General features: G+C 67.8%; 42 protein-coding genes and 2 pseudogenes. 30 read left to right on the forward strand and 14 right to left on the reverse strand.

Annotation, left to right across the window (positions count from 1 at the left end; all coding sequences use genetic code 11):
• Positions 1-230: 230 nt before the first annotated feature.
• From WS69_RS26355 to WS69_RS26365, 3 genes are all read right to left on the reverse strand, one after another.
• Complete coding sequence (locus tag WS69_RS26355) at positions 231-1889, reverse strand: MFS transporter (protein ID WP_059473592.1); 1659 nt, start codon at positions 1887-1889, stop codon at positions 231-233.
• 216 nt (positions 1890-2105) lie between these two features.
• Entirely contained in the window at positions 2106-3665 is a 1560-nt protein-coding gene (locus tag WS69_RS26360; RefSeq protein ID WP_059473593.1) for a sensor histidine kinase, read from the reverse strand.
• 23 nt (positions 3666-3688) lie between these two features.
• Positions 3689-4432, reverse strand: coding sequence for a response regulator transcription factor (locus WS69_RS26365; protein WP_059473628.1), 744 nt, complete (start codon positions 4430-4432; stop codon positions 3689-3691).
• A 205-nt stretch (positions 4433-4637) separates the two neighbouring features.
• On the opposite strand from WS69_RS26365, the gene recA reads away from it, so the two are divergent.
• The 10 genes from recA (at position 4638) to WS69_RS26415 (ending at position 14915) form a co-directional block, all read left to right on the forward strand.
• The gene (gene recA / locus WS69_RS26370) at positions 4638-5708 is read left to right on the forward strand and encodes a recombinase RecA (RefSeq protein WP_059473594.1); all 1071 of its coding nucleotides are present in this window, start codon (positions 4638-4640) and stop codon (positions 5706-5708) included.
• Positions 5708-6661, forward strand: coding sequence for a recombination regulator RecX (gene recX / locus WS69_RS26375; RefSeq protein ID WP_059473595.1), 954 nt, complete (start codon positions 5708-5710; stop codon positions 6659-6661). The genes recA and recX overlap by 1 nt, the downstream gene beginning before the upstream one ends.
• A gap of 282 nt (positions 6662-6943) precedes the next feature.
• Complete coding sequence (locus tag WS69_RS26380; RefSeq protein ID WP_059473596.1) at positions 6944-7555, forward strand: DUF2889 domain-containing protein; 612 nt, start codon at positions 6944-6946, stop codon at positions 7553-7555.
• A 63-nt stretch (positions 7556-7618) separates the two neighbouring features.
• Complete coding sequence (sucC, locus tag WS69_RS26385; RefSeq protein ID WP_257791890.1) at positions 7619-8800, forward strand: ADP-forming succinate--CoA ligase subunit beta; 1182 nt, start codon at positions 7619-7621, stop codon at positions 8798-8800.
• Positions 8801-8942: 142 nt separating this feature from the next.
• Positions 8943-9824 (forward strand): succinate--CoA ligase subunit alpha, encoded by an 882-nt coding sequence (sucD, locus tag WS69_RS26390; RefSeq protein ID WP_010101873.1) that lies wholly within the window; start codon positions 8943-8945, stop codon positions 9822-9824.
• 149 nt (positions 9825-9973) lie between these two features.
• On the forward strand, positions 9974-10687 hold the full coding sequence (locus tag WS69_RS26395) for a TerC family protein (RefSeq protein WP_059473598.1): 714 nt from the start codon (positions 9974-9976) through the stop codon (positions 10685-10687).
• Positions 10688-10909: 222 nt separating this feature from the next.
• Positions 10910-11428 (forward strand): pilin, encoded by a 519-nt coding sequence (locus tag WS69_RS26400; RefSeq protein WP_082716512.1) that lies wholly within the window; start codon positions 10910-10912, stop codon positions 11426-11428.
• 209 nt (positions 11429-11637) lie between these two features.
• On the forward strand, positions 11638-13425 hold the full coding sequence (locus WS69_RS26405) for a PglL family O-oligosaccharyltransferase (RefSeq protein WP_059473600.1): 1788 nt from the start codon (positions 11638-11640) through the stop codon (positions 13423-13425).
• Between the two features lie 431 nt (positions 13426-13856).
• Positions 13857-14321, forward strand: a complete 465-nt coding sequence (locus WS69_RS26410; protein WP_059473601.1) for a DUF2501 domain-containing protein — start codon at positions 13857-13859, stop codon at positions 14319-14321.
• Between the two features lie 228 nt (positions 14322-14549).
• Complete coding sequence (locus WS69_RS26415; protein ID WP_059473602.1) at positions 14550-14915, forward strand: TonB family protein; 366 nt, start codon at positions 14550-14552, stop codon at positions 14913-14915.
• Between the two features lie 160 nt (positions 14916-15075).
• On the opposite strand, the gene moaC is transcribed toward WS69_RS26415, so the two are convergent.
• The gene (moaC, locus tag WS69_RS26420) at positions 15076-15564 is read right to left on the reverse strand and encodes a cyclic pyranopterin monophosphate synthase MoaC (protein ID WP_059473603.1); all 489 of its coding nucleotides are present in this window, start codon (positions 15562-15564) and stop codon (positions 15076-15078) included.
• Between the two features lie 153 nt (positions 15565-15717).
• On the opposite strand from moaC, the gene WS69_RS26425 reads away from it, so the two are divergent.
• Positions 15718-17436 (forward strand): M48 family metalloprotease, encoded by a 1719-nt coding sequence (locus WS69_RS26425; protein ID WP_059473604.1) that lies wholly within the window; start codon positions 15718-15720, stop codon positions 17434-17436.
• A 106-nt stretch (positions 17437-17542) separates the two neighbouring features.
• On the opposite strand, the gene WS69_RS26430 is transcribed toward WS69_RS26425, so the two are convergent.
• The 6 genes from WS69_RS26430 to WS69_RS26455 form a co-directional block, all read right to left on the reverse strand.
• Positions 17543-18139 (reverse strand): DUF2946 family protein, encoded by a 597-nt coding sequence (locus WS69_RS26430; protein WP_059473605.1) that lies wholly within the window; start codon positions 18137-18139, stop codon positions 17543-17545.
• Positions 18132-19166, reverse strand: coding sequence for a hydrolase (locus WS69_RS26435; protein ID WP_059473606.1), 1035 nt, complete (start codon positions 19164-19166; stop codon positions 18132-18134). Before WS69_RS26435 ends, WS69_RS26430 begins: the two co-directional genes overlap by 8 nt.
• Positions 19167-19184: 18 nt before the next feature.
• Complete coding sequence (locus tag WS69_RS26440; RefSeq protein ID WP_059473607.1) at positions 19185-19631, reverse strand: nuclear transport factor 2 family protein; 447 nt, start codon at positions 19629-19631, stop codon at positions 19185-19187.
• A gap of 129 nt (positions 19632-19760) precedes the next feature.
• Positions 19761-20801, reverse strand: a complete 1041-nt coding sequence (gene waaF, locus WS69_RS26445) for a lipopolysaccharide heptosyltransferase II (RefSeq protein WP_059473608.1) — start codon at positions 20799-20801, stop codon at positions 19761-19763.
• 127 nt (positions 20802-20928) lie between these two features.
• Positions 20929-21126, reverse strand: a complete 198-nt coding sequence (locus WS69_RS26450) for a zinc-finger domain-containing protein (RefSeq protein ID WP_010101891.1) — start codon at positions 21124-21126, stop codon at positions 20929-20931.
• A gap of 36 nt (positions 21127-21162) precedes the next feature.
• Positions 21163-22086: a branched-chain amino acid transaminase gene (locus tag WS69_RS26455; protein WP_009892780.1), complete on the reverse strand. Its 924-nt coding sequence runs from the start codon at positions 22084-22086 to the stop codon at positions 21163-21165.
• Positions 22087-22307: 221 nt separating this feature from the next.
• Between WS69_RS26455 and WS69_RS26460 the strand changes: the two genes are divergently transcribed.
• The 9 genes from WS69_RS26460 (at position 22308) to WS69_RS26500 (ending at position 31828) form a co-directional block, all read left to right on the forward strand.
• Entirely contained in the window at positions 22308-23069 is a 762-nt protein-coding gene (locus WS69_RS26460; protein ID WP_059473609.1) for an AzlC family ABC transporter permease, read from the forward strand.
• Entirely contained in the window at positions 23066-23389 is a 324-nt protein-coding gene (locus WS69_RS26465) for an AzlD domain-containing protein (RefSeq protein WP_059473610.1), read from the forward strand. Before WS69_RS26460 ends, WS69_RS26465 begins: the two co-directional genes overlap by 4 nt.
• A gap of 236 nt (positions 23390-23625) precedes the next feature.
• On the forward strand, positions 23626-24819 hold the full coding sequence (locus tag WS69_RS26470; protein ID WP_059473611.1) for a phosphoglycerate kinase: 1194 nt from the start codon (positions 23626-23628) through the stop codon (positions 24817-24819).
• Positions 24820-25161: 342 nt separating this feature from the next.
• Positions 25162-26598 carry a pyruvate kinase gene (gene pyk, locus WS69_RS26475; protein ID WP_059473612.1) on the forward strand — a complete coding sequence of 479 codons (1437 nt, stop codon included), beginning with the start codon at positions 25162-25164 and terminating at the stop codon, positions 26596-26598.
• A gap of 270 nt (positions 26599-26868) precedes the next feature.
• Positions 26869-27933, forward strand: coding sequence for a class II fructose-bisphosphate aldolase (fba, locus tag WS69_RS26480; protein ID WP_059473613.1), 1065 nt, complete (start codon positions 26869-26871; stop codon positions 27931-27933).
• Between the two features lie 138 nt (positions 27934-28071).
• Entirely contained in the window at positions 28072-28962 is an 891-nt protein-coding gene (locus tag WS69_RS26485; protein WP_059473614.1) for a phosphoribosylaminoimidazolesuccinocarboxamide synthase, read from the forward strand.
• 35 nt (positions 28963-28997) lie between these two features.
• Complete coding sequence (gene purE, locus WS69_RS26490) at positions 28998-29516, forward strand: 5-(carboxyamino)imidazole ribonucleotide mutase (RefSeq protein ID WP_059473615.1); 519 nt, start codon at positions 28998-29000, stop codon at positions 29514-29516.
• 78 nt (positions 29517-29594) lie between these two features.
• Complete coding sequence (locus WS69_RS26495; protein ID WP_059473616.1) at positions 29595-30791, forward strand: 5-(carboxyamino)imidazole ribonucleotide synthase; 1197 nt, start codon at positions 29595-29597, stop codon at positions 30789-30791.
• Positions 30792-30802: 11 nt separating this feature from the next.
• Positions 30803-31828, forward strand: coding sequence for an L-threonylcarbamoyladenylate synthase (locus tag WS69_RS26500; protein ID WP_059473617.1), 1026 nt, complete (start codon positions 30803-30805; stop codon positions 31826-31828).
• Between the two features lie 215 nt (positions 31829-32043).
• On the opposite strand, the gene WS69_RS26505 is transcribed toward WS69_RS26500, so the two are convergent.
• From WS69_RS26505 to dacB, 3 genes are all read right to left on the reverse strand, one after another.
• Positions 32044-33177: an SGNH/GDSL hydrolase family protein gene (locus tag WS69_RS26505; RefSeq protein ID WP_059473618.1), complete on the reverse strand. Its 1134-nt coding sequence runs from the start codon at positions 33175-33177 to the stop codon at positions 32044-32046.
• A gap of 81 nt (positions 33178-33258) precedes the next feature.
• Positions 33259-34176, reverse strand: a complete 918-nt coding sequence (locus WS69_RS26510) for a sterol desaturase family protein (RefSeq protein ID WP_059473619.1) — start codon at positions 34174-34176, stop codon at positions 33259-33261.
• Positions 34177-34489: 313 nt separating this feature from the next.
• On the reverse strand, positions 34490-36034 hold the full coding sequence (gene dacB / locus WS69_RS26515) for a D-alanyl-D-alanine carboxypeptidase/D-alanyl-D-alanine endopeptidase (protein WP_059473630.1): 1545 nt from the start codon (positions 36032-36034) through the stop codon (positions 34490-34492).
• Between the two features lie 177 nt (positions 36035-36211).
• Between dacB and WS69_RS26520 the strand changes: the two genes are divergently transcribed.
• The 6 genes from WS69_RS26520 (at position 36212) to WS69_RS26545 (ending at position 41718) form a co-directional block, all read left to right on the forward strand.
• Positions 36212-36874, forward strand: coding sequence for a response regulator (locus tag WS69_RS26520; protein ID WP_059473629.1), 663 nt, complete (start codon positions 36212-36214; stop codon positions 36872-36874).
• Between the two features lie 3 nt (positions 36875-36877).
• Entirely contained in the window at positions 36878-38194 is a 1317-nt protein-coding gene (locus WS69_RS26525) for an ATP-binding protein (RefSeq protein WP_059473620.1), read from the forward strand.
• 232 nt (positions 38195-38426) lie between these two features.
• Positions 38427-39914 carry a DegQ family serine endoprotease gene (locus tag WS69_RS26530; RefSeq protein ID WP_059473621.1) on the forward strand — a complete coding sequence of 496 codons (1488 nt, stop codon included), beginning with the start codon at positions 38427-38429 and terminating at the stop codon, positions 39912-39914.
• A gap of 137 nt (positions 39915-40051) precedes the next feature.
• Entirely contained in the window at positions 40052-40474 is a 423-nt protein-coding gene (locus WS69_RS26535; protein WP_059473622.1) for a carboxypeptidase-like regulatory domain-containing protein, read from the forward strand.
• A gap of 128 nt (positions 40475-40602) precedes the next feature.
• Positions 40603-40962 (forward strand): DUF427 domain-containing protein, encoded by a 360-nt coding sequence (locus WS69_RS26540; protein ID WP_059473623.1) that lies wholly within the window; start codon positions 40603-40605, stop codon positions 40960-40962.
• 27 nt (positions 40963-40989) lie between these two features.
• Positions 40990-41718, forward strand: a complete 729-nt coding sequence (locus WS69_RS26545; RefSeq protein ID WP_059473624.1) for a CoxG family protein — start codon at positions 40990-40992, stop codon at positions 41716-41718.
• Positions 41719-41866: 148 nt separating this feature from the next.
• Here WS69_RS26545 and bpeR read toward each other — a convergent pair whose 3' ends face one another.
• The gene (bpeR, locus tag WS69_RS26550; RefSeq protein ID WP_059473625.1) at positions 41867-42502 is read right to left on the reverse strand and encodes a TetR family transcriptional regulator BpeR; all 636 of its coding nucleotides are present in this window, start codon (positions 42500-42502) and stop codon (positions 41867-41869) included.
• A gap of 248 nt (positions 42503-42750) precedes the next feature.
• Between bpeR and WS69_RS35145 the strand changes: the two are divergent.
• The 4 genes and pseudogenes from WS69_RS35145 to WS69_RS32410 form a co-directional block, all read left to right on the forward strand.
• Positions 42751-42889 (forward strand): annotated as a pseudogene (locus tag WS69_RS35145) (chemotaxis protein); the annotation flags it as partial.
• Positions 42890-42908: 19 nt separating this feature from the next.
• Entirely contained in the window at positions 42909-44183 is a 1275-nt protein-coding gene (locus WS69_RS26555) for an efflux RND transporter periplasmic adaptor subunit (protein WP_059473626.1), read from the forward strand.
• A gap of 15 nt (positions 44184-44198) precedes the next feature.
• Complete coding sequence (gene bpeB / locus WS69_RS26560; RefSeq protein ID WP_059473627.1) at positions 44199-47399, forward strand: efflux RND transporter permease BpeB; 3201 nt, start codon at positions 44199-44201, stop codon at positions 47397-47399.
• 3 nt (positions 47400-47402) lie between these two features.
• Positions 47403-47591: pseudogene (locus WS69_RS32410) on the forward strand (multidrug transporter); the annotation flags it as partial.

Here is a 47591-nt window from a genome sequence, read left to right on the forward strand (position 1 = left end):
CGCCGGCTTGCCGCCCCCGCCAACATGCGGACATTTCATTTGCTACAAAACCGGACATTTCTATTTGTCCGCGACAGCCCTTTTTGCCGATTTCTCCAAAAAGGGCCGGCACATCGCGGGGGCTTCATTCTCGACCGTTCCGCGAACCAGGCAGTCCGCCTGCGACTGCCTGCCGACCACCCCGCCACCCGCCCGCCGTCAGCCGGACGATCCGCCCGCGACACGCTCCGTCAATCCTGCGCGTAGATATTCGAATCCTTGGTTTCCTTCACGAACAGCAGCCCGATGACGAACGTGACGAGTGCGATCACGATCGGATACCACAGCCCCGAATAGATGTCGCCCCTCGCCGCGACGATCGCGAACGCGGTCGCCGGGAGAAAGCCGCCGAACCAGCCGTTGCCGATGTGATACGGCAGCGACATCGACGTATAGCGGATCCGCGTCGGGAACATCTCGACCAGCATCGCCGCGATCGGGCCGTAGACCATCGTCACGTAGATCACGAGGATCGTCAGGATCGCGATCGTCATCGGCCAGTTGAGCTGCGCCGGATCGGCCTTCGCCGGATAGCCTGCGGATTTCAGCGTCGTGGCGAGCGTCTTGTCGAACGCCGCGCCCTTTGCCTTCGCGTCGGCGGCCTTGCCGTCATACGACTCGATTACAGTGTCGCCGACCTTGACTTGTGCGGTCGTTCCCGCGGGCGCCGCGATGTTCTCGTAGTTGAGGCCCGCTTTCGCCAGCGCGCTCTTCGCGATGTCGCAGGAGTCCGTGAACTTCGACGTGCCGACCGGGTTGAACTGGAACGAGCAGGTCGACGGATCGGCCACGACGGTGATCGGCGCCTTCTGCGTCGCTACTTCGAGCGCCGGGTTCGCGAAGTGCGTGAGCGCCTTGAACAGCGGGAAGTAGGTGAGCGCGGCGATCAGGCAGCCGGCGAGGATGATCGGCTTGCGGCCGATCCTGTCCGACAGCGAGCCGAAGAACACGAAGAATGGCGTGCCGATCAGGAGCGCGATCGCGATCAGGATGTTCGCGCTTGCGCCGTCGACCTTCAGCGTCTGCGTGAGGAAAAACAGCGCATAGAACTGGCCCGTGTACCAGACGACGGCCTGGCCGGCCGTCAGGCCGACGAGCGCGAGGATCACGAGCTTCAGGTTCTTCCACTGGCCGAACGCTTCGGTGAGCGGCGCCTTCGAGGTCTTGCCTTCGGCTTTGATGCGCAGGAACACCGGCGATTCGTTCAGTTGCAGCCGGATCCACACCGATACCGCGAGCAGCAGGATCGACGCGACGAACGGCACTCGCCAGCCCCACGCGCCGAACGCCTCCTCGCCGATGGAGGTCCGCACACCGAGAATCACGAGCAGCGACAGGAACAGCCCGAGCGTGGCGGTCGTCTGGATCCAGGCGGTGTAGAAGCCGCGCCGGTGCGCGGGCGCGTGCTCGGCGACGTAGGTCGCTGCGCCGCCGTACTCCCCGCCGAGCGCGAGGCCTTGCAGCAGCCGCATCCCGATGAAGATCACCGGCGCCGCGATGCCGATCGTCGCATAGCCGGGGAGGAAGCCGACCACGAAGGTCGAGATCCCCATGATGACGATCGTGATGAGGAACGTGTGCTTGCGGCCGACGAGGTCGCCGAGGCGTCCGAACACGATTGCGCCGAACGGCCGGACGGCAAAGCCCGCCGCGAAGCCGAGCAGCGTGAAGATGAACGCCGCGGTCGGATTGACGCCCGAGAAGAAGCTCTTGCTGATGTAGGCCGCGAGCGAGCCGGCCAAATAGAAGTCGTACCACTCGAACACGGTGCCGAGCGACGATGCGAAGATCACGCGCTTTTCGTCGCCTGTCATCGGCGCGTGCGCAATTTGTCCGCCTACCGTTGCCATGAATGTCTCCAATTTTGATATAAGGGCGCGCGCCCCTCGGGGCGGCTCCGTGTCGATTATTGGAGGGCAAACTTACGGCGCACTGACTCGGCGAGTCAAAATGGCGCAACGGCAATTTGCGCGCTATGTTGCGCTTCGCCTTTCTTTTCCCTTTATTTTGTTGGCAACGTGCGTTTTCGTGATTTTTTGAACGGCGCGTGAAGCGGCTCTTAAGGGTTATTCCGGGGCTTCTTGCCGTAAGCCAAGGCTCACGCGCACGAGCGTGCCTGCAAGGCGCGGCGACATCTGATACACGTTGTCGTCGATCGTCAGCGTGCCGCCGTGCTGCGCGACGATCTCGCGAACGATCGCGAGGCCGAGGCCGCTGCCGTCGCCTTCGCGGCCGAGGATCCGATAGAAGCGCTCGACGACGTGCTCTCGCTCGTTCGCCGGAATGCCCGGGCCCGTGTCCTCGACTTCGAGATGCACGACGCCCGCCGCGCGGTCGGCGCGTACGCGCACGGTGATGCGGCCGCCCGTCGGCGTGTAGCGGATCGCGTTGTCGATCAGGTTGCCGAGCATCTCGCGCAGCATCACTGGATGGCCGTCGATGCGAAGCGGCCCGGCGTCGTTGTCCGGGCCTTCGTAGCCGAGGTCCATCTGCTTCGCGAGCGCGGCCTGCACCCAGTCGCGCACGGCCTGGCGCGCGAGCGGCGCGATTTCGACGGGCTCGAACATGAGCCCCGTCGCGCGGTTTTCCGCGCGCGCGAGCGCAAGCAGTTGCGTGACGAGCCGCGCGGCCTGCTCGGAGCTCGTCGCGATCTGTTCGAGCGAGCGCGCGACGTCGTCCGGCACTTCGTGGCGCAGCGCGAATTCGGCCTGCGTGCGCAATCCGGCGAGCGGGGTCTTCATCTGGTGCGCGGCGTCGGCGATGAAACGCTTTTGCAGCGTGATGTTCTGTTCGAGGCGCGCGAGCAGGTCGTTGAACGATGTGACGAGCGGCTCGATCTCGGGCGGCGCGCGCTGCGCTTCGACGGGCGATAGGTCGTCCGGGCGCCGGCCGCGGATGTGCGCCTGCAGCGCGGTGAGCGGTGCGAGCCCTCGCGACAGCCCGAACCAGACGAGCAGGATCGCAAGCGGCAGAATCACGAATTGCGGCAGGATCACGCCCTTGATGATGTCGTTCGCGAGCGCGTTGCGCTTGTCGAGCGTCTCGCCGACCTGCACGAGCACGGGCTGCGAGCCCGTCGCGCCCGGCAGTGCGACGGTCGTGTACGCGACGCGCACGTCGTTGCCGCGCAGCAGGTCGTCGCGGAACACGACGACACCGGGCGGCGGGCGGTCGTCGTCGCGCGGCAGCGGCAGGTCGGCTTCGCCCGCGACGAGCTCGCCGCGCGTGCCGAGCACCTGGAAGTACAGGCTGTCGACATTGTCGGCGCGCAGGAAGTCGAGCGTCGTCTGCGGCAGCTTCAGCTCGGCGACGCCGTTCACGGGCGTGATCTGCCGAGCGAGCACGTACGCGTCGGTCTCGAGCGCACGGTCGAACGGGCCGTTCGCGATCGTCTTCGCAACGAGGTAGGTGACGGCGATGCTCATCGGCCATAGCAGCAGGAGCGGCGCGAGCATCCAGTCGAGAATCTCGCCGAACAGCGAGCGGGGGCGGGGGCCTTCGGCGGCGTCGCCTTCGTCCGGCGGCGCGAACGGGTTTTCGTAGCGCGCGTCGCGCGCGGCGTCCGCATCGGTCGCGGCGGTGGCCGGACGGTGCGCGGTGTGCGCGGAATGGGCCGGCGTGGCCATCGGCCGCTCCTTCCTTGGTGGCGTCAGCGCAGCGACTGGCTCGCGGCGGCTTCGGCCGGTTGCTGCGCGGTTGCGTTCGGCGCGTCGTTCGCCGGGGCGGGCGCGGCCTTCTCGAGGCAGTAGCCGAGGCCGCGCACGGTCGTGATCCGCACGCCGCTCGGCTCGATCTTCTTGCGCAGCCGGTGAACGTAGACTTCGATCGCGTTGTTGCTGACTTCCTCGCTCCATTCGCACAGATGATCGACGAGCTGTTCCTTCGATACGAGCCGGCCGATCCGCTGCAGCAGCACTTCGAGCAGGCCGAGTTCGCGCGCGGACAGGTCGAGCACGCGGTCGTTCGCGTAGGCGATCCGGCCGACCTGGTCGAACGACAGCGAGCCGTGCCGCACGACGGTCGGCCCGCCGCCCGCGCCGCGCCGGGTCAGCGCGCGCACGCGCGCTTCGAGCTCGTTCAGCGCGAACGGCTTCGCCATGTAGTCGTCGGCGCCGAGGTCGAGCCCCTTCACGCGCTCGTCGACGCTGTCGGCGGCCGTCAGGATCAGCACGGGCAGGTTCGAATTGCGCGCGCGCAGGCGGCGCAGCACGTCGAGGCCGGGCATCTTGGGAAGGCCGAGATCGAGGATCAGGAGGTCGAACGTCTGCATAGACAAGGCCGTATCGGCCTCGGCGCCGTTCCTCACGTGGTCGACGGCATAGCCCGATTGGCGGAGTGACCGGGTGAGGCCGTCCGCGAGTATGCTGTCGTCTTCGGCGATGAGAATTCGCATGATGCGCAACCGGTTGCCGTCCCGCGGCGATGGCGCTGCGCGCGGCTGTCTCCGAAATATGGGGCGATGCCTGCCCGCAACGCGGGCTTGCACAAACCACTGTTTTTTTATACAGTATCTGCATTCGCGCACCTAACGGCTTGCTGGCCGTGTCAAAGCCGGTGCGTCCGTATCAGACGCTGCTCATCATAGCAAAGGACGATTCATGGAAGAAAGCAAGAAAGGCTCCGGGCTGACTGCCGAAAAGAGCAAGGCGCTCGCCGCCGCGCTCGCGCAGATCGAGAAGCAGTTCGGCAAAGGGTCGATCATGCGGCTCGGCGACGGCGAAGCGGTCGAGGATATCCAGGTGGTGTCCACCGGCTCGCTCGGTCTCGATATCGCGCTCGGCGTCGGCGGCCTGCCGCGCGGCCGTGTGGTCGAAATCTACGGGCCGGAATCGTCCGGCAAGACGACGCTGACGCTGCAGGTGGTCGCCGAGATGCAGAAGCTCGGCGGCACCGCGGCGTTCATCGATGCGGAGCATGCGCTCGACGTTCAGTACGCGTCGAAGCTCGGCGTGAACGTGCCGGAACTGCTGATCTCGCAGCCGGACACGGGGGAGCAGGCGCTGGAAATCGTCGACGCGCTGGTGCGCTCGGGCTCGATCGACATGATCGTGATCGACTCGGTCGCGGCGCTCGTGCCGAAGGCCGAAATCGAAGGCGAGATGGGCGACGCGCTGCCCGGCCTGCAGGCCCGCCTGATGTCGCAGGCGCTGCGCAAGCTGACGGGCTCGATCAAGCGTACGAACTGCCTCGTGATCTTCATCAACCAGATCCGGATGAAGATCGGCGTGATGTTCGGCAACCCGGAAACCACGACGGGCGGCAACGCGCTCAAGTTCTATTCGTCGGTGCGTCTCGACATCCGCCGGATCGGCTCGATCAAAAAGAACGACGAGGTGATCGGCAACGAAACGCGCGTGAAGGTCGTGAAGAACAAGGTGTCGCCGCCGTTCCGCGAGGCGATCTTCGACATCCTGTACGGCGAAGGCATTTCGCGTCAGGGCGAAATCATCGATCTCGGCGTGCAGGCGAAGATCGTCGACAAGGCGGGTGCGTGGTACAGCTATAGCGGCGAGAAGATCGGCCAGGGCAAGGACAACGCGCGTGAATTCCTGCGCGAGAATTCGGAAATCGCGCGCGAGATCGAAAATCGCATTCGCGAGTCGCTCGGCGTTGTCGCCATGCCGCAGGATGGCGGCTCCGAAGCCAAGATCATGGACGAAGAGGAGTAATGCGCAAGCACCGGGAGGGCGCGGATTCGCAGCAGGTAGGGCACAGCGCGCGGACAAGGTCCGCCGACGAGGCCCGCATCGAACGCGAAGCGCGCGCGCCGGTTTCGAGCGAGGGGCGGCCGGCTGGCCGCCCGGCAGCGGGGGCATCCGATGATGCCCTCGTTTCGTTTGGGCGATCGGTTGCGTTCGAATCGGACGATCCGTTCGATTCGAACGAGTCGTTCGACGCGCACGACGTCGCGCGGCGGCGTGCGTCGGCCGGTGTAGCTGGCGCGAACGACGATGCGTCCGGCGGTGGCCGGGCGTTCGGCGGTTTGCGCGCCGGCGGCCGTTCGCGTGCATCGGCGGCATTTTCGGCGGCGGCGGGCGGGGATGAAGCGGCGAGCGACGTCTATACGCGCACGAGCCAGGCCGGGGGCCGGTCGAAGCGGCGGACATCGCCTTTCCGCTTCGATTCGTCCGCGCCCGAAGACGCAGAGCGTTCGTCGGCGTCGCAACGTCCCGCGCGCTCACTGAAAGGGCGTGCGACCGCGTATCTGTCGCGCCGCGAGTACAGTCGCGCGGAACTCGCGCGCAAGCTCGCGCCGTACGTCGAAGAAGGCGACGATCTCGAGTCGCTGCTCGACGCGCTCGAACGGGAGGGCTGGCTGTCCGACGCGCGGTTTGCAGAAAGCCTCGTGCATCGGCGCTCGGCGCGCGTCGGCTCGGCGCGCATCGTCAGTGAGCTGAAGCGACATGCGGTCGGCGACGCGCTCGTCGAGGCCGTCAGCGCGCAATTGCGCGAGAACGAGTTCGAGCGGGCGGAGTCGGTCTGGCGCAAGAAGTTCGGCGCGGCGCCGCAAACACCCGCGGAGCGCGCAAAGCAGGCGCGCTTCCTCGCGATGCGCGGTTTTTCGAGCGTAACGATCGCGAAGCTGCTGAAAGGCGACGTCAACGAATTCGGCGGCGATTGAGCGCGGCGAGCCGGTCTTGCGCGCTCGCGTCCGGCATCGAGCCGACGCTGCAAGCTCAAATGCCTTGCGATAGCCCGGCGAATCAATCGTTACATTGCCATCCGACCACCGATCACCGACCACCGATCACCGACCACCGACCACCGACCACCGACCACCGACCGCGAACCACCCCAATCCAGCCCCTCAAAATCCCCCGAAGCCCCGCGCGGGGCCAGACCGGGACCGTGCGGCCGGTATGTTAGAATCCACGAGTTTCCCTCTTCGGCTTCACCTTCCCGCATGCCGCTACCCGAGCCCGTACCCCGACAGTTGCGCCATCGCCGCGCAATTCGAGCGGAAGCCTACGAGCGCGCCGACGGCTTGTGGGACATCGAAGCCTGCCTGACCGATCACAAGCCGCGCGACGTCACGCTGGCGTCGGGCGTCAGACCGGACGGCCTGCCGATCCACGAACTCTGGTTGCGCGTGACGATCGATCGCGAACTCACCATCGTCGACGCCGACGCGTCGTCTGACTGGGTGCCCTATCCCGGTCAATGCGAAACCGCCAAACCCGCCTACCGCGTCCTCATCGGACTCAATCTCTTCCGCCATTTCCGTCGCGACGTCTCCCGGCTGCTGTCGGGCGTCGCCGGCTGCTCGCACCTGACCGAGCTGTGCGGGGTGTTGCCGACGGCCGCGATCCAGGCGTTCGCGGGCGACGTATGGGATGTGCGCGAGCAGTTGGGCGGCGAAGCCGACGGGCGCGATCGCGCGGCGGCCGAGCCGCCGTTCCAGCTCGGCCGCTGTCACGCGCTGCGGTTCGACGGGGAAGCGGTTCGGCAGTTCTATCCGCGTTGGTACGGCGCGAGCCGCCCCGCGCGCGAAGGCTCGGACGGTGCGAAGGAATGAGAGCGGACGCTTAAATCGTAAGAAGAAGCGATCGTCAATCGACTTTTTTAGCCAACTCACAGACTGAAGGAATCACGCATGAAGATTCACGAGTACCAGGGTAAGGAAATCCTGCGGAAATTCGGAGTCGCGGTACCGCGCGGCAAGCCGGCGTTCTCGGTGGACGAGGCCGTCAAGGTGGCGGAAGAGCTGGGCGGCCCGGTCTGGGTCGTCAAGGCCCAGATTCATGCGGGCGGCCGAGGCAAGGGCGGCGGCGTGAAGGTCGCGAAGTCGCTCGAGCAAGTGCGCGAATACGCGAACCAGATTCTCGGCATGCAGCTGAAGACGCACCAGACCGGTCCGGAAGGCCAGAAGGTCAACCGTCTGCTGATCGAAGAAGGCGCGGACATCAAGAAGGAGCTGTATGTCGGCATCGTGATCGACCGCGTGTCGCAGAAGGTCGTCGTGATGGCGTCGAGCGAAGGCGGCATGGACATCGAGGAAGTCGCGGAAAAGACGCCGGAAGCGATCCACAAGGTCGCCGTCGAGCCGTCGACGGGCCTGCAGGACGCGGAAGCCGACGATCTCGCGAAGAAAATCGGCGTGCCGGACGCATCGATCCCGCAAGCGCGCGAAATCCTGAAGGGCCTGTACAAGTCGTTCTGGGAAACGGACGCGTCGCTCGCCGAAATCAACCCGCTCGTGCTGACGGGCGATGGCAAGGTGATCGCGCTCGACGCGAAGTTCAACTTCGATTCGAACGCGCTGTTCCGCCATCCGGAAATCGTCGCGTACCGCGATCTGGACGAAGAAGATCCGGCTGAAATCGAAGCATCGAAGTTCGACCTCGCGTACATCTCGCTCGACGGCAACATCGGCTGCCTCGTGAACGGCGCGGGTCTCGCGATGGCGACGATGGACACGATCAAGCTGTTCGGCGGCGAGCCGGCGAACTTCCTCGACGTCGGCGGCGGCGCGACGACCGAGAAGGTCACCGAAGCGTTCAAGCTGATGCTGACGAACCCGGGCCTGAAGGCGATCCTCGTGAACATCTTCGGCGGCATCATGCGCTGCGACGTGATCGCGGAAGGCGTGATCGCGGGCTCGAAGGCCGTGAACCTGAACGTGCCGCTCGTCGTGCGCATGAAGGGCACGAACGAAGACCTCGGCAAGAAGATGCTCGCCGAATCCGGCCTGCCGATCATCTCGGCGGACAGCATGGAAGAAGCGGCGCAGAAGGTCGTCGCCGCGGCTGCGGGCAAGTAACGAGCGCCCGCGCCTGGCGCTGCGCGCCGGGCCCCGATGGGGGCAAGAAAACGCGGGGCAGCCCGGCGTTTTCTTGAGCGCATCATTGAAACGCATGGCGGCGCGGTTTTTCTCGCGACGCCGATCGAACAGAGGTCAATACATGTCGATTCTGATCAACAAAGACACGAAGGTCATCACGCAGGGCATCACCGGCAAGACCGGCCAGTTCCACACGCGCGCCTGCCGTGAATACGCAAACGGCCGCGAAGCGTTCGTCGCGGGCGTGAACCCGAAGCGCGCCGGCGAAGATTTCGAAGGCATTCCGATCTACGCGAGCGTCAAGGAAGCGAAGGCCGAAACCGGCGCGACCGTGTCGGTCATCTACGTGCCGCCCGCGGGCGCCGCTGCCGCGATCTGGGAAGCGGTCGAAGCCGATCTCGATCTCGCGATCTGCATCACGGAAGGCATCCCTGTCCGCGACATGATCGAAGTGAAGGACCGCATGCGCCGCGAAGGCCGCAAGACGCTGCTGCTCGGGCCGAACTGCCCGGGCACGATCACGCCGGACGAACTGAAGATCGGCATCATGCCGGGTCACATCCACCGCAAGGGCCGCATCGGCGTCGTGTCGCGCTCGGGCACGCTGACGTACGAAGCGGTTGCGCAACTGACGGCGCTCGGCCTCGGCCAGTCGTCGGCAGTCGGCATCGGCGGCGATCCGATCAACGGTCTGAAGCACATCGACGTGATGAAGATGTTCAACGACGATCCGGATACGGACGCGGTCGTGATGATCGGTGAAATCGGCGGTCCGGACGAAGCCAACGCGGCTCAGTGGATCAAGGACAACATGAAGAAGCCGGTCGTCGGCTTCATCGCGGGCGTCACGGCGCCTCCGGGCAAGCGCATGGGCCACGCCGGCGCGCTGATCTCGGGCGGTGCGGACACGGCCGAAGCGAAGCTGGAAATCATGGAAGCGTGCGGCATCACGGTCACGCGCAATCCGTCGGAGATGGGCCGCCTGCTGAAGGCAGCACTGTAAGCATCGTTTTCATCGCCACGAAAAACGCCGGTTCTGCCGGCGTTTTTTGTTATGCTCGCGCAATCGTTTCGTAAGCCCCGCCCGGACGGCCGGGCGCGATTGGAACGCACGCATTGGCCCGCCCGTCTTACTTCCTTTGCTTCGCTCTCATGCTTGAATTCTTCGCCTCGCTCCATTGGGGCGCCGTCGTTCAGATCATCGTCATCGATATCCTGCTCGGCGGCGACAACGCGGTCGTGATCGCGCTCGCTTGCCGCAACCTGCCCGCGCAGCAGCGCGTGCGCGGCGTGCTGTGGGGGACGGCCGGTGCGATCGTGCTGCGCGTCTTGCTGATTGCGTTCGCGGTGCTGCTGCTCGACGTGCCGCTGCTCAAGTTCGCGGGCGGCGTGCTGCTGCTGTGGATCGGCGTGCGGCTGATGGCGCCCGCCGCCGACGCGCACGACAACATCAAGCCTGCCGACAGGCTGTGGGAGGCGGTGAAGACGATCGTGATCGCCGACGCGGTGATGAGCCTCGACAACGTGATCGCGATTGCGGGCGCGGCCGAGCAGGCGGATCCGGGGCACCGGATCGCGCTCGTGATCTTCGGCCTGATCGTCAGCATTCCGATCATCGTCTGGGGCAGCACGCTCGTCCTCAAGCTGCTCGACCGTTTCCCGATCTTCATCACGCTCGGCGCGGCGCTCCTCGGCTGGATCGCCGGCGGGCTGATGGTCAACGATCCGGCGGGCGATCGCTGGCCGCTTCTCGACACGCCTGCCGCGATCTACGGCGCGAGCGTGGCGGGCGCGCTCTTCGTCGTGATCGCCGGGTATGCGCTGAAGAAGCGCCGAGCGATGTCCAGGGCGGCGAATTCGCATTGACTGACACCGGCGCTTCGCGGCATCGGCCGTCCGGCCGACTGCCCGCGTTGCCGCCCGCTGGCTACGATCGACACGCCTGCCGCTTTCGGCGGGCGTGTTTCGTTTTCGGAGCCTGTCATGAGCGAATTTCTTTCCGTTTTATCGCCGTTTGCGTCGCTTTTGCTGCCGCGAGCGGGTGGCGCGCACGGCCTGCGCCGGGTGTGGCGCCCGTCGAAGCGTGCGGTGCGCGGCCGCGGTTTCACGTTGATCGAATTAATGATCGTGCTCGCGATCGTCGGCGTCGTCGCTGCGTACGCGATTCCCGCGTATCAGGACTATCTCGCGCGCAGCCGGGTCGGCGAAGGTCTTGCGCTCGCCGCGTCCGCGCGGCTCGCGGTCGCGGAGAACGCGGCGAGCGGCAGCGGTTTTTCGGGCGGCTACGTGTCGCCGCCGGGCACGCGCAACGTCGAGTCGATTCGCGTCGACGACGACACCGGGCAGATCGTCGTCGCGTTTACGTCGCGCGTCGCGGCGTCGGGCGCGAATACGCTCGTGCTCGTGCCGTCGGCGCCGGATCAGGCGGAGACGCCGACGGCGCGCGTCGCGCTGTCGAAGGGCGCTGTACAGACGGGGGCGATCACGTGGGAGTGCTTTGTCGGCGGCAAGACGTCGTCGTCGCTGCCCGCGCCGGGCGCCGGGCCGATGCCGAGCGATGCGCCGACGCTGGCCGGCAAGCTCGCGCCGCCGGAGTGCCGAGCGTGACGTTCGGCGGCCAATAGTGGCGAATAGCGGCGAAGTGGCGGGGCGGGCGCGGGACATGCTTGGAGCATGGCTGCCGGACGATGAACTGTCTGGCATTCGTGCACCGCGATGGTGCGTCGCATGACGGCCCTGCGCAACCGGCACCCCGCGTCCGCACAGCGGGAGGTTTTTTTTGTATAGTGCGCCGGTTGCTGACACCCGGTTCGCTCATGCCTTCCTCTTTTCTGCGTTCTTTGTCGCTGATCGCGCTTGCAGTCGCCCTGATCCTGCCGTATGCGGTCACGAACCACACGTATCCGATTCCGACGTTCTATTCCGAATTCGCCGCGTTCGCGATGTATTGGGTGCTCGGCGCGACCGTCGTCCTGCTCGTGAAAGCCGAGCGGCCCGCGCAGCCGTTCGCGGTGCCGGCGGCGCTCGTCGCGCCGCTCGGCTTCGGTGCGGTGCTGCTCGCGCAGGTCGCGCTGCTGCCGTTGCGTCAGCCTTCGATGAACTGGCTCGCGACGGGCTACCTGCTCGGCGCGCTCGTCGCGATGCAGTCGGGCTATGCGCTCGCGCGCGCGAACATGGTCGACATGGTCGCGAGGATGATCGCGGGCGCGACGATCGTCGGCGGCGTCTTCGCCGTCGCCTGCCAGTTCGTGCAGCTGTTCCATCTGGAGACGACGTTCTCGCCGTTCGTCGTGTCGTACGGCGTGACCGTCGATCGCCGGCCGTACGGCAACATGGCGCAGGCGAACCACCTCGCGACCTACATCGCGTTCGCGCTCGCGGGTGCGCTGTATCTCGTGCAGACGCGCCGCATGCCGCTGCTCGCGTGGGCGGTGCTGTCGGCGTTCCTGTCCGTCGGGCTCGCGCTCACCGTGTCGCGCGGGCCGTGGCTGCAGGTCGCCGTGATGGTCGTCGCCGGCTTCTGGATGGCGTTCGCGCAGGCGCGGCGCGATCCGGCTGCGAGCCGCATGCGCGCATGGGCGATTCCGATCGTGCTCGGCGCGTTGTTCGTCGCGGTCAATGTCGCCGTGCGCTGGGTGAACGTGCACTACCACCTCGGCCTTGCCGAGTCGGCCGCCGACCGCATGCGCGACGCCGGCCAGATCGCGCCGCGCCTCGCGCTCTGGAAGTACGGCCTGACGATGTTCCGCGAGCATCCGCTGCTCGGCGTCGGCTGGGGCGAATTCCCGATCCATCAGTTCGAACTCGTGCGCAAGCTGGGCGGCGTCGAGATCGCGAACAACTCGCACGACATCTTCATCGATCTGCTCGCGAAGTCCGGCTTGCTCGGCCTCGGCGTGCTGGTCGTCGCGCTCGTCGCGTGGTTCGTGCGCGCGCTGCGCGTGCCGCATACCGAGAGCCGCGTGTTCGGCTTCGCGCTCATCGGCATTCTGCTGATGCACGCGCTCGTCGAGTACCCGCAGCAGTACACGTTCTTCCTGTTGCCCGTGATGTTCGTGATCGGTCTGCTCGAGACGAAGCCGCTGCGCGTGCTGCCGAGCCGTGCGGCGTTCGCGCTGTTCGCTGCGCTGTCGGTTGCGGGGCTCGCGTCGCTGTACCCGGTGCTGCGCGACTACCAGCGCGCGGAAGTGCTGTACTACGGCACGAATCCGGCCGAGCAGTACCGCGAGGATCCGTCGTTCCTGTTCGGCGCGTGGGGCGACTATGGCGCGGCGACGCTGCTGACGATTTCGCGCGACAACCTGCAGGCGAAGCTCGCCGCGCACGAACGGGCGATCGCGCTCTTGCCGGGCGAAACCGTGCTGCGCCGCTACGCGGTGCTGCAGGCGCTCGACGGCCGCGAAGCCGATGCGCTCGACACGGTCGAGCGGCTGCGCGTGTTCGCGCAAGAGCTGCGCGACTGGCCGGTGCAGCTCGCCGCGTTGTACAAGCTGCTTGACGACCAGCCGTCGCTGAAGTCTTTCAAGGCGTCGCTCGTGTCGAAGTACGGGACGCCGGCAGCCAACGTATCCGCCGACGACGAGGAAGACGACAGCGACGATTGATCACGGGCGGGCTCGAAACGGAACGATCGAAGAAACCGCCGCTTTTTGCGGCGGTTTCTATTGGGAGGGTGCGGCGGCGTCGCGATCGAACGATGCGGCGGGCGTGGTGCGCGATGCGTGATGCGCGCCGGCATTTCGTCATGCGGGCGGCACGAGGCGCGTTGCGTCGCCTCGGCATCGCACCGTGTGCAAGGCAGGTGTCGACGGCGCTTTGCCAATACATGCGCAGATGAAGCAAGCAGCCGCCGCAAGAAACCGCCGCAAGCAGCCGCTTTCCCCGCCCCGCCCTGGCAGGCGGCGTTAAACAGTGTCAAATCGCGCCGCATTCGCGCACGACGAGCCGGCACGAGCGGATGCGCGTCGCATCGTTCGGGTATGCTTGGGCGCGGTATTCATCGACTGGAATGAATCCTTGCCCTGAGAGGAAGCCCATGAAAACGCGTACCCATCATATTGCCGCGGCAGGCATCCTGATTGCCAGCATCGCGTCGTTCTCGACCGCGCACGCGCAACTCGGCGACTTGCTGAAGCAAGGCACCGACAGCGGCGCGGGCGGCGTCGCGAGCGCGCTCGGCAATCTCGGTGGCGCGGGCGGCACCGCGTCGGCCGGCTCGCTGCTGTCACCCGGCAGCACCGGCAACGTCGCGGGCCTGCTGCAGTTCTGCATCAAGAACAACTATCTCGGCGGCGGCGGTGCGTCGTCGGTCAAGGACGCGCTGATGAGCAAGCTGGGCGGCGGCGTCACGTCGGATAGCAGCTACGCGAGCGGCGCGAACGGGGTTGTCGACGCCGGCAACGGCCGCACGCTCGACTTGAGCGGCGGGCAGAGCTTCAAGCAGCAGTTGACGAAGCAGGTCTGCGACAAGGTGCTGTCGCAGGCGAAGTCGCTGCTGTAAGCGGGACGCCGGCGCCGTGTCGCCGGAGCGGGTGGCCCGCGATCGAGGCGCGCTGCCGACGCGATGCGCGTCGGCGGACGCCCGGAATCGCGCGCGGCGCTCGGTATTGGGCGCTGGTGCGAATGAAGCATGGATAAGAAACGGGGTGCGGAATCGCGCGGCGTACGTAACGCGGGCGCTGACGAATGACGCAATCGACGGCGCGGACTGAGCAGAACCAGAACGAACATGAAGGCTTATTCGACGTACCTGACGCTTCCTCTTGCCGCGTCGCTGCTTGCCGGCTGCGCGGCGTTCGCGCCGCGGGACTCGGCGAAGCTCGAATGCACGATGCCCGTCGCGGTGTATCCGGACGGCGCGAAGCCGCTCGAGCGCCGGGCGACCGTGCTCGTGCGCGCGATGATCACGGTGTCGGGCGATGCGGAGAACGTCACGGTCACGACAAGCAGCCGGAATGCCGCCGCGGACCGTGCGGCCGCCGAAGCGATGTCGAAGCTCGCGTGCTCGCAGACGCCCGCGCGCGGCGGCGAGCCCTATCCGTTTACGCTGACGCGGCCGTTCGTATTCGAGCCGACGGCGAAGGCCGCGCGGTGACGCGCATCGAGTGCGCCGGCACGGGCGGCAACGAGCGCGCCTCGATGTGCATCGTCGTTCCAACCCGAAGCACCTTGCCGAGTGAAGCTTCGATAGCCGCTTGACGCGTACCCACCCGGATTCGGCGGTGCGCTGGCTGACGGTTTTCGGCAGGTCGGCGTTATGCGCCGGCCTCGCCGGTCTTCCAGTCCCCCGACTTCCCGCCGCGCTTTTCCCTGACGCTCACGTCGGTAATCGTCATCCCCCGGTCGACTGCCTTGCACATGTCGTAGACGGTCAGCAGCCCGACCTGCACCGCGGTCAGCGCCTCCATCTCGACGCCCGTGCGTCCGAACGTCTCGACCTGCGCACTGCAGCGCACGCCGGGCAGCGCGTCGTCGAACTCGAACTCGACCGCGACGCGCGTGAGCGCGAGCGGGTGGCAGAGCGGAATCAGATCGGCGGTGCGCTTCGCCCCCTGGATCGCCGCGATCCGCGCGACGCCGAGCACGTCGCCTTTCTTCGCGCGTCCTTCGCGAATCAGCGCGAGGGTGTCGGGCAGCATCCGGATCGCGCCGCGCGCCACCGCGATGCGCTTTGTTTCCTGCTTGTCGCCGACGTCGACCATGTGCGCGTGGCCGGCAGCGTCGAAGTGTGTGAATCCAGACATGTCGTGCTCCGTTAGAGGGCGCCTATCATAGCAGCGCGGTTCGTCGAGCGATTCGAGCGGCGTGCGTCGGCGTCGCGCGAACGGCGGCCGGCGCGCCGTTACAATGACGCAGCTCCATCGATCATTAAGCCACGGCCGCCCTGATCCTTGTCCATGCGCGTCAAACCGTTGCTCGTCATGTCGCTGTCCGCGGCGCTCGCCCTGCCGCCCGGCGGCTACGCTCAGCCGCGCGCCGATGCTCCGCCGCTCGAATCCGCTCCCGCCACCGGCGCCGCCGCGGCCGCGCCGCTCGCGCCCGGCGCGATCTCGACCGTGCCGTCCGGCATCGCGCCCGGCGTGTTCGGCACGTACGGCGGCGCGGAGAGCCGGCTGTCCGATCCGGCGTCCGGCACGCCCAGTTTGCGCGCGCCGCTTCGATCGCTGCAACTGCCGGATCTCGGCGACGGCTCGGGCGGATCGCTGACGCCGCAGGCGGAGCGCCGTCTCGGCGAGCGCGTGATGCGCGAGGTGCGGCGCGATCCCGACTATCTCGACGACTGGCTCGCGCGCGACTACCTGAATTCGGTCGCGGCGAAGCTGTCGGCGGCGGCCGCCGCGCAGTTCATCGGCGGCTACATGCCCGACTTCGATCTGTTCGCGATGCGCGACCCGCAGATCAACGCGCTCTCGCTGCCGGGCGGCTTCATCGGCGTCAACAGCGGGCTCGTCGCGACGACGCAGACGGAATCCGAACTCGCGTCGGTGATCGGCCACGAGATGGGGCACGTGCTGCAGCGGCATATCGCGCGGATGATCGTCGCGAGCGAGAAGAGCGGCTATGCGGCGCTCGCGACGATGCTGTTCGGCGTGCTCGCGGGCATCCTCGCGCGCAGCGGCGATCTCGGCGGCGCGATCGCGATGGGCGGCCAGGCGTTCGCGGTCGATAGCCAGTTGCGGTTCTCGCGCACGGCCGAGCGCGAAGCGGACCGCGTCGGCTTTCAGCTGCTCGCGGGCGCGGGCTACGATCCGTACGGGATGCCGGGCTTCTTCGAGCGGCTCGAACGCGCGTCGATGAGCGACGCGGGCGTGCCCGCGTACGCGCGCACGCATCCGCTGACGGGCGAGCGGATCGCCGACATGGACGATCGCGCGCGCCGCGCGCCGTACAAGCAGCCGCGGCAGTCGCCGGAGTACGGCTTCGTGCGCGCGCGCCTGCGGATGCTGCAGAACCGCTCGCCGACCGATTACGCGAACGAGGTGCGGCGGATGCGCGCCGAGCTCGACGACAGAATCGCGCCGAACGTCGCGGCGAATTGGTACGGGATCGCGCTGGGCGAGATGCTGGGCGGCCGCTACGACGACGCGGACCGCGCGCTCGCGGCGGCGCGCGACGCGTTCACGCGCGTGGCCGCGAGCGAGGGCGACTCGGCGCGCAGCTCGCCGAGCCTCGACGTGCTCGCGGCGGAGATCGCGCGCCGCGCGGGCCGCACCGACGACGCGGTGCAGCTCGCCGCTACCGCGCAGCGGCGCTGGCCGGGCTCGCACGCGGCGATCGCCGCGCATCTGCAGGCGATCCTTGCCGCGCGTCGCTACGCGCAGGCGCAGGCGCTCGCGCAGTCCGAAGCGAGCGCCGATTCCGGCCAGCCGGATTGGTGGAATTATCTCGCGCAGGCTAGCCTCGGCAACGGCGATGCGGTGACGCAGCGCCGCGCGCTCGCGGAGAAATTCGCGCTCGAAGGCGCGTGGCCGTCGGCGATCCGGCAACTGCGCGAGGCGCGCGACATCAAGTCGGTCAGTTTCTACGAGCAGTCGATCATCAGCGCGCGGCTGCACGAGTTCGAGGCGCGCTACAAGGAAGAGCGGAAAGAGGACAAGGACGACAAGCGCAGCTGACGCGCGGCGCCGCGGCCGGCCCGCCCGGCGTTCGCTCCCGCAGCCGGCCCTTTTTCCCGACGACGTCGAACGACGCGCCGCGCGCGGACGCGAACCTTCCCGCGCGTCAGTCCGCCGCCTGACCGCCCACGCGCGCGGCCGGGCTCGCGACGAACCGGAACCGCCGCGCGACGTCGTCGCGCCGGATCGGCGCGAGCGGCAGGTCGACGCCGCCGCCGAGGTGCAGCACGCCGTGCGCGCCGTCGTCGTCGAGGTCCGCATGATCGGCGAAGAGCCCGAGATCGTGATCGTGCAGCGCGGCGACGCGCGGCGGCGTCGACGCGTCGGCGAACAGCACGCCGCCCGCATCGTCGAGCCACGCGCGCGCCGGCTCGAATGTGCGGCCCGTATGGTCGGTGAGCGCGACGCGCGCCGGATCGTCGCGATCGGCCGCGAGCCGGACGATCCACGGCGTGTACGCGAGCTCGACGTACACGCGCTGCGGCCCGTTCTGGAAGAACCACTGCCCGTCGGCGTCGCGTTCGTAGTTGCGGGCGATGAAGTCGATCAGCGCCGGGTGCCGGACAGGCGAGCCGAGCGCGCCCGCCGCCTGCGCCGCGTCGTCGCGCATCCGCCAGCCGCCGCGCCGGTCGAGCAGCAGCCATCCGGTGCAGTGCGGGACGTTCGGCCACTTGGCGAGCGCCTGTTTGACGATGTCATCCATGATCGGTGAAGCGTGAGCAGAAATCGAAGATGCGGGTCGGCAGCCAGTCGATGCGTCCCGGAAACGGGCCCGTCATGAAGCCCGCATGGCCGCCGTGCTCGGGCTGGTCGAGCACGACCGCGCGCGACACGTCGCGCGGGCCGGGCAGCGCCGACGCCGGCAGGAACGGATCGTTGCGCGCATTGAGGATCAGCGTCGGCACGTCGATCGCCGCGAGGAGCGGGCGCGTTGTCGCCTGCGTCCAGTAGTCGTTTGCGTCGACGAAGCCGTGCAGCGGCGCGGTCACGACGTCGTCGAAGTCGTGCATCGTGCGCGCGGCGAGCATCGTCTCCTTGTCGAAGAGCCTCGGATATTGCTCGAGCTTGACGAGCGCCTTCAGCTTCAGCGTTTTCAGGAAGCTGTGCGTGTAGACCATCGAGAAGCCTTGCGACAGCGCGCGTCCGCCCGCGTGGACATCGATCGGCGTCGAGACCGCCGTGGCCGCCGTGACGATCGACGTATCGCCGCGCCGCTCGCCGAGCCAGCGCAGCAGCACGTTGCCGCCGAGCGACACGCCGACCGCGACGAGCGGCCCGCGATGGCTTTTCGCGAGCCGCCGCAGGATCCAGTCGACTTCGGCGCTGTCGGCGAGGTGATAGAAGCGCGGCATCCGGTTCATCTCGCCGCTGCAACTGCGGAAATGCGGGACGACACCGTGCCAGCCGCGTGCGCGGGCGGCCGCCATCAGCACGCGTGCGTAATGTGAATCGGAGCTGCCTTCGAGGCCGTGGAACAGCACGACGAGCGGGGCGTTCGGCTCGGGCGCCGCGCCGTCCGGATAGGCGAGCCAGTCGATGTCGATGAAGTCGCCGTCGGGCGTGTCCCAGCGCTCGCGCCGGTATCCGACGTCCGGCCGGCGCGCGAAGAGCGCGGGGACGATTGTCTGCGCGTGGCTCGTCGGCAGCCAGAGCGGCGCGCGGTAGAGGGACGAGGCTGCCGGGCGGGCGGTCTCGTCGGCAGCGGGAAGCGGAGGAAGCGCGGTGCTCATCGCTGCAAACGCCTGTGCTTAGTGGAGCGGCCCCTGAGCGTGGCGGATCTTGGCGGCGAACTGAGTCGCCGTCTGCTCGGGGATCGGGCTCGCGTGGATGTGTGCGATCCGCCATTCGCCGCGCTCGTGGATCATCACGTAGGTCGTGAACACCATCTGCGGCTCGGCTGTGAGATCGGCCGGCTGGTGCGCCTCGGCAACCGCGTAGACGACGGTGCCGAGGCTGTCGTAGACGCGGATGTCGAGCGGCTCGATCGTGACGGGCTGGGTCGACAGCCGTTGCGCGAACCCGCTCCTGATCTGCTCGAGGCCGTGCAGATGCGAGCCGTCTGCCCAGATGCAGCTGGCGAAATCCTCGTCGATCCAGAGGACCATCAGCGCGTCGAGGTTGGCGTCGGCGACTGCCTGATAGTACGCGTTCAGCGTATCGGCGGCGGCTTCGAAGAGGCGGGCAAAACGTGGCATCGGGTCTATCTCTCGCGCGCGGCGCGCGCCGTTTCATCAAGGCGGCCCATGCATGAGCAGGGCCGCCCGCTTACCGGTGAGTCGGGTGCGGGTGCGCGGCGCGTGACGGGCGGCCTTGCGGCCGCGGCGTCAGCGCTGTCCGACGAGCATCCCGCGCAAATCGCCGAACACCTGCTCCGGGCTCAGCTCGCGCAGGCACTTCAGGTGGCCGAGCGGGCATTCGCGTTCGAAGCAGGGACTGCATTCGAGATGCAGCCATTGTACCTTTGCCAGGTCCGACAGCGGGGGGGTATGACGCGGATCCGTCGACCCGTAGAGCGCGACGAGCGGCCGGCGCAGCGCTGCCGCGACGTGCATCAGCCCGGAATCGTTCGTGACGACCGCGTTCGCGCGCGCGATCAGCGCGCACGCCTCGGTGAGCGAAGTCTGGCCGCAGAGGTTGCGCACGTTCGGCGCGCGCTCGGCGATCGCCTGCGCGGGCGTCGCGTCCTTCGGCGAGCCGAGCGCGACGATCTGCGTATAGGGAAAAGACTGACTCACGCTCTGCGCGAGCGCCGCGAAGTGCTCGGGCGGCCAGCGCTTGGCCGGGCCGTACTCGGCGCCCGGGCAGAACACGACGAGCGGCTTGCGCGTATCGAGGTTGAAGCGCGCGGACACGCGCGCCGTCTCGTTCAGGTCCGCTTCGAGCCGCGGTGGCGGCAGCGTCTTGAACGACTCGGGCAGCTTCGCGCCGGGTGCGTATGCAAGCGTCGCGTAATGTTGGACCATCGGCGCGCGCTCGTCGCGCGCCTTGCCCGGATTCGCGTGGCGCACGTTGAGGAGCGCGTAGCGATGCTCGCCCGTGTAGCCGATCCTCAGCGGAATGCCGGCGAGCCATGGGATCAGCGCGGACTTCAGCGAGTTCGGCAGCACGTACGCGGCGTCGTAGCCGACGTCGCGCAGATCGCTCGCGAGCTGCCAGCGGCGCAGCATCTGCAGCTTGCCATGCGCGAGATCGGTCGCGTGGACATCGTGTATCTCGGGCATCCGCTCGAGCGCGGGCGCGACCCACGTCGGGGCCACGGCGTCGATGACGATGCGGGGATGCAGTTTCTTCAGCAGCGCGAAAAGCGGCTGCGCCATCAATGCGTCACCGATCCAGTTCGGTGCGATAACCAACGCGCGACGCATCAGGTCGATTTCCGATGTCGTAATGAAGCGCGACGCTCACGCGCCGCGCTCGGGTTGCGGGGGAGGGGCGTCGGCGCGTGCCGGTCGGACCGGCCGCGCCGCGTCGGGCGGAACAGCCGCCGCGCGCTCAATGATGGCCGCGGACGATTTCGCCTTCGCGCAGCTTGTAGCGCGTGCCGCAGTACGGGCAGCGCGCTTCGCCGTGCGAGACGTCGATGAACACGCGCGGATGCGCGCTCCAGCGCGGCATCGCGGGGTTCGGGCAGTAAGCGGGCAGATCCTTGGCCGTCAGTTCGATGAGCGGCATTTCCTTGATTTCACTCATGGGGCTTTCTCGTTATGGCGATGGCGAGCGGCGCGCTCAAATCTTGGTGAGCCAGTCCGCGTGCTTCGCGCTCTTGCCGTTCACGACGTCGAAGAACGCGCTCTGCAGCTTCTCGGTGATCGGGCCGCGCGCGCCGCTGCCGATCGTGCGGTTGTCGAGCTCGCGGATCGGCGTGACTTCGGCCGCGGTGCCGGTGAAGAACGCTTCGTCGGCCGTGTAGACCTCGTCGCGCGTGATGCGCTTCTCGATCACTTCGATGCCGGCTTCTTTCGCGAGCGTGATGACCGTGTCGCGCGTGATGCCGTCGAGGCACGACGCGAGATCGGGCGTGTAGAGCTTGCCGCGGTTCACGAGGAAGAAGTTCTCGCCGGAGCCTTCGGACACGTAGCCGTCGACGTCGAGGAGGAGCGCCTCGTCGTAGCCGTCGGCCGTCGCTTCCTGGTTCGCGAGGATCGAGTTCACGTACCAGCCCGACGCCTTCGCGCGCACCATCGACACGTTCACGTGATGGCGGGTGAACGAAGACGTCTTCACGCGGATGCCCTTCGCGAGGCCTTCCTCGCCGAGGTACGCGCCCCACGGCCAGGCCGCGATCGCGACGTGGATCGTGTTGCCCTTCGCCGACACGCCGAGCTTCTCCGAGCCGATCCAGATGATCGGGCGCAGGTAGCACGACTCGAGCTTGTTCTCGCGGACGACGTCGCGCTGCGCCGCCTCGAGCGTTTCCTGGTCGAACGGCACGTCCATCTGGAAGATCTTCGCCGAGTTCAGCAGGCGCTTCGTGTGCTCCTTCAGGCGGAAGATCGCCGTGCCGCCGTCGGCCGTCTTGTATGCACGCACGCCCTCGAAGACGCCCATGCCGTAGTGCAGCGTGTGAGTCAGCACGTGGATCTTGGCGTCGCGCCATTCGATCAGCTTGCCGTCCATCCAAATCTTGCCGTCGCGATCGGCCATTGACATAGGTCTTCTCCTAGTGGATGCGGGGTGCGCAGAAGCAGCGCGCGGCGGCTCGGAACGGCGCCGCGTCGCAAAGACGCTCATTTTAGCGTTTTTGTGCGGGCAACGGTCGGTACGGCGGGGTCCGGCGCTATAATCGACGCGCAACCTGCGTGAAAAATAACGGGCGGCGGCGCGCGACGCGCGCGAGCGGCCCGGCTTTCCGCCTTCGCGGCGCTTCCCCGATGCTCGCTCGCTTCTCCGCCTCCGACCGCTTCGCCCTCGTCCAGGGCTTCCGCGACTTTTCCCCGACGCTGATGGCGATCCTGTCGTGGGGGCTCGTCACCGGCATCGCGATGAGCAAGTCTTTGCTGTCGACGGGGCAGGCGGTCGGCATGTCGGTCCTCGTCTACGCAGGCTCGTCGCAGCTCGCGGTGCTGCCCCTTTTCGCCGCGAAACTGCCCGTCTGGACGATTCTGCTCACGGCCGCGATGGTCAACATGCGCTTCGTGATCTTCAGCGCAGGGCTCGCGCCCCATTTCTCGTATCTGCCGCTGTGGCGGCGCTTCGCGATCGGCTATTTCAACGGCGACGTGATCTATCTGCTGTTCCAGAAGCAGGGCTTCGCGACGGGCCACGTGCCCGGCAAGGAAGCCTATTTCTGGGGGATGGCGCTCACGAGCTGGTTCGCTTGGCAGGCGTCGTCGCTCGTCGGCATCGCGCTCGCGAGCGTGTTTCCCGACAGCTGGGGGCTTGCGCTCGCCGGCACGCTCGCGCTGATTCCGATCATGGTGTCCGCGATCTCGAACCGCTCGACGCTCGCGGCCGTCGCGATCGCCGGGATCGTGTCGCTCGTCGCGTTCGAGCTGCCGTACCGGCTCGCGCTGCCGCTCGCGGTGTGCGCGGCGCTCGCGGCGGGCAGCGTCGCCGACTGGTTCGTCGAACGCGCCGACTGGCGGCGCATCCGCGCGGCGGGCCGCGCGACGCATTCGGAGGACATCGAATGAGCGCCTGGCAGATCTGGCTCGCGATTGCCGGGATGACGCTCGTCACTGCGGTCACGCGCGCGTTCTTTCTTGTCGGCGGCGAGCGCACGGTGCTGCCCGAGCGCGTGCAGCGCTCGCTGCGCTACGCGCCCGCCGCCGCGCTCGTCGCGGTCGTCCTGCCCGATGTGCTCGAGACGCGCGCGGGCATCTCGTTCGCGCTGTCGAACCACGATTTCTACGCAGCCGCGGCGGGCCTCGCGTGGTTCCTGTGGCGTCGCAGCATGCTCGGCACGATCGTCGTCGGGATGCTCGTGTTCACCGCGCTGCGGATCCTGTTCTGACGCAACGCCGCCGCGCGTCTCGCGGCCGCCGCGCGGGCGCGACCCAACCGCGCACGTCGCCGCCAAATAGCAGGAATTCGCCGCCGCGCGGGGTAGCGCGCCGGGCGGATCGGCTAGAATGACCCCTTCCGGAATTTTTCGCGCGCGCGTCGCGCGGGCCTTGCCGTGCGAGGCGCCCGGGTCGGCAGCCCGCGCGCGCATCGTACCGCTTTCCTTCATCAACCTTCATCAGTCCCATGAGCCAAGTAAAGCGTCTTACCGACCTGATCGCCGAAGGCAAGCTCTCCGGCAAACGTGTGTTCATCCGCGCCGATCTGAACGTGCCGCAGGACGATCACGGCAACATCACCGAAGACACGCGCATCCGCGCGTCGGTGCCCGCGATCCAGGCGGCGCTCGACGCGGGCGCGGCCGTGATGGTCACGTCGCACCTTGGCCGCCCGACGGAAGGCGAGTTCAAGCCCGAGGATTCGCTCGCGCCCGTCGCGAAGCGACTGGCCGAGCTGCTCGGCCGCGATGTGCCGCTCGTCGCGCACTGGGTCGAGAACGGCGTTTCGGTCGCGCCGGGCCAGGTCGCGCTGCTCGAGAACTGCCGCGTGAACAAGGGCGAGAAGAAGAATTCGGACGAGCTTGCGCAGAAGATGGCGAAGCTCTGCGACGTCTACGTGAACGACGCATTCGGCACCGCGCACCGCGCGGAAGCCACGACGCACGGCATCGCGAAGTACGCGCCCATCGCATGCGCGGGCCCGCTGCTGGCGGCCGAGCTCGACGCGCTCGGCAAGGCGCTCGGCAACCCGAAGCGCCCGCTCGTCGCGATCGTCGCCGGCTCGAAGGTGTCGACGAAGCTGACGATCCTCAAGTCGCTCGCGGCGAAGGTCGATCAACTGATCGTCGGCGGCGGCATCGCGAACACGTTCATGCTCGCGGCCGGCCTGTCGATCGGCAAGTCGCTCGCGGAAGCCGATCTCGTCGACGAGGCGAAGGCGATCATCGACGAAGCCCGCAAGCTCGGCGCGTCGGTGCCGATCCCGACCGACGTCGTCGTCGCGAAGGAATTCTCGCCGACGGCCGCGGCCACCGTGAAGAGCGTCGCCGATATCGAAGCCGACGACATGATCCTCGACATCGGGCCGGAAACCGCGAAGGCGCTCGCCGGCCAGCTCGAGAAGGCGGGGACGATCGTCTGGAACGGCCCGGTCGGCGTGTTCGAATTCGACCAGTTCGGCCACGGCACGAAGACGCTTGCCGACGCGATCGCGAACTCGGCCGCGTTCTCGATCGCAGGCGGCGGCGACACGCTCGCCGCGATCGCGAAGTACGGGATTCACGACAAGGTCAGCTATACCTCGACGGGCGGCGGCGCGTTCCTCGAATTCCTCGAGGGCAAGAAGCTGCCCGCCGTCGAAGTGCTCGAAACGCGCGCGTAAGCGCATGACGCGGCGCGCGTCGCATCCGCTTCGCGCGCGGCATGAAGTACGAAGCGCGGCCGGCCATGCCGGCCGCCCGCGCGACGGCGGCGGGGCATGCGGATTGCGCCCGGCGCTGCAGCGGTGGCAGTCGGCCGCTCGCGCGGCGGGCCGCGTGAGCGGCCCCGCCGAACCCGATACGACGACGCGGCGCCGGCTGCCCATGCCGGCGTCCGCGGACAAAGCGACGCCGGGCGCAGCATGCACCGGCGCGCGTTCCGGAGCGGCGGCGGCTGGGCCGCGCGGCTTTCGGCTCTCGCGGCGGTACATCCAGCGCTTTCACTCAGTCAAACGAGGAGATTCATGCATCGCGCCACCAAGATAGTCGCCACGATCGGTCCGGCATCCAGCTCGCCGGAGGTCCTGTTGCAGATGATGCACGCGGGTCTCGACGTCGTGCGGCTCAATTTCTCGCATGGCACCGCCGACGATCACCGCGAACGCGCCGAGCTGGTCCGCGAGGCCGCGCGGCGGGTCGGCCGGGAAATCGCGATCATGGCGGACCTGCAGGGACCGAAGATCCGCGTCGGCAAGTTCGAGGCGGGCAAGACGACGCTCGCGCCCGGCCAGCCGTTCATCCTCGACGCGACGTGCGAGCTCGGCAACGACGAGCGGGTCGGCCTCGACTACAAGGATCTGCCGCGCGACCTGAAGCCGGGCGACGTGCTGCTCCTGAACGACGGCCTCATCGTGCTGAAGGTCGACCGCGTGCTCGGCGACGAGATCCACACGACAGTCAAGGTGGGCGGCGATCTGTCGAACAACAAGGGGATCAACCGGCAGGGCGGCGGGCTGTCGGCGCCCGCGCTGACCGCGAAGGACATGGAGGACATTCGCACCGCGATGTCGCTCGGCGCGGATCTCGTCGCCGTGTCGTTCCCGAAGAACGCGACCGACATGGAGATGGCGCGCCAGCTCGCGAACATCGCGGGCGCGCCTTACGGCATCAAGCCGAAGATGATCGCGAAGATCGAGCGCGCGGAGGCGATTCCGGCGCTGCAGGAGATCCTCGACGCGTCGGACGGCATCATGGTCGCGCGCGGCGACCTGGCCGTCGAGGTCGGCAACGCGGCCGTGCCCGCCCTGCAGAAGCGGATGATCCGGATGGCGCGCGAATCGAACAAGCTCGTGATCACCGCGACGCAGATGATGGAGTCGATGATCCACGCGCCCGTGCCGACCCGCGCGGAGGTGTCGGACGTCGCGAACGCGGTGCTCGACGGCACCGACGCGGTGATGCTGTCCGCCGAGACCGCGACGGGCAAGTACCCGGCCGTCACGATCGAGGCGATGGCGGCTGTCTGCGTCGAGGCGGAGAAGTCCGAGCACGTCGAGCTCGACAAGGATTTCCTCGACCGCACGTTTACGCGGATCGACCAGTCGATCGCGATGGGCGCGCTCTTCACCGCGTACCACCTGGGCGCGAAGGCGATCGTCGCGCTGACCGAATCGGGCGCGACGGCGCTCTGGATGTCGCGCCACTACACGCACGTGCCGATCTTCGCGCTGACGCCGCGGGTCGGCAGCGAGCGCGCGATGGCCCTCTTTCGCAACGTGACCCCGCTGCACGTCGACTTCGACAGCGATCGCGATTCCGCGCTGCAGCAGGCGCTCGAGCTGATCGTGCGGCACGGCTACGTCGCGCATGGCGACATGGTCGTGCTGACGGTCGGCGAGCCGATGGGGCAGGCGGGCGGCACGAACACGCTGAAGATCGTGCGCGTCGGCGAGCATTACTGATACCGAGCCGGCTGCGGGACGCCCGCCGGGCATGCCGCTTGCGCCTGGAACGAGCCGCGTGGGGTCGGATGCCCCCGCGGCTTTTTGCTTGAAAGCGGTCTGAAAGACGTAACAAATTGCCAGCGAATCCGCCATTTGGTCTGAATCGGGGGCGCTTCGCGATAAAATGCGGCTATTCGACGCTCGGCCGCGCCGGTTCTCCCGTCTTCCGTCGGGGCGGGCCGTAAGACGCCGCGTAGGGTGCAAGGTTTTCATTCAAGGAGTACCACAATGCCTCTCGTATCAATGCGTCAACTGCTGGATCACGCGGCGGAAAACGGCTACGGCCTGCCCGCATTCAACGTGAACAACCTGGAGCAGGTGCAGGCGATCATGGCGGCCGCCGACGAAGTCGGCGCGCCCGTGATCATGCAGGCGTCGGCGGGCGCCCGGAAGTACGCGGGCGAGCCGTTCCTGCGCCACCTGATCGAAGCGGCGGTCGAGTCGTACCCGCACATTCCCGTCGTGATGCACCAGGACCACGGCCAGTCGCCGGCGGTGTGTCTGACTGCGATCCGCAGCGGCTTCACGAGCGTGATGATGGACGGCTCGCTGCAGGCCGACGGCAAGACGGTCGCATCGTACGAATACAACGTCGACGTGTCGAAGAAGGTCGTCGAGATGGCGCACTCGATCGGCGTGACGGTCGAGGCCGAGCTCGGCGTGCTCGGTTCGCTCGAGACGATGAAGGGCGACAAGGAAGACGGCCACGGCGCGGAAGGCACGATGACCCGCGAGCAATTGCTGACGGATCCCGAGCAGGCTGCCGACTTCGTCAAGCTCACGCAGTGCGACGCGCTCGCGATCGCGATCGGCACGTCGCACGGCGCGTACAAGTTCACGAAGAAGCCGACGGGCGACATCCTGTCGATCCAGCGGATCAAGGAAATCCACGCGCGCATCCCGAACACGCACCTCGTGATGCACGGTTCGTCGTCGGTGCCGCAGGACCTGCTCGCGGAAATCCGCGAGTTCGGCGGCGACATGAAGGAAACCTACGGCGTGCCCGTCGAGGAGATCCAGGAAGGCATCAAGCACGGCGTGCGCAAGGTCAACATCGACACCGACCTGCGTCTCGCGATCACGGGCGCGATCCGCCGCTACATGTTCGAGAATCCGGGCAAGTTCGACCCGCGCGATTACCTGAAGCCCGCGCGCGAAGCGGCGAAGAAGATCTGCGTCGCGCGCTATCTGGCGTTCGGCTGCGAAGGCCAGGCGGCGAAGATCAAGCCGGTTGCGCTCGACAAGATGGCCGAGAAGTACAAGGCCGGCGACCTCGCGCAAGTGGTGCGTTAAATGGTGCTGCGCGGCCGGACGGAAGAGGGCGCCGCCCTTCGCCGTCCGGCCGCGGGCAGGTTGCAAGACCGCCGTTCCCGCGTGCCGACGGGAACGGCGTTTCCCTTTTTGTTTGGCTCTTAATTCTGCGAAAAGACGATGTCTACCCTTTACGAATCCACGCTGCGCTCGCTGCCGCTCCTCGGTCGCGGCAAGGTCCGCGACAACTACGCGCTCGGCAACGACAAGCTCCTGATCGTCACGACCGATCGCCTGTCGGCGTTCGACGTCATCATGGGCGAGCCGATTCCGAACAAGGGGCGCGTCCTGAATCAGATGGCGAACTTCTGGTTCGACAAGCTCGCGCACATCGTCCCGAACCACCTGACGGGCGTCGCGCCGGAGACGGTCGTCGCGGCTGACGAGGTCGAGCAGGTGAAGGGGCGCGGCGTCGTCGTCAAGCGTCTCGAGCCGATCCTCGTCGAGGCGGTCGTGCGCGGCTATCTCGCGGGCAGCGGCTGGAAAGACTACCAGGCGACGGGCAAGGTGTGCGGCGTCGAGCTGCCGGCCGGCCTCTCGAACTCGCAGAAGCTCCCCGAGCCGATCTTCACGCCCGCGGCCAAGGCGGAGATGGGCCATCACGACGAGAACATCTCGTTCGAGGAAACCGAGCGCCGCATCGGCACCGAGCTTGCCGCGACGATCCGCGACATCTCGATCAAGCTGTACAAGGAAGCCGCCGACTACGCGGCGACGCGCGGCATCATCATCGCCGACACCAAGTTCGAGTTCGGCCTCGACGGGCACGGCAAGCTGTTCCTGATGGACGAAGCGCTGACGGCCGACTCGTCGCGCTTCTGGCCGGCCGACGAGTACCAGGTCGGCACGAACCCGCCGTCGTTCGACAAGCAGTTCGTCCGCGACTGGCTCGAGGCGCAGGACTGGAACAAGGAGCCGCCCGCGCCGAAGCTGCCCGACGACGTGATCGCGAAGACGAGCGCGAAATACCAGGAAGCGCTCGAGCGCATCACGGGCAAGACGCTCGACTGACCATCGTCCGATTCACCGAAACAAGGAAGCGCACGATGAGCGAAGTCCAGACCGCCCACACGCACAGCGCGCCGCTCGTCGGCGTGCTGATGGGTTCCAGTTCCGATTGGGACGTGATGCAGCATGCCGTCGCGATCCTGCAGGCGTTCGACGTGCCGTACGAGGCCAAGGTCGTGTCCGCGCACCGGATGCCCGACGAGATGTTCGACTACGCGGAGAAGGCGCGCGAGCGCGGCCTGCGCGCGATCATCGCGGGCGCGGGCGGCGCGGCGCACCTGCCCGGCATGCTGGCCGCGAAGACGACGGTGCCCGTGCTCGGCGTGCCGGTCGCGAGCAGGTACCTGAAGGGCGTCGATTCGCTGCATTCGATCGTGCAGATGCCGAAGGGCGTGCCCGTCGCGACGTTCGCGATCGGCGAGGCCGGCGCGGCGAACGCGGCGCTTTTCGCGGTGTCGATCCTGTCCGGCACGTCGACCGACTACGCGAACCGGCTCGCCGCGTTCCGCGTGCGGCAGAACGAAGCCGCGCACGCGATGGTGCTGCCGCCGCTGTGAGGCCGCCGCGCAGCCGCCGGCGACCTCGATCGTCCTGACCGCGGCGGGCGCAGCCGCCCGCCGCCACCGACCCTAGACATGACTGCACTCCCCACCCCGATTTCCCCGATCCTGCCGGGCGCCTGGCTCGGCATGGTCGGCGGCGGCCAGCTCGGCCGCATGTTCTGTTTTGCCGCGCAAGCAATGGGCTATCGCGTCGCCGTGCTCGATCCCGATCCGACGAGCCCCGCGGGCGCCGTCGCCGACAAGCATCTGCGCGCCGCGTACGACGACGAGGCCGCGCTCGCCGAGCTCGCGCAAGTGTGCGATGCCGTGTCGACCGAGTTCGAGAACGTGCCCGCCGCGAGCCTCGACTTCCTCGCGCAATCGACGTTCGTCGCGCCCGCCGGCCGCTGCGTCGCGATTGCGCAGGACCGGATCGCCGAGAAGCGCTTCATCGCGGCGTCCGGCGTGCCCGTCGCGCCGCACGTCGCGATCGAATCGGCCGCGCAGCTCGCGGCGCTCGCCGATGCCGAACTCGCCGCGGTGCTGCCCGGCATCCTGAAGACCGCGCGCCTCGGCTACGACGGCAAGGGGCAGGTGCGCGTCGCGACCGTGCAAGACGCACGCGACGCATATGCGTCGCTGGGCGGCGTGCCGTGTGTGCTCGAAAAGCGCCTGCCGCTCAAGTACGAGGTGTCGGCGCTGGTCGCGCGTGGCGCGAACGGCGCGTCTGCCGTATTCCCGCTCGCGCAAAACACGCATCACGGCGGCATTCTGTCGCTGACCGTCGTGCCCGCGCCTGCGGCGAGCGACGCGCTCATGCGCGAAGCGCAGCAGGCGGCCGTGCGGATTGCCGATTCGCTCGATTACGTCGGCGTGCTGTGCGTCGAGTTCTTCGTGCTCGAAGACGGCTCGCTCGTCGCGAACGAAATGGCGCCGCGGCCGCACAACTCCGGCCACTACACGGTCGACGCGTGCGAGACGAGCCAGTTCGAGCAGCAGGTCCGCGCGATGACACGGCTGCCGCTCGGCAGCACGCGCCAGCATTCGCCCGCCGCGATGCTCAACGTGCTCGGCGACGTGTGGTTCGCGAACGGCGCGTCGAGCGAATCCGTCACGCCGCCGTGGGACCAGGTCGCCGCGATGCCGACCGCGCGGCTGCATCTGTACGGCAAGGAGGAGGCGCGCGTCAGCCGCAAGATGGGTCACGTGAACTTCACCGCGGCGACGCTCGACGATGCGGTCGCGGGCGCGACCGCATGTGCGCGGCTCCTGCGCATTCCGCTCGACTGACGGGACGCACGATGTCGAACGATCGACCGTTCCCGACCGCCGCGCAAATCGACGAAGCAGCCGCGCTGCTCGACGCGGGCGAGCTCGTCGCGTTTCCGACCGAGACCGTCTACGGCCTCGGCGGCGATGCGCAGAGCCCGGCCGCCGTCGCGCGGATCTACGCGGCGAAAGGGCGTCCGGCGAACCATCCGGTGATCGTCCACCTCGCGCCGGGCAGCGATCCCGGCTATTGGGTCGATGAACTGCCCGTCGATGCAAAGAAGCTGATCGACGCGTTCTGGCCGGGCCCGCTCACGCTGATCTTGAAGCGCGCAGCGCACATTCCGGACGCGGTGAGCGGCGGGCAGGACTCGGTTGGGCTGCGCTGCCCGTCGCATCCGGTCGCGCAGGCGCTGTTGCGCGCGTTCGACGCGCGCCGCGGCGGGCATGGCGGCGTCGCCGCACCGTCCGCGAACCGCTTCGGCCACGTGAGCCCGACGACCGCGCAGCACGTGCGCGACGAGTTCGGCGATTCCGTCCACGTGCTCGACGGCGGCGCGTCCGATGTCGGAATCGAGTCGACGATCCTCGATCTGTCGCGCGGCTTTCCGGCGCTGCTGCGCCCCGGCCGCGTGACGCCGCAGCAGATCGCCGACGTGCTCGGCGTTGCGCCGCGTCTGCCCGACGGCGGCGATGCGACCGCACCGCGCGCGTCCGGCACGCTGAAGGCGCATTACGCGCCGCGCACGCCGCTCGCGCTCGCGCCGTTCGAGCGGCTCGAGCGGTTCCTGTCCGCCGCGCGCGACGCGGGCGAGCGGGTCGCGCTCGTCGCGCGCGCGTCGCGCGCCGGCGCGTGGGCGCACGCGGACGGCGTGCATTTCGTCGCGGCGCCCGAGGATCCGCAGGTCTACGCGCGCGAGCTCTACGGGCTGTTGCGCGCGCTCGATCGCGCGCAGGTCGCGCGCATCCTCGTCGAGAAGCTGCCGGATACGGTCGAATGGATCGCGGTGAACGATCGGCTCGGCCGCGCGGCGGCCGCGTTCGAAGCGCACGAATGAGCGTCGCGCGTTCGGGCGGTTGACAGGCGGAAACCACGCGGCTTCGTTACGCTGTGGTCGCCGAAGTGCCGAATCATTCAAAAACACCCGATTCCGATGAGAAACGCCCGGTTCGCATCACGCGAACCGGGCGTTTTCGTTCGAAGCGCGGATCGTCGTCGAGCCGCGAGCCGCGAGCCGCGAGCGCGGCGAACCCGAGCCCGCCGCCCGCCGGCTTACTTGCCGACGCCCGTCTTCGCGATCTGCTGCTCGACGTACTGCGCGAACAGCGCGTGCAGATGCGTCGTCGGGTGGACCGTATCGGCGAACATATAGGTTTGGTCGGCGTTCGCGACCGTGTACATCTGCGGCGAGCAGAACAGCGACGAGCCGAACGCGGTCGGGTTCGACACGCCCGACTTCGTCGCAGCGGCGATCATCGATTGCAGATTGCATGCAGTGCCCGAGTTCGACACCGAGAAGCCGTTCGCCTGGTAGTTCGCGGTGATGCCGTCCTGCCACGTGAACGCGTCGATCAGCACGGCCTTCGTCGGATCGACGTTGAGCGCCTTCAGCGCCGCGGCGAGCGTGCTGTTGAAGACCGTCGAAAGCTGCGTGAGCGCGGCCTGCTGGCCCGTCGACACCGCGAGCGGCGTGCCGCCGATATCCGGGACGTTCGACACGAACACGTGCGTCGCGCCCGCGGCGACGATCTGCTGGACGATCCCCGCGAGCTGCTGCGCGGCAAGGCCGATCTGCTGCGCAGCGGCGAGCTGCGCGGCCGGCGTGTTGCCCGACGCCTGCGCGACCTGCACCTGATAGAAGATGTCGTTTGCGCCGCCGTTGATCAGCACGATCTGGTTCGCGTTGAAGCTGCCGTGCTGCTGCAGGTATTGCTGGACCTGCGTCGCGACGGGCACGGTCGTCGCTTGCGCGTAGTCGGCATTCGCCACGCTCGGATCGGCGTGGCCGATGCCCGGCTGCTGCGTGACGCGCGAGCCGCCCTGCGCGTAGCCCAGGCCGCCCGCCGCTTGCAGCGGCACGCCGAAACCGCCTTCGAACGCGGGCGTGAGCGTGCCGCCGTAATACGTGGCGATGTCCTGCGTCCACACCTGGCCCGGGTTCGTCGTGAAGCGGCCGCCGCCGAAGCCGATCAGGATTTGCGGCGAGTAGGTGCCGGTGTCCGACAGGCTGTCGCCGAACGACACGACCTGCATGTTCACGCCGGCGCTCGGCTGCGACGAGCCATTGTCGCCGCCGCCGCACGCGGCGAGGATGGCGAACGCGGCGCTCGCGAGCGCGACTTGCGCGCCGCGCCACAGGCGGCGTGCGGTGCGGGTGGGTTGTTGTTGTCGTTGCAGCTGATTCATGCGAGTCTCTCCTCGTAGATATGCTTGTGTTGCATGGCCTGCGCCGCGGCTTGGCGCGATGGTTGTGAATCCGTGTCCTCGTTATCGTTCGCGCGGCGCGGCGGCGAGCGCGGGCGGCTCGTGCGGCTGCGCGCGCGCGTTCGCAACCCGAGCATGATAAGCGCTCGCCCATTCGGGCGGACCGAAAACCGCTCGCAGCTTGTTGCGCCAGCCTTCGACGCCGAACGCGTCGGCCGCCATCGACCACCATTCGTGGAACGTCGCGACGAGCGGGTTGTTCGAGTCGAGCGGCTCGACGATCCCGTATACGGGCGGATCGCGCGGGTCCTCTTCGACGAAGCTGCCGAACAGGCGGTCCCAGATCACGAGCACGCCTGCGTAGTTGCGGTCGATGTAACGCGGATTGCGCGCGTGGTGTGCGCGGTGGATCGACGGCGTGTTCAGCACGTACTCGAGCCAGCCGAGCTTCGGGATCGTCTGCGTGTGGACGAAGAACTGGAATGCGAGGTTGATGAGCACGATGCCGACGATCTGCTGCGGCGGAAAGCCGAGGAACGCGAGCGGCAGCCAGAACGCCCACATGCCGGCGATCGGATACATCAGGCTTTGCCGCATCGCGGTAGAGAAATTCAGGCGTTCGGACGAATGGTGAACGACGTGCGCGGCCCACAGCCAGCGCACGCGATGGCTGCAGCGGTGGAACACGTAGTAGAGCAGGTCCTGCGCGACGAACAGCACGGCGAACGACACCCACGTGTTGTCCCACGTGAAGAGCCGGAAATGCGTGTAGCAGTACGCATAGATCGGAATCACGAAGATCCACGCGACCTTGTCCGCGCCCTGGTGCATCAGCGCGAGCGCCGCGTTGCACAGCGTGTCGCGCAGGTTGTAGACGCGTTCGCCGGGGCGCGTGCGCGCGAGGTGCCACGCTTCCCAGCCGATGCAGAACAGAAAGACGGGCGCGAGCGCGAGCAGAAGCAATTCGACGTTGAATTGCATGAGTGTCTCCCTCTTGTTGTGGTGCGAGCGATGCGGCGCATGCGGCGTGCGGGGCGCGTGCCTGGCTCGGTGACGTCAATTGCAGCTAAAAGGGTACGCAATCGGCGTACCGGGCGCGAGAGCGTTTCGTAGAGGGAGTCTTCGACGGGTGGGGGCGTGGGACGGCGGGCGAGGCCGCCGCGTTGCGACGGTGGGCGAAAACGCACGGTTGCGAGCGGCCTGCGGGGGCGACCGGGAAACGGCGAGGGAAACGGTTCCGGCCGGCTCGCGGCGGCGCGCCACGCGTGCCGCCGCGATTCGGGCGCCGATCAGATCAGCGCGGCCCCTCGTACACCCATTCGAGCAGTGCGTCGTGCGCGGCGCGCGCGGCCGACGCGCGATCATCGTTGATGAAGCTGACGACCACATAGCTCGACCCGTCCGCCGACGCGACGTAACCCGCGATCGCGCGCACGTCGCGCAGCGTGCCCGTCTTGATGTGCGCGTTGCCGCCGACGGGCGCGTTCGTCAGCCGGTTCTTCATCGTGCCGTCGACGCCCGCGACCGGCAGCGAATCGACGAACGCCTGCGCGACGGGGCTCGCGTTCGCCGCCTGCAGCATGTCGGCGAGCGACAGCGCGCTCACGCGCTCGTCGCGCGACAGCCCGGAGCCGTTCTCGAGCGCGAGCCCTTCGGTCGGCAGCCCGCTGTGAGCGAGAAACGCGCGGATCGTATCCGCCGATTGCGCGGGCGTCGCGGGCGGCCGGTGCTCGACCGCGCCGATCGTGAGGAACAGGTTGCGCGCCATCACGTTGTTGCTGAATTTGTTGATATCGTGCACGACGCTCGACAGCACAGGGCCATGGTGCGCCGCAACGAGCCGCGCGCGTCCCGGCACCTTGCCTTCGGCGACCGTGCCGGAGAATGCGCCGCCCGTCTGGCGCCACAGCGCGAGGAAGCCGCGCGCGAAGAACGCGGAGTGATTCAGCACGGCGAGATTGGTCGTCGTCGGGCCGCAGCGCAGCGGGTAGTCCCCGGCAAACGACGCGGTGAGGTCGCCGTTCGCGTCGGTCATGAGCGCGGGCCGCGCGGCCGCCGCCGCGGCGCCGCACGAGCCCGCGCCTTCGACGAGCTGGTTGTCGACGTTCAGGTTCGCGAGCGGCGGCACGACGTCGATCGCGACCGCGCCGTTGTCGGTCGGCGTCACCGTGAACGACAGCGCCTTGAACGCGTAGAGGAGCGGGTCGGGGCCGACGTTGTACGGCGCGGTGGCGTCGTCGTCGAGCGGCGGCAGGTCGCGCGTCTCGGGCGCGAAGAAGGTCTTGTCGAGCACGAGCGCGCCGTCGACGTTGACGATGCCCGCGCGGCGGATCTTGTTGACGAGATCGATCAGTTCCTCCGGCACGAGCTTCGGATCGCCCGTGCCCTTCACGTACAGCGTGCCGTGCAGCGTGCCGTTCTCGTCGACGGCGCCGTCCGCGTATGCGCTCGTGCGCCAGCGATAGTCGGCGCCGAGCATCGACAGCCCGGTGTAGGTCGTGACGAGCTTCATCGTCGATGCGGGTTGCATCGGCCGGCTCGCGTTCCACGCGACGACGGGCGTCCGGTCGCCGATCCGCTCGATGACGACGCTCAGGTTCGACGCCGGCACGCGCGCGCGCTGCAGCGCGGCGAGCACCGACGCCGGCAGCACGTTGTGCGCGGTCGAGACCGCAGCCGGGTAGCGCGGCGGTTTCCTGCGGGCGTCGGCGGGCGCGGCGAACGCGAGCGCGGCGCACGCGGCGATGAGCGCCGCGCAGCGCAGGACGGCGCGCGGCGTGCGGGCGGCGGGGCGTGCCGGACGAGGCGAAGCGGCGATGCTGCGGGCGTTGTGATTCATCGGCGAATACGGAACGGAAGGCGACGTGGGCAATTGACTTGCGCGCGGCGGCGCAAGCCGGACATTGTAGAGAAAATGGCGCGCGCGCAGCGTCGAAATCGGCCGAAGGTCCGCTCGCGCGCGAGGCGGCGCTACAATGTCCGCCATCTCGAACGCATGCGACGGACGCTTTTCAGGATGCGGATATTGCTAGTCGAAGACGATCGGATGATCGCCGAAGGGGTGCGCAAGGCGCTGAAGGCCGACGGCTGCGCGGTCGATTGGGTGCAGGACGGCGAAGCCGCGCTGACCGCGCTGGGCGGCGAGGCGTACGACCTGCTGCTGCTCGATCTCGGGCTGCCGAAGCGCGACGGCATCGACGTGCTGCGCACGCTGCGCGCGCGCGGGCTCGCGCTGCCCGTGCTGATCCTGACCGCGCGCGACGCGGTCGCCGATCGAGTGAGGGGCCTCGACGCGGGTGCGGACGACTATCTCGTCAAGCCGTTCGATCTCGATGAGCTCGCCGCACGGATGCGCGCGCTGATCCGCCGCCAGTCGGGGCGCAGCGAGTCGATGGTCCGCCACGGCGCGCTGACGCTCGATCCGGCGTCGCACCAGGTGACGCTCGACGGCGCGCCCGTCGCGCTGTCCGCGCGCGAATTCGCGCTTCTCGAGGCGCTGCTCGCGCGTCCGGGCGCGGTGCTGTCGAAGAGTCAGCTCGAAGAAAAGATGTATGGCTGGGGCGAGGAGATCGGCAGCAACACCGTCGAAGTCTATATCCACGCGCTGCGCAAGAAGCTCGGCTCGGACCTGATCCGCAACGTCCGGGGCCTCGGCTACATGGTCGTGAAGGAAGCGTAGCGCGTGAGGTCGATTCGCCATCAATTGCTGATCTGGCTGCTCGCGATCGTCGTGGCCGGGGTGGGGCTCGCCGGCTGGATGATCTATCGGCAGGCGCTCGCCGCCGCGAACGAGCTGTTCGACTACCAGTTGCAGCAGATCGCGGCCGCGCTGCCGTCCGAACCGTTCTCGCAGGTGCTCGGCTCGCAGACGAACGGCGACGAAGGGATCGTGATCCAGATCTGGAACCGTAACGGCGTGCTGATGTACTTCTCGCATCCGCGCGCGCCGCTCGCGCCCCGCGCCGAGCTCGGCTTCTCGACCGAGCGCACCGAGCGCGGCGCATGGCGCGTGTACGGCGCGATCGTCGGCGACAACGTCGTGCAGCTCGCGCAGCCGCTGTCGGTGCGCAACCGGCTCGCCGCGAGCGTCGCGCTGCGCACGCTGTGGCCGCTCATCGTGCTGCTGCCGTTCCTCGGCGCGGCCGTCTGGATGATCGTCGGGCGCGGGCTCGCGCCGCTGCAGCGCGTGACCCGCGCGGTCGAGGCGCGCCGGCCCGAGGCGCTCGATCCGCTGCCCGACTGGCCGTTGCCGCTCGAAGTGCGTCCGCTCGTGCGCGCGCTGAATGGGCTGCTCGCGCGGCTGTCCGCCGCGCTCGACACGCAAAAGGCGTTCGTCGCGGATGCCGCGCACGAACTGCGCACGCCGCTCGCGGCCGTGCAGATCCAGGCGCAGCTCGTCGCGCGCGCGCAGGACGATGCGTCGCGGCGCGAGGCGATCGTCGATCTGCAGAGCGGCGTCACGCGTGCGACGCGTCTCGCCGAACAACTGCTCGCGCTCGCGCGCGCTGAACCGGGCGACTCGACGGTGCGCGAGCGCGTCGATCTGCGCGCGATCGTCGAGGAATGCGTCGCCTCGCATGCGCCGATCGCGCAGCGGCGCAACATCGATCTCGGCTTCGAGGAAGTCGAGGACGCGGCCGTGGTCGCCGATCCCGCCGCGCTGCGCGTGATGTTCAACAATCTGCTCGACAATGCCGTGAAGTACACGCCGGCGGGCGGGCGCATCGACGTGTCGCTCTCGCGCGGCGACGGCGCGCGCGCCTGCGTGCAGATCGGCGACAGCGGCCCCGGCATTCCGGCGGGCGAGCGCGAGCGCGTGTTCGATCGCTTCTACCGCGATACGTCCGCGCGGGCGCGCACCGACGTGTCGGGCAGCGGCCTCGGTCTCGCGATCGTCAAGCGGGTGGCCGCGCAGCAGCGCGCGACCGTGACGCTCGGCGAAGCGCCGGCGGGCGGGCTCCTCGTCAGCGTCGCGCTGCCGTGCGCGGCCGAAGCGTGACGGTCGTGCCGGATGCGTGACGAGGCCCATCATTCGCCTCATTGCTTGCCGCTGCGCGCGGCGTTGCCGTGGCGCGGCCGCTGTCCGGCCGATCCGCGCGCCGGGCTCGCCGTGCCCGACGCGGGCCTCGGATTTGCTCCGTTTTCGTCCGTTTAATGGCTCCTGAAACCGATTAAGCCTGCTTTAAGACAGGGGCGCTACGCTTCGAACCGTTAGACGAGGAGAACGATCGATGACTACCCGAATCCTTGCGCGTGGCGCAGTTGCCGTGGCCGTCGCCGCGGCGTTGTCGGCGGGGTATGTGGCGGGCACCCGTCATGCGGAGCCGCCGCAGATCATCACGCCGGCCGTCGCCGCGCTGATGCCGGCCGAAGCGGCCGCGAAGACCGGCATTCCCGACTTTTCCGGGCTGGTCGAGACCTACGGGCCAGCCGTCGTGAACATCAGCGCGAAGCACGTCGTGCCGCGCACCGCGCCGCGCCGCGCGGCGCCGCAGTTGCCGATCGACCCGGACGATCCGTTCTACCAGTTCTTCCGACATTTCTACGGACAGATGCCGGGGATGGGCGGCGGCCAGCAGCAGCCGGATGACCAGCCGAGCACGAGCCTCGGCTCCGGATTCATCATCAGCCCGGACGGGTATATCCTGACTAACGCGCACGTGATCGACGGTGCGAACGTCGTCACCGTGAAGCTCACCGACAAGCGCGAGTACAAGGCGAAGGTCGTCGGCGTCGACAAGCAGTCGGACGTCGCGGTGCTGAAGATCGATGCGTCGAGCCTGCCGACCGTGAAGATCGGCGATCCGGCGCAAAGCAAGGTCGGCCAGTGGGTCGTCGCGATCGGCTCGCCGTACGGGTTCGACAACACGGTCACGTCGGGCATCATCAGCGCAAAGTCGCGCGCGCTGCCCGACGAGAACTACACGCCGTTCATCCAGACCGACGTGCCGGTGAACCCAGGCAACTCGGGCGGTCCGCTCTTCAACCTGAACGGCGAGGTGATCGGCATCAACTCGATGATCTACTCGCAGACGGGCGGCTTCCAGGGGCTGTCGTTCGCGATCCCGATCAACGAGGCGATGAAGGTGAAGGACGAGCTCGTGAAGACGGGCCACGTGAGCCGCGGCCGGCTCGGCGTCGCCGTGCAGGGGCTCAACCAGACGCTCGCGAGCTCGTTCGGTCTGCAAAAGCCCGACGGCGCGCTCGTCAGCTCGGTCGATCCGAAGGGGCCGGCCGCGAAGGCGGGGCTGCAGCCGGGCGACGTGATCCTGTCGGTCGACGGTGTGCCCGTGCAGGATTCGACGACGCTGCCCGCGCAGATCGCGAGCATGAAGCCCGGAACGAAGGCCGATCTGCAGGTTTGGCGCGACAAGTCGAAGAAGACCGTGTCGGTGACACTCGCGTCGCTGACCGACGGCCAGGCGAAGGTGGGCGTCGACGAGCCCGTCGAGCAAGGGCGTCTCGGCGTCGCGGTGCGGCCGCTTTCGCCGCGCGAGCGCAACGGCTCGTCGCTCACGCACGGCCTCGTCGTCCAGCAGTCGACGGGTCCCGCCGCGAGCGCGGGCATTCAGCCGGGCGACGTGATCCTCGCGGTGAATGGCCGGCCGGTCACGAGCGCGGAACAATTGCGCGATGCGGTCAAGCGCGCGGGCAACAGCCTTGCGCTGCTGATCCAGCGCGACGACGCCCAGATCTTCGTGCCGGTCGATCTGGGCTGAGCCGGGGTCGATCCCGGCGTGGCGGGCGGGCCGGCTCGGCGGCTTGGCGGCTGCCTCCCGCCGCTTGCCGTCGTCCGTCGCCGCCGGTCGTCCATACCGACCTCCGTTATCCGGCGGACAGATTCAAGGAGCGAATCATGCGACAGCCAACCGTTTCCAAGTACCTGATTGCGGCGGCGCTGGCCTTCGGCCTCGCGGGTGCCGCGCGTGCGCAGCCCGGCTTGCCGGACGTGCAGCAGCAAGGCGACGTCAGCTTCGTGTCGGGCGGGGTGGGGCAGGACGAATCCACCGCGTTCCGGCGTGGCGAAAGCAGTTGGCCGCTCGCGCTGCGTTTCACGGGCGCGGGCGGCGAGTATCTCGCCGATGTCCACGTGTCCGTGCTCGATGCGCACGGCGGCGAAGTGCTGAAGACCGATGCGCGCGGCCCCTACATGCTCGTCAAGCTGCAGCCGGGGCGCTACACCGTGCATGCGAGCTACAACGGCAATGAGCAAACCCATGCGGTCACGGTGCCGGCGAAGGGCGGCGTGAAGGCGGCGTTCTCGTGGAAGGCGCAGTGACCCCGCTGCGACGATGACGCCGCGCAATTTGCGGCGGTTTGGCCGATAATGCAACTATAAGCGGCGTTTCGCCGCGGCCATGCTTATTTCCGGCCGGCGCGTGCGCGCGGTGGCCGTAGGGGAAACCGATGTCCGACGCCGCAGGTCATCGCATCGAAATCGAGCAGAATCGTCATCGCGTTCGCGTGATCCACCAGGGGATCACCTATGCCGATTCGCAAGCCGCCTATACGCTGAAGGAATCGGGCCTGCCCCACGTCCAATATCTGCCGCGCGGCGACGTCAACATGTCGCGGCTCACGCCGTCCGACCACGTGACGTATTGCGAGCAAAAGGGGCAGGCGACCTATTTTCATCTGCATACCGAAGAAGGCGTCATTGAGAACGCCGCGTGGAGTTACGAGGCGCCGCTGAAGGTCGCGGACGCGATCCGGCAATATGTCGCGTTCGATGCCGCGTGCGTCGACCGCATCGACGTGACGTCCTGACGCGGCAGTTCATCGGGGGAGGCGATCATGGAACTGAACGACGCGTTGTTCATCCCGCTCGCGCCGTCCGTCGTCCGGGACGCGCTGCAGGATCTCGCGCTCGTGCGCGCGAGCCTCGATCATTGCGAGTCGTTTTCGCGGCTGGCGCGCGGCGAGTACGCACTCGCGCTGACGGTGCCGCTCGGCCCGTTGCGCGCGCATTACGACGTGCGCGCGCACGTCGTCAGCGAGCGCAGCGACGAACCGGAGCACACGAGACGCACGCTGAACTTCCGGGCCCGCGCAGACGGCATCGGCGCGCTGCGCGGGCAGATCGACGTCGTGCTCGCGCCGGCCGACGACGCAACGGACGCGGGCCGCGGCGTCCCCGCGACGCGCGTCGAATACGCGGTGTGGGCGACGGCGTCCGGCCCGCTCGCCGAACTGCCGGGCCGCCAGATCCAGAACGCGCTGCACGAGCTCGCGGACGATTTCTTCACCGAGTTCTGCGCGGTCGTGCAGGCGAAGCACGGGCTTGCGCCGAACCGCGCGCGAGATGGCGCGCCGCAGCGGCATCATGTGTTCCTGCGGCCCGCGGGATTCAAGGGCGTCGCGCGCCGCGCCCACGCGCAGCACCTGGGCGGCGCGCTGACCGGGCGCGCGGCGAGCGCGCTCCACCATCGCGAATCGAACCCGGTGCCGTTGTGGGCGTGGGCCGCGATGATCGTCTTCGTCGCGCTGCTGCTCTATGCGGCGCGCTGGTTCAACGGCGGCTGAGCCGCGCGGCTTTTGCCGCGATGCCGCTTGCCGGGCACGGCGCCTCGCCCGGCAAGCCGTATCGTGGACTTTCCGATTTCCCTTCCGATTCGCCGCTGAATAGCGGCCGTTCATCGTGGTGCGGGCTCGATCCGGGCGCGCGGCCGCCTCAGTCGTCTTTGCGCATCGCGGGGCTCGTGCGCAGCATGTCGAAGCAGCCGTCTACGAGCTTTTCCGCGTGCCGCTCCGCATCGATCTCGCCCGGCAGCATCAGCATGTCGCGCACGAAGCCGCTGACGAGCGTATGCAGCATCAGCGTCGCGCGCCACGTATCGAGATCCGCCGGCAACTGGCCGTTCGCGACGCCTTGTGCGAGATCCGCTTCGATGTTGCGCAGCGCGTCGCGCATCCCTTCGCGGTTGCGCTGCAGGAGCGGTCCCATGTCCGCGACATACTCGCACTTCATGAACAGGATGCTGAACACGCGCCGCAGTTGCGGATCGCGTGCGACGCCGAGCAGGCACCAGATCAGGATTTCGCGGATCCGGCCGAGCGGATCGGCGTGCGGCGCGTCCGTGCTGGCTTTCAGCTCGTCGATCGGCAAGAGCACGCGGTCGAACATCGCGTCGAAGAGTTCGCTCTTGCTCGCGAAGTGCCAATAGATCGCGCCGCGCGTGACGCCCGCGTGCTGGGCAATGTCGGCGAGCGACGTGTGCGACACGCCTTTTTCGAAGAAGACGTGCTCGGCGGCGTCGAGGATGCGGTCGCGCGTCGCGAGCGCTTCCTCCTTCGTGCGTCTGGCCATTCAGGAGCTCATCGTATGCAAGGTCGAGGTCATTGCGTGAATAATAAGGGTTGCATCATGAGCGCCGCACGTGGGTCGCCCCGTTCGACCTGCTGTAAACCTTGGTAATGTGTAAGAAATTGTGCAGTGCATGAAGGACTTTTACATACATTCGTGAATGTATATACAATGCCAGCTTACGGCCGAATGGCCTTCGAGGCAATCAGTTAATATCCGTCTCTGCTGATTTCCCTCCTCATTGTTGTTCCGCGCGTAGCGCGCGGCGGCATCCCGGCACGGCAGTCGCGTGCCGCCGTTGTATCCGCAGTCAAGCAATTCAGTTGTCCGATCCGCGCCGCAAGGCGCGTTCGTGTTGTGTCCTCGAGGGCCGGCACTTATTTCATCTAGTTACAAACGAGGTCGCTCCATGCGCGTCGAACGGGTTCCATACCGCTTAATCACTGTCGCGACGGCTGCCGTTTTCCTGGCCGCGTGCGGAAAAAAAGAATCGGCTCCGCCCCCTCAAACGCCGGAAGTCGGCGTCGTCACCGTCCAGCCGCAATCCGTGCCGGTCGTCTCCGAACTGCCGGGCCGCACGAGCGCGTACCTCGTCGCGCAGGTGCGGGCGCGGGTCGACGGCATCGTGCTGCGGCGCGAGTTCACGGAAGGCAGCGACGTCAAGGCCGGCCAGCGTCTCTACAAGATCGACCCCGCGCCGTACATCGCGTCGTTGAACAGCGCGAAGGCGACGCTCGCGAAGGCGCAGGCGAACCTCGCGACGCAGAACGCGCTCGTCGCGCGCTACAAGGTGCTCGTGGCCGCGAACGCGGTCAGCAAGCAGCAATACGACGACGCGGTCGCCGCGCAAGGGCAGGCGTCCGCCGACGTCGCGTCCGGCAAGGCCGCGGTCGAGACCGCGCAGATCAACCTCGGCTACACCGACGTGGTGTCGCCGATCTCGGGCCGCGTCGGCATCTCGCAGGTCACGCCGGGCGCTTACGTGCAGGCGAGCCAGGCGACGCTGATGTCGACCGTCCAGCAGCTCGATCCGGTGTACGTCGACCTCACGCAGTCGAGCCTCGAGGGCCTCAAGCTGCGTCAGGACATCCAGAGCGGGCGCATCAAGACGGAAGGTCCGGGCGCGGCGAAGGTCACGCTGATCCTCGAAGACGGCAAGCCGTATTCGGAGCCGGGCAAGCTGCAGTTCAGCGACGTGACGGTCGACCAGACGACGGGCTCGGTCACGATCCGTGCGATTTTCCCGAACAAGCAGCGCGTGCTGCTGCCGGGCATGTTCGTGCGCGCGCGCATCGAAGAGGGTGTCAACGACAACGCGTTCCTCGTCCCGCAAATCGGCGTCACGCACGATCCGAAGGGCCAGGCGATCTCGATGATCGTCGACGCGAAGGGCAAGGTCGAGCCGCGCGTCCTCACGACGAGCGGCATGCAAGGCCAGTACTGGGTCATCGAAGGCGGCCTGCAGGCGGGCGACCGCGTGATCGTGCAGGGCATCGACAAGGTGCGTCCGGGCATGACGGTGAAGACCGCCGCTGCGCAACTGCCGGCCGCGGCCAACGCGTCGTCGGGGGCGTCGCCCGCCGGCGCCGCGCCGGCTCAGGCCGCGGCAGCGAGCGCGGCCGCATCGGGCGCCGCGCCGTCGAGCACGGCCGCGAGTGCCGCCGCAGCGTCGAGCGCGCAATAACAGGGGGCCTGTTTCATGGCAAAGTTTTTTATCGATCGCCCGATCTTCGCATGGGTGATCGCCATCATCCTGATGCTGGCCGGTATCGCGGCGATCTTCACGCTGCCGATCGCCCAGTATCCGACGATCGCGCCTCCGTCGATCCAGATCACCGCGAACTATCCGGGCGCTTCGGCGAAGACCGTGGAAGACACGGTCACGCAGGTGATCGAGCAGCAGATGAGCGGTCTCGACAACTTCCTGTACATGTCGTCGACGAGTGACGATTCGGGCAACGCGACGATCACGATCACGTTCTCGCCGGGTACGAACCCGGACATCGCGCAGGTCCAGGTGCAGAACAAGCTGTCGCTCGCAACGCCGATCCTGCCGCAGGTGGTTCAGCAGCTCGGCCTGTCGGTGACGAAGTCGAGCAGCAGCTTCTTGCTCGTGCTCGCCTTCAACTCCGAAGACGGCAGCATGAACAAGTACGACCTGGCGAACTACGTCGCGTCGCACGTGAAGGACCCGATCAGCCGGATCAACGGCGTCGGCACCGTCACGCTGTTCGGCTCGCAGTACGCGATGCGGATCTGGCTCGATCCGACGAAGCTGACGAACTACGGGCTCACGCCCGTCGACGTGACGACCGCGATCACCGCGCAGAACGTGCAGATCGCGGGCGGCCAGCTGGGCGGCACGCCCGCCGTGCCGGGCACCGTGCTGCAGGCGACGATCACCGAGGCGACGCTTTTGCAGACGCCCGAGCAGTTCGGCAACATCCTGCTGAAGGTGAATCAGGACGGCTCGCAGGTGCGCCTGAAGGATGTCGCGCAGATCGGCCTCGGCGGCGAAACGTATAACTTCGACACGAAGTACAACGGCCAGCCGACCGCGGCGCTGGGCATCCAGCTCGCGACGAACGCGAACGCGCTCGCGACCGCGAAGGCGGTGCGCGCGAAGATCGACGAGCTGTCGAAGTACTTCCCGCACGGCCTCGTCGTCAAGTATCCGTACGACACGACGCCGTTCGTGCGCCTGTCGATCGAAGAAGTGGTGAAGACGCTGCTCGAGGGTATCGTCCTCGTGTTCCTCGTGATGTATCTGTTCCTGCAGAACCTGCGGGCGACGATCATCCCGACGATCGCGGTGCCGGTCGTGCTGCTCGGCACGTTCGCGATCATGTCGATGGTCGGCTTCTCGATCAACGTGCTGTCGATGTTCGGATTGGTGCTCGCGATCGGTCTGCTGGTGGACGACGCGATCGTCGTGGTCGAGAACGTCGAGCGGGTGATGGCGGAAGAGGGCTTGCCGCCGAAGGAAGCGACGCGCAAGGCGATGGGCCAGATCACGGGTGCGCTCGTCGGCGTCGCGCTCGTGCTGTCGGCGGTGTTCGTGCCGGTCGCGTTCTCCGGCGGTTCGGTCGGCGCGATCTATCGTCAGTTCTCGCTGACGATCGTGTCGGCGATGGTGCTGTCCGTGCTCGTCGCGTTGATTCTGACGCCGGCGTTGTGCGCGACGATCCTCAAGCCGATCCCGCAAGGGCACCACGAGGAGAAGACGGGCTTCTTCGGCTGGTTCAACCGGAACTTCAATGCGAGCCGCGACAAGTATCACGTGGGCGTTCACCATGTGATCAAGCGCTCGGGCCGTTGGCTCATCATCTATCTCGCGGTGATCGTCGCGGTCGGCCTGCTGTTCGTGCGTCTGCCGAAGTCGTTCCTGCCCGACGAAGACCAGGGTCTCATGTTCGTGATCGTCCAGACGCCGTCGGGCTCGACGCAGGAGACGACCGAGCGCACGCTCGCCAACATCTCCGACTACCTGCTGACGAAGGAAAAGGACATCGTCGAATCCGCGTTCACGGTGAACGGCTTCAGCTTCGCGGGCCGCGGCCAGAACTCGGGTCTCGTGTTCGTCAAGCTGAAGGACTATTCGCAGCGGCAGAGCTCGGACCAGAAGGTGCAGGCGCTGATCGGCCGGATGTTCGGGCGCTACGCGGGCTACAAGGACGCGCTCGTGATTCCGTTCAACCCGCCGTCGATTCCTGAGCTCGGCACGGCAGCCGGCTTCGACTTCGAGCTGACCGACAACGCGGGTCTCGGCCACGATGCGCTGATGGCGGCGCGCAACCAGTTGCTCGGAATGGCGGCGAAGGATGCGACGCTGCGAGGCGTGCGTCCGAACGGCCTGAACGATACGCCGCAGTACAAGGTCGACATCGATCGCGAGAAGGCGAACGCGCTTGGCGTGACGCCGTCGGCCATCGACCAGACGTTCTCGATCGCCTGGGCGTCGAGCTACGTGAACAACTTCCTCGACACCGACGGCCGGATCAAGAAGGTGTACGTGCAGGCGGATGCGCCGTTCCGCATGACGCCGGACGACATGAACATCTGGTACGTGCGCAACGGTTCGGGCGGGATGGTGCCGTTCTCGGCGTTCTCGACCGGCCACTGGACCTACGGTTCGCCGAAGCTCGAGCGCTACAACGGCATTTCGGCGATGGAAATCCAGGGCCAGGCCGCGCCGGGCAAGAGTACCGGCCAGGCGATGACGGCGATGGAATCGCTCGCGAAAAAGCTGCCGAACGGCATCGGCTATTCGTGGACGGGGCTGTCGTTCCAGGAAATCCAGTCGGGTTCGCAGGCGCCGATCCTGTATGCGATCTCGATCCTCGTCGTGTTCCTGTGTCTCGCGGCGCTGTACGAGAGCTGGTCGATTCCGTTCTCGGTGATCATGGTCGTGCCGCTCGGCGTGATCGGCGCGCTGCTCGCCGCGACGCTGCGCGGGCTCGAGAACGACGTGTTCTTCCAGGTCGGTCTGTTGACGACCGTCGGTCTGTCCGCGAAGAACGCGATTCTGATCGTCGAATTCGCGCGCGAGCTGCAGCAGTCGGAGAAGATGGGGCCGATCGAGGCGGCGCTCGAAGCGGCGCGGCTGCGGTTGCGTCCGATTCTGATGACGTCGCTCGCGTTCATTCTCGGCGTGCTGCCGCTCGCGATCAGCAACGGCGCCGGCTCGGCGAGCCAGCACGCGATCGGCACCGGCGTGATCGGCGGGATGATCACCGCGACGTTCCTTGCGATCTTCATGATCCCGATGTTCTTCGTGAAGGTGCGGGCGGTGTTCAGCGGCGAGAAGGAAGATGCCGACGAAGCACTGCGCCTCGCGCATGAGCACATGCATCGTGACGAAAAGCCGGAGCACGGCGACGACGCTGGCAAGAAGGAATAAGTGATGAAGCGAAAACATGCTTTGACTGCACTCGCAGTCGCACTGCTCGCGACGGGCTGCACGCTCGCGCCGCGCTACGAGCGTCCGGCCGCGCCCGTGTCGGGCGCGTTCCCGACCGACGGCGTCTACGCCACGCAGCCGGGCGCCGCGTCCGGCGCGCGCAGCGCGAACGGCCAGGCGGCCGTCGACATC

This window comes from Burkholderia sp. BDU5 (assembly GCF_001522845.1).
Taxonomy (GTDB): Bacteria; Pseudomonadota; Gammaproteobacteria; order Burkholderiales; family Burkholderiaceae; genus Burkholderia; species Burkholderia mayonis.

Bases quoted from the DNA above. Each gene is read 5' to 3' on its own strand.
- sucD (WP_010101873.1), top strand. From the start codon at position 8,943: ATGTCGATTCTGATCAACAAAGACACGAAGGTCATCACGCAGGGCATC.
- moaC (WP_059473603.1), bottom strand. From the start codon at position 15,564: ATGTCTGGATTCACACACTTCGACGCTGCCGGCCACGCGCACATGGTC.
- WS69_RS26380 (WP_059473596.1), top strand. From the start codon at position 6,944: ATGCCGCTACCCGAGCCCGTACCCCGACAGTTGCGCCATCGCCGCGCA.
- WS69_RS26395 (WP_059473598.1), top strand. From the start codon at position 9,974: ATGCTTGAATTCTTCGCCTCGCTCCATTGGGGCGCCGTCGTTCAGATC.
- WS69_RS26470 (WP_059473611.1), top strand. From the start codon at position 23,626: ATGAGCCAAGTAAAGCGTCTTACCGACCTGATCGCCGAAGGCAAGCTC.
- purE (WP_059473615.1), top strand. From the start codon at position 28,998: ATGAGCGAAGTCCAGACCGCCCACACGCACAGCGCGCCGCTCGTCGGC.
- WS69_RS26415 (WP_059473602.1), top strand. From the start codon at position 14,550: ATGAAGGCTTATTCGACGTACCTGACGCTTCCTCTTGCCGCGTCGCTG.
- bpeB (WP_059473627.1), top strand. From the start codon at position 44,199: ATGGCAAAGTTTTTTATCGATCGCCCGATCTTCGCATGGGTGATCGCC.
- fba (WP_059473613.1), top strand. From the start codon at position 26,869: ATGCCTCTCGTATCAATGCGTCAACTGCTGGATCACGCGGCGGAAAAC.
- WS69_RS26495 (WP_059473616.1), top strand. From the start codon at position 29,595: ATGACTGCACTCCCCACCCCGATTTCCCCGATCCTGCCGGGCGCCTGG.
- WS69_RS26410 (WP_059473601.1), top strand. From the start codon at position 13,857: ATGAAAACGCGTACCCATCATATTGCCGCGGCAGGCATCCTGATTGCC.
- WS69_RS26365 (WP_059473628.1), bottom strand. From the start codon at position 4,432: ATGCGAATTCTCATCGCCGAAGACGACAGCATACTCGCGGACGGCCTC.
- WS69_RS26360 (WP_059473593.1), bottom strand. From the start codon at position 3,665: ATGGCCACGCCGGCCCATTCCGCGCACACCGCGCACCGTCCGGCCACC.
- WS69_RS26465 (WP_059473610.1), top strand. From the start codon at position 23,066: ATGAGCGCCTGGCAGATCTGGCTCGCGATTGCCGGGATGACGCTCGTC.
- recA (WP_059473594.1), top strand. From the start codon at position 4,638: ATGGAAGAAAGCAAGAAAGGCTCCGGGCTGACTGCCGAAAAGAGCAAG.
- WS69_RS26520 (WP_059473629.1), top strand. From the start codon at position 36,212: ATGCGGATATTGCTAGTCGAAGACGATCGGATGATCGCCGAAGGGGTG.
- WS69_RS26430 (WP_059473605.1), bottom strand. From the start codon at position 18,139: ATGGATGACATCGTCAAACAGGCGCTCGCCAAGTGGCCGAACGTCCCG.
- bpeR (WP_059473625.1), bottom strand. From the start codon at position 42,502: ATGGCCAGACGCACGAAGGAGGAAGCGCTCGCGACGCGCGACCGCATC.
- WS69_RS26455 (WP_009892780.1), bottom strand. From the start codon at position 22,086: ATGTCAATGGCCGATCGCGACGGCAAGATTTGGATGGACGGCAAGCTG.
- WS69_RS26535 (WP_059473622.1), top strand. From the start codon at position 40,052: ATGCGACAGCCAACCGTTTCCAAGTACCTGATTGCGGCGGCGCTGGCC.
- recX (WP_059473595.1), top strand. From the start codon at position 5,708: ATGCGCAAGCACCGGGAGGGCGCGGATTCGCAGCAGGTAGGGCACAGC.
- WS69_RS26450 (WP_010101891.1), bottom strand. From the start codon at position 21,126: ATGAGTGAAATCAAGGAAATGCCGCTCATCGAACTGACGGCCAAGGAT.
- WS69_RS26530 (WP_059473621.1), top strand. From the start codon at position 38,427: ATGACTACCCGAATCCTTGCGCGTGGCGCAGTTGCCGTGGCCGTCGCC.
- WS69_RS26555 (WP_059473626.1), top strand. From the start codon at position 42,909: ATGCGCGTCGAACGGGTTCCATACCGCTTAATCACTGTCGCGACGGCT.
- WS69_RS26440 (WP_059473607.1), bottom strand. From the start codon at position 19,631: ATGCCACGTTTTGCCCGCCTCTTCGAAGCCGCCGCCGATACGCTGAAC.
- WS69_RS26545 (WP_059473624.1), top strand. From the start codon at position 40,990: ATGGAACTGAACGACGCGTTGTTCATCCCGCTCGCGCCGTCCGTCGTC.
- WS69_RS26505 (WP_059473618.1), bottom strand. From the start codon at position 33,177: ATGAATCAGCTGCAACGACAACAACAACCCACCCGCACCGCACGCCGC.
- WS69_RS26435 (WP_059473606.1), bottom strand. From the start codon at position 19,166: ATGAGCACCGCGCTTCCTCCGCTTCCCGCTGCCGACGAGACCGCCCGC.
- WS69_RS26460 (WP_059473609.1), top strand. From the start codon at position 22,308: ATGCTCGCTCGCTTCTCCGCCTCCGACCGCTTCGCCCTCGTCCAGGGC.
- dacB (WP_059473630.1), bottom strand. From the start codon at position 36,034: ATGAATCACAACGCCCGCAGCATCGCCGCTTCGCCTCGTCCGGCACGC.
- WS69_RS26355 (WP_059473592.1), bottom strand. From the start codon at position 1,889: ATGGCAACGGTAGGCGGACAAATTGCGCACGCGCCGATGACAGGCGAC.
- waaF (WP_059473608.1), bottom strand. From the start codon at position 20,801: ATGCGTCGCGCGTTGGTTATCGCACCGAACTGGATCGGTGACGCATTG.
- WS69_RS26485 (WP_059473614.1), top strand. From the start codon at position 28,072: ATGTCTACCCTTTACGAATCCACGCTGCGCTCGCTGCCGCTCCTCGGT.
- WS69_RS26405 (WP_059473600.1), top strand. From the start codon at position 11,638: ATGCCTTCCTCTTTTCTGCGTTCTTTGTCGCTGATCGCGCTTGCAGTC.
- WS69_RS26510 (WP_059473619.1), bottom strand. From the start codon at position 34,176: ATGCAATTCAACGTCGAATTGCTTCTGCTCGCGCTCGCGCCCGTCTTT.
- pyk (WP_059473612.1), top strand. From the start codon at position 25,162: ATGCATCGCGCCACCAAGATAGTCGCCACGATCGGTCCGGCATCCAGC.
- WS69_RS26540 (WP_059473623.1), top strand. From the start codon at position 40,603: ATGTCCGACGCCGCAGGTCATCGCATCGAAATCGAGCAGAATCGTCAT.
- WS69_RS26425 (WP_059473604.1), top strand. From the start codon at position 15,718: ATGCGCGTCAAACCGTTGCTCGTCATGTCGCTGTCCGCGGCGCTCGCC.
- WS69_RS26500 (WP_059473617.1), top strand. From the start codon at position 30,803: ATGTCGAACGATCGACCGTTCCCGACCGCCGCGCAAATCGACGAAGCA.